This window comes from Streptomyces sp. NPDC017676, assembly GCF_044329325.1.
GTDB lineage: Bacteria > Actinomycetota > Actinomycetes > Streptomycetales > Streptomycetaceae > Streptomyces.
Genome location: NZ_JBIRJA010000013.1, coordinates 112,394 through 170,064, shown reverse-complemented (window position 1 = coordinate 170,064; position 57,671 = coordinate 112,394). Strand labels below are relative to the sequence as shown.

43 protein-coding genes and 1 tRNA gene (2 of these 44 running past the window's edge) are annotated in these 57,671 nt (G+C 71.9%); 21 read left to right on the top strand and 23 right to left on the bottom strand.

Annotated elements, in window-relative coordinates:
- A protein-coding gene (locus ACH4LD_RS27685) for a GntR family transcriptional regulator (RefSeq protein ID WP_398056066.1) crosses the window boundary here: on the top strand, positions 1-559 show its 3' portion. 275 nt of this gene lie to the left of the window's left edge; the window shows 559 of its 834 coding nt (coding positions 276-834); its start codon lies off the left edge, out of view; it ends in the stop codon at positions 557-559.
- A gap of 337 nt (positions 560-896) precedes the next feature.
- On the opposite strand, the gene ACH4LD_RS27680 is transcribed toward ACH4LD_RS27685, so the two are convergent.
- The gene (locus tag ACH4LD_RS27680) at positions 897-2,141 is read right to left on the bottom strand and encodes a DNA methyltransferase (protein ID WP_398056067.1); all 1,245 of its coding nucleotides are present in this window, start codon (positions 2,139-2,141) and stop codon (positions 897-899) included.
- A gap of 11 nt (positions 2,142-2,152) precedes the next feature.
- A complete protein-coding gene (locus ACH4LD_RS27675) occupies positions 2,153-3,178 on the bottom strand; it encodes a Bpu10I family restriction endonuclease (RefSeq protein ID WP_398056068.1) in 1,026 nt (341 codons plus the stop codon).
- 223 nt (positions 3,179-3,401) lie between these two features.
- Here ACH4LD_RS27675 and ACH4LD_RS27670 point away from each other — a divergent pair.
- Positions 3,402-3,499: transfer RNA gene (locus ACH4LD_RS27670), tRNA-OTHER, on the top strand.
- A gap of 1,581 nt (positions 3,500-5,080) precedes the next feature.
- Here the strand turns inward: ACH4LD_RS27670 and ACH4LD_RS27665 are convergent.
- Both ACH4LD_RS27665 and ACH4LD_RS27660 read right to left on the bottom strand, forming a co-directional pair.
- Complete coding sequence (locus tag ACH4LD_RS27665; protein ID WP_398056069.1) at positions 5,081-6,556, bottom strand: sialidase family protein; 1,476 nt, start codon at positions 6,554-6,556, stop codon at positions 5,081-5,083.
- Between the two features lie 888 nt (positions 6,557-7,444).
- Entirely contained in the window at positions 7,445-7,720 is a 276-nt protein-coding gene (locus ACH4LD_RS27660) for a hypothetical protein (RefSeq protein WP_132788631.1), read from the bottom strand.
- 496 nt (positions 7,721-8,216) lie between these two features.
- Between ACH4LD_RS27660 and ACH4LD_RS27655 the strand changes: the two genes are divergently transcribed.
- Positions 8,217-8,426 (top strand): hypothetical protein, encoded by a 210-nt coding sequence (locus ACH4LD_RS27655; RefSeq protein ID WP_398056070.1) that lies wholly within the window; start codon positions 8,217-8,219, stop codon positions 8,424-8,426.
- Positions 8,427-8,483: 57 nt separating this feature from the next.
- Positions 8,484-8,954, top strand: a complete 471-nt coding sequence (locus ACH4LD_RS27650) for a GNAT family N-acetyltransferase (RefSeq protein ID WP_398056071.1) — start codon at positions 8,484-8,486, stop codon at positions 8,952-8,954.
- 10 nt (positions 8,955-8,964) lie between these two features.
- Here ACH4LD_RS27650 and ACH4LD_RS27645 read toward each other — a convergent pair whose 3' ends face one another.
- Positions 8,965-9,573: a hypothetical protein gene (locus ACH4LD_RS27645; protein WP_398056072.1), complete on the bottom strand. Its 609-nt coding sequence runs from the start codon at positions 9,571-9,573 to the stop codon at positions 8,965-8,967.
- A 284-nt stretch (positions 9,574-9,857) separates the two neighbouring features.
- Positions 9,858-10,931, bottom strand: coding sequence for a Ku protein (locus tag ACH4LD_RS27640; RefSeq protein ID WP_398056073.1), 1,074 nt, complete (start codon positions 10,929-10,931; stop codon positions 9,858-9,860).
- 54 nt (positions 10,932-10,985) lie between these two features.
- On the opposite strand from ACH4LD_RS27640, the gene ligD reads away from it, so the two are divergent.
- Positions 10,986-11,873 carry a non-homologous end-joining DNA ligase gene (gene ligD, locus ACH4LD_RS27635; RefSeq protein ID WP_398056074.1) on the top strand — a complete coding sequence of 296 codons (888 nt, stop codon included), beginning with the start codon at positions 10,986-10,988 and terminating at the stop codon, positions 11,871-11,873.
- 228 nt (positions 11,874-12,101) lie between these two features.
- On the opposite strand, the gene ACH4LD_RS27630 is transcribed toward ligD, so the two are convergent.
- Positions 12,102-12,905, bottom strand: a complete 804-nt coding sequence (locus tag ACH4LD_RS27630) for a nuclease-related domain-containing protein (RefSeq protein ID WP_103812564.1) — start codon at positions 12,903-12,905, stop codon at positions 12,102-12,104.
- A 100-nt stretch (positions 12,906-13,005) separates the two neighbouring features.
- On the opposite strand from ACH4LD_RS27630, the gene ACH4LD_RS27625 reads away from it, so the two are divergent.
- From ACH4LD_RS27625 to ACH4LD_RS27605, 5 genes are all read left to right on the top strand, one after another.
- Positions 13,006-13,521, top strand: a complete 516-nt coding sequence (locus ACH4LD_RS27625; RefSeq protein WP_398056075.1) for a dual specificity protein phosphatase family protein — start codon at positions 13,006-13,008, stop codon at positions 13,519-13,521.
- A 164-nt stretch (positions 13,522-13,685) separates the two neighbouring features.
- A complete protein-coding gene (locus ACH4LD_RS27620) occupies positions 13,686-14,423 on the top strand; it encodes a hypothetical protein (protein ID WP_398056076.1) in 738 nt (245 codons plus the stop codon).
- Positions 14,423-15,667, top strand: coding sequence for an ATP-binding protein (locus ACH4LD_RS27615; protein WP_398056077.1), 1,245 nt, complete (start codon positions 14,423-14,425; stop codon positions 15,665-15,667). Before ACH4LD_RS27620 ends, ACH4LD_RS27615 begins: the two co-directional genes overlap by 1 nt.
- Before the next feature lie 153 nt (positions 15,668-15,820).
- Positions 15,821-17,182: an FtsW/RodA/SpoVE family cell cycle protein gene (locus tag ACH4LD_RS27610; RefSeq protein ID WP_398056078.1), complete on the top strand. Its 1,362-nt coding sequence runs from the start codon at positions 15,821-15,823 to the stop codon at positions 17,180-17,182.
- 32 nt (positions 17,183-17,214) lie between these two features.
- Complete coding sequence (locus ACH4LD_RS27605) at positions 17,215-18,672, top strand: penicillin-binding transpeptidase domain-containing protein (RefSeq protein WP_398056185.1); 1,458 nt, start codon at positions 17,215-17,217, stop codon at positions 18,670-18,672.
- A gap of 67 nt (positions 18,673-18,739) precedes the next feature.
- Here ACH4LD_RS27605 and ACH4LD_RS27600 read toward each other — a convergent pair whose 3' ends face one another.
- Positions 18,740-19,579 (bottom strand): hypothetical protein, encoded by an 840-nt coding sequence (locus tag ACH4LD_RS27600; RefSeq protein WP_398056186.1) that lies wholly within the window; start codon positions 19,577-19,579, stop codon positions 18,740-18,742.
- Between the two features lie 59 nt (positions 19,580-19,638).
- Positions 19,639-20,748 carry a ferritin-like domain-containing protein gene (locus ACH4LD_RS27595; RefSeq protein WP_398056079.1) on the bottom strand — a complete coding sequence of 370 codons (1,110 nt, stop codon included), beginning with the start codon at positions 20,746-20,748 and terminating at the stop codon, positions 19,639-19,641.
- A 123-nt stretch (positions 20,749-20,871) separates the two neighbouring features.
- On the opposite strand from ACH4LD_RS27595, the gene ACH4LD_RS27590 reads away from it, so the two are divergent.
- From ACH4LD_RS27590 to ACH4LD_RS27575, 4 genes are all read left to right on the top strand, one after another.
- Complete coding sequence (locus ACH4LD_RS27590) at positions 20,872-21,810, top strand: diiron oxygenase (RefSeq protein ID WP_014674968.1); 939 nt, start codon at positions 20,872-20,874, stop codon at positions 21,808-21,810.
- Between the two features lie 172 nt (positions 21,811-21,982).
- A complete protein-coding gene (locus ACH4LD_RS27585; RefSeq protein WP_103812558.1) occupies positions 21,983-22,633 on the top strand; it encodes a TetR/AcrR family transcriptional regulator in 651 nt (216 codons plus the stop codon).
- A 10-nt stretch (positions 22,634-22,643) separates the two neighbouring features.
- Positions 22,644-22,946, top strand: a complete 303-nt coding sequence (locus ACH4LD_RS27580; RefSeq protein ID WP_398056080.1) for a hypothetical protein — start codon at positions 22,644-22,646, stop codon at positions 22,944-22,946.
- Positions 22,947-23,058: 112 nt separating this feature from the next.
- The gene (locus ACH4LD_RS27575; RefSeq protein WP_398056081.1) at positions 23,059-24,117 is read left to right on the top strand and encodes an NlpC/P60 family protein; all 1,059 of its coding nucleotides are present in this window, start codon (positions 23,059-23,061) and stop codon (positions 24,115-24,117) included.
- Positions 24,118-24,132: 15 nt separating this feature from the next.
- Here the strand turns inward: ACH4LD_RS27575 and ACH4LD_RS27570 are convergent, their stop codons facing one another.
- From ACH4LD_RS27570 to ACH4LD_RS27550, 5 genes are read right to left on the bottom strand one after another with little or no spacing between them, the layout of a single operon-like run.
- On the bottom strand, positions 24,133-25,386 hold the full coding sequence (locus ACH4LD_RS27570) for a styrene monooxygenase/indole monooxygenase family protein (RefSeq protein WP_398056082.1): 1,254 nt from the start codon (positions 25,384-25,386) through the stop codon (positions 24,133-24,135).
- A 40-nt stretch (positions 25,387-25,426) separates the two neighbouring features.
- Positions 25,427-26,083 (bottom strand): ATP/GTP-binding protein, encoded by a 657-nt coding sequence (locus ACH4LD_RS27565; RefSeq protein ID WP_132788618.1) that lies wholly within the window; start codon positions 26,081-26,083, stop codon positions 25,427-25,429.
- On the bottom strand, positions 26,064-26,489 hold the full coding sequence (locus tag ACH4LD_RS27560) for a DUF742 domain-containing protein (protein WP_398056083.1): 426 nt from the start codon (positions 26,487-26,489) through the stop codon (positions 26,064-26,066). Before ACH4LD_RS27560 ends, ACH4LD_RS27565 begins: the two co-directional genes overlap by 20 nt.
- Positions 26,486-26,989, bottom strand: coding sequence for a roadblock/LC7 domain-containing protein (locus tag ACH4LD_RS27555; RefSeq protein ID WP_132788617.1), 504 nt, complete (start codon positions 26,987-26,989; stop codon positions 26,486-26,488). Before ACH4LD_RS27555 ends, ACH4LD_RS27560 begins: the two co-directional genes overlap by 4 nt.
- Positions 26,986-29,787, bottom strand: a complete 2,802-nt coding sequence (locus tag ACH4LD_RS27550; RefSeq protein ID WP_398056084.1) for a nitrate- and nitrite sensing domain-containing protein — start codon at positions 29,785-29,787, stop codon at positions 26,986-26,988. Before ACH4LD_RS27550 ends, ACH4LD_RS27555 begins: the two co-directional genes overlap by 4 nt.
- Positions 29,788-30,171: 384 nt before the next feature.
- On the opposite strand from ACH4LD_RS27550, the gene ACH4LD_RS27545 reads away from it, so the two are divergent.
- Positions 30,172-30,960, top strand: a complete 789-nt coding sequence (locus ACH4LD_RS27545) for a protein phosphatase 2C domain-containing protein (protein WP_398056085.1) — start codon at positions 30,172-30,174, stop codon at positions 30,958-30,960.
- A 45-nt stretch (positions 30,961-31,005) separates the two neighbouring features.
- Here ACH4LD_RS27545 and ACH4LD_RS27540 read toward each other — a convergent pair whose 3' ends face one another.
- Positions 31,006-31,497, bottom strand: coding sequence for a MarR family winged helix-turn-helix transcriptional regulator (locus tag ACH4LD_RS27540; protein WP_103812551.1), 492 nt, complete (start codon positions 31,495-31,497; stop codon positions 31,006-31,008).
- A gap of 240 nt (positions 31,498-31,737) precedes the next feature.
- Here ACH4LD_RS27540 and ACH4LD_RS27535 point away from each other — a divergent pair, with 240 nt between their 5' ends.
- Both ACH4LD_RS27535 and ACH4LD_RS27530 read left to right on the top strand, forming a co-directional pair.
- On the top strand, positions 31,738-32,589 hold the full coding sequence (locus ACH4LD_RS27535; protein ID WP_398056086.1) for a lysozyme: 852 nt from the start codon (positions 31,738-31,740) through the stop codon (positions 32,587-32,589).
- A 140-nt stretch (positions 32,590-32,729) separates the two neighbouring features.
- Positions 32,730-35,114 carry a SpoIIE family protein phosphatase gene (locus ACH4LD_RS27530; protein ID WP_398056087.1) on the top strand — a complete coding sequence of 795 codons (2,385 nt, stop codon included), beginning with the start codon at positions 32,730-32,732 and terminating at the stop codon, positions 35,112-35,114.
- Positions 35,115-35,539: 425 nt separating this feature from the next.
- Here the strand turns inward: ACH4LD_RS27530 and lon are convergent, their stop codons facing one another.
- Positions 35,540-37,960 carry an endopeptidase La gene (lon, locus tag ACH4LD_RS27525; RefSeq protein WP_398056088.1) on the bottom strand — a complete coding sequence of 807 codons (2,421 nt, stop codon included), beginning with the start codon at positions 37,958-37,960 and terminating at the stop codon, positions 35,540-35,542.
- 55 nt (positions 37,961-38,015) lie between these two features.
- A complete protein-coding gene (locus ACH4LD_RS27520) occupies positions 38,016-38,936 on the bottom strand; it encodes a rhomboid-like protein (protein WP_398056089.1) in 921 nt (306 codons plus the stop codon).
- Between the two features lie 194 nt (positions 38,937-39,130).
- On the opposite strand from ACH4LD_RS27520, the gene ACH4LD_RS27515 reads away from it, so the two are divergent.
- The 4 genes from ACH4LD_RS27515 (at position 39,131) to ACH4LD_RS27500 (ending at position 45,879) form a co-directional block, all read left to right on the top strand.
- The gene (locus ACH4LD_RS27515; protein WP_103812547.1) at positions 39,131-39,808 is read left to right on the top strand and encodes a spermidine synthase; all 678 of its coding nucleotides are present in this window, start codon (positions 39,131-39,133) and stop codon (positions 39,806-39,808) included.
- A gap of 112 nt (positions 39,809-39,920) precedes the next feature.
- A complete protein-coding gene (locus ACH4LD_RS27510; RefSeq protein ID WP_014674952.1) occupies positions 39,921-40,661 on the top strand; it encodes a response regulator transcription factor in 741 nt (246 codons plus the stop codon).
- Positions 40,658-41,782 (top strand): ATP-binding protein, encoded by a 1,125-nt coding sequence (locus ACH4LD_RS27505; RefSeq protein WP_398056090.1) that lies wholly within the window; start codon positions 40,658-40,660, stop codon positions 41,780-41,782. Before ACH4LD_RS27510 ends, ACH4LD_RS27505 begins: the two co-directional genes overlap by 4 nt.
- 299 nt (positions 41,783-42,081) lie before the next feature.
- Positions 42,082-45,879, top strand: a complete 3,798-nt coding sequence (locus tag ACH4LD_RS27500; RefSeq protein ID WP_398056091.1) for a multifunctional oxoglutarate decarboxylase/oxoglutarate dehydrogenase thiamine pyrophosphate-binding subunit/dihydrolipoyllysine-residue succinyltransferase subunit — start codon at positions 42,082-42,084, stop codon at positions 45,877-45,879.
- A gap of 141 nt (positions 45,880-46,020) precedes the next feature.
- On the opposite strand, the gene fxsT is transcribed toward ACH4LD_RS27500, so the two are convergent.
- From fxsT to ACH4LD_RS27470, 6 genes are all read right to left on the bottom strand, one after another.
- On the bottom strand, positions 46,021-49,023 hold the full coding sequence (gene fxsT, locus ACH4LD_RS27495; protein WP_398056092.1) for an FxSxx-COOH system tetratricopeptide repeat protein: 3,003 nt from the start codon (positions 49,021-49,023) through the stop codon (positions 46,021-46,023).
- 83 nt (positions 49,024-49,106) lie between these two features.
- Complete coding sequence (locus ACH4LD_RS27490; protein WP_398106195.1) at positions 49,107-50,309, bottom strand: aKG-HExxH-type peptide beta-hydroxylase; 1,203 nt, start codon at positions 50,307-50,309, stop codon at positions 49,107-49,109.
- Positions 50,310-50,770: 461 nt separating this feature from the next.
- Positions 50,771-51,049, bottom strand: a complete 279-nt coding sequence (locus ACH4LD_RS27485; protein ID WP_258055737.1) for a hypothetical protein — start codon at positions 51,047-51,049, stop codon at positions 50,771-50,773.
- 92 nt (positions 51,050-51,141) lie between these two features.
- Positions 51,142-54,723, bottom strand: a complete 3,582-nt coding sequence (locus tag ACH4LD_RS27480) for an SAV_2336 N-terminal domain-related protein (protein ID WP_398056093.1) — start codon at positions 54,721-54,723, stop codon at positions 51,142-51,144.
- A gap of 7 nt (positions 54,724-54,730) precedes the next feature.
- Entirely contained in the window at positions 54,731-55,744 is a 1,014-nt protein-coding gene (locus ACH4LD_RS27475) for a MoxR family ATPase (protein ID WP_132788608.1), read from the bottom strand.
- A 187-nt stretch (positions 55,745-55,931) separates the two neighbouring features.
- A protein-coding gene (locus ACH4LD_RS27470) for a trypsin-like peptidase domain-containing protein (protein ID WP_398056094.1) crosses the window boundary here: on the bottom strand, positions 55,932-57,671 show its 3' portion. 828 nt of this gene lie beyond the right edge of the window; the window shows 1,740 of its 2,568 coding nt (coding positions 829-2,568); its start codon lies off the right edge, out of view — the gene reads right to left on this strand; the stop codon is at positions 55,932-55,934.

Below are 57,671 nucleotides of genomic sequence, written 5' to 3'. Positions count from 1 at the left end.
GGATCTGCGCCCCGGCGAGGTCTACTCAGCGCCCGCGCTCGGCGAGCGGTTCGAGGTATCAGCGACTCCGGTGCGGGAGGCGATGCAGCAGCTGACGCTGGAGGGCGCCGTCGAGGTCGTGCCCAATCGTGGTTTCCGGGTGGTCGAGCGCGACGCCCGCGAGCTGGCTGAGTTGGCCGAGGTGCGGGCTTTGATCGAGGTGCCGGTGATCCTGCGGCTGGCACGTACGGTGTCCTCCGAGCGCTGGGCGCAGCTGCGGCCACTGGCCGATGCCACCGTGCGCGCCGCATTTTCGGGCTGCCGGCCGACGTACGCCGAGGCCGACCGTGCCTTCCACCGAGGAGTGCTTTCCCTGTGCGGCAACGAACAGCTCGTCCAGGTCGCCGAGGGCCTGCACCGTCGCGTCCAGTGGACACTGATCGGTGGCTCCGGGCACACCGCACGGGCCGGCTTGATGGCCGACGCGGTGCAGCACAGGTCGCTGCTGGACGCGCTGATCAAAGGGGAGGCGCATACCGTGCAGCTACTGATACGTGAACACTTCCCGGGCGCTGCATGACGAGAAAAGCACCCATCGATGAGACAAAACGTAGCGACCATCGGCCGCTGATATGCGGCTGGACACAACGAAGCTCCCGGCCCAAGTGGAGCTGGCGCTAGCGGCTTGTAAGGGCGATCACTCGTCTCCGCGCGGGCCATCTGTGGGAGGCGATCTCCTGCCACTCATCGACCCACTGAGCGTTACGCTGCTGCCAGCCCGCTCGGCGACCTCAGTCGGGCACGTCGAACGCCCGAGTGTCGGAGGCCGTGAGGCCGAGCAGCGATGCGACCGCGGCCGGCTGGCCCCTGAACATGCCCGATCCCAGACCGGGCAGACCACGGCCAAACCCTCTCCGCTAACCTCGAACCTTCATGAGGTTCAATGCTGGCGAGGCTTCCACTTCCGCTACACCCTCAACGGCGCTTTGCAAATTCTGCCGTACGTCATCATCCGTAGATTGTTCAAGCGCTTCCACCAGTACGTAGCGGGCCACCTCGCGCGCGAATTCATCGAGCTTCACTCCGCGCGCAGAACTGGAATTTTTATCGACTTGGAACGATAGAACGTCCTCGTAGATTACAGCGCCGAATCTGTTAGTGAATTTCCTTTCTTGCCAGCGCACAAAACGCAGGTTAGGAATCCCCTCGGCCAGAGAAGCCACGATTTCAGAGTTCGAGAAAGCAACCCCACGAACCTTGGATTCCCGACCCACGACCAGGACAACATTCCCCGCCTCGGAAACCAGCCGTTCCATCTCGCAGAGCGCTTGCATCATGTCGACGCAGTACTGGATCACTGTCAAAAATCGGTTCTGGCGATTCTTGCGGTTGGATCCGATTTCCGTTCTAGCAGCAGGAAGGACGTTCCAGCCGATCTTCTCCACCGCAGGACGGTAGTTTTGGTGGTAGTTGAATACATTGATGTAGGGCGGAGATGTGACCACTAGGCCTGCGCACCTATCATCAAGGGGCACATTACGAGCGTCACCAGCAATCACCCGGGAAGAAACAGGGTCGGATGGGAAGTCAGCGATCAGGTCACGTACCTGATTCCAAGACTTCTGCACTTTCTTTCCATCCGTCTCCTTCTTGTCTCCCATACTCAGTAGCAAGGTAGTAGCGAAGACGCGCTCTAGATTCTGATTGACAGCGCCGCGATGCCCATCTAGCAGGTATGCGATGACATCTTCGATTTCTTCCGAGTCGCCGAAAAGCGTGTCTTGCCCCGCAGTCGAGACCCGCTCCATATAGGAGGTGGCTTCATCGACGATCTGTAGCCGCTGCTCACGAGGCAGCGAGGCAAGCTCTAGGATCCCAGATAGCTCCAACGCCGCAGGATTGATTTCGACACCAGCCGACGGAATACCTCTCCGAATGCATTCCAGGACAGTTGTACCACTACCCAGGAAGGGATCAACGACAATCCCGGAGCCAGGATAGTAGACGTCGAGAAGCTTGCTCACTAGGCCCGGAGTGAATTGGCCGCGCCACGGGAGCGCACTACGCCGTTCCCGCAAGAGCACGTCCAGATCGGCCTGTCCGATGAAGCTGCGGTCAAATTCGCGCTTTCGGATCGAACTGAAAATCTCCTCGACGTCCATACCCCTGCTTCCTAGAAATATCCCTTGGCGACAACGTCTTCCTCGTTCGGGTCTTTAGCCTCGAACAGCGACCTCAGATGATCGACGAATCGTTGGACGACATCATACCTGATCGGATTGCCCTCGATGAAATCGAGATATTCCGACCTTAGCTTCTTCCTTTTTGCTGCAGCCGAGTACTCTTTCCTCTTATGGGAGCCCAACCTCTTCCCGCGCAGAATCAACACCTCGTCAATGTCTGTACCAGCAGTACTGATGGGCGTCATATCGAGGTATTCGCAGATCAAGTAGTAACGGGCTGCCGGAACAGCAACCTTGAGGTCATGGGACGTGGCACTTGCCTCCTGGAACATTGTTTTATCCAGGTTAGTTTTGCATTCGGCAGCCACATAAGCCAGCCACAGATCCATACTGGATGAAGCTCCAGCAGGAAAGTCCGGCTTGAATGAAGCCTTCAAGTAAGCGCGCCTGCTCAGTGTGAAATCCTGATCCTTCCTCCTGACCTGCATGGAAATGCCACTGGTTGGCGCCGTAAGGGAGCTTGAAAAGTAGGCGGCAGCAAAAGCTCCGGCCGGCCCAGCGTACAAATCCTGCTCGGCCAGGGCGGGAATCACACGCGGATCAATCAGCCACGGCAAGAACTCCTCAATTATGGAGTTATCAATCTTCAGTTGCCCACGCTGCCTAAATAGGAAGTCCTTCTCGCTATCCCAGATTAGATCGAGTTCCACACACTTCTTGTAGTCATTAGTCAAATCAACCAGTTGACGCACAAGCTCATTGCCCGTTGCGTCAATCTTCGTCATGTCATCGACCCATGACTCATATCGCTCTATTGATTCTTCGACTGAAAACCTGTCTTCCTCGGGAAGCTTCGAGTTCTTCAGTAGTTCAACGAGCTTTGATTTGTGAGGCGTTGGGCGTTCTCTCGCAGGTGCCTCGGCGCTAGCGGCAGCCAGCGGCTCCGTCACTGCGGGCTTCGATGGCACCGCCCCAGATGGTTCAATGGACGCGAAAAGGGTCTCATCACTGCTCATGCAGGGAGCCTAGCGGCAGCTGCGCGAAGTCTGCGGTCCTTCCCTACAGTTGCCTAGCCGCCAGCTCGGCAGCTCGGCGTCACCCAGTCGGCTTGCTCTAGGCGTGCTGGCGCCTCGCTGCCCTGCACCAGACCAGGCTTCAGCTTGCACACTGGGCGACGTCTTGACGGCGTTGATGCCCGTGATCACGTTCCGTGTAGTGGACAGTCTGTGGACTGGACTGGTCCCCGTAGCCAGCCGTGTGCCCCTCACCTCCGGTTTTGGACGTTCGATACACGCCCTCCGGAGCCGTGTGCGCAGGTTCGAATCCTGCCGGGGGCACCCGTTATGAGGTGCCCAAAGACCCCGTCACCAGCGGAAACGCTGAGGCCGGGGTCTTCGCGTATGTGCAGGCGTATGCGGCCCGGAGCGGGCGTATGTCGAGGTCTGTGGATGAGGCGTGGATAGGATCTTGAAGCATCACCACAGGTGAGGGCCCGCGCCAACACCGGGTACCCCACCAGAACGGTCCGGCGCATCGACCTGACGGGCCACTACCTGCGCACTCCGAGCGACGAGCGATGCGACGGTGGTCGACAGCCTTCGAGGACACTCCGGCCGGCCTCGCCGCCATCGGCTCCGCCGCACTCAGAGCGCGTAACTCGGGAATTCCTCGACAGCCCACCGGCGAAAGTGGAGGATGTACAGCCCACAGCCCTCCATTCCTGCGGATAACCTCGACCGCTCGGCGAACCTTTTCCTGATTGCGCGACGGAACGTAAAGAACACACCCACCCCGCCGCAAAGCGCCACTATGGAGTTCCAACGCCTTTCCCTCGTACGCGCCCCGATGCAAGAAGCGAGTAAAGCGCGCCGGGAGGCTGTGCCGAGAGCCACTGGCGTCCAGGAGACGTGCTCCCTCCGGCCCGCACAGGAGGTGCACCCACGCCAGGTCAAACCCTGCGGCCTCCAGGTCCCGGCAGGCGGCATCTGCCTGTTCCAGGTCGTGGAACACAGCAACGACGCGCTGCATCGGGTAGAGATAGAACCGCTCCTCGTTCTTGCGCGGTTGCCCCATGTGGCAGACCTCCGTTTCCGCACAATCGGCCGTTGGTGGCTGCCGTTATATTCGGATCGCTTATCGCCGACTTGAACTGAATATCACCTTGGTTCGGCCATGCAGTACGCTCAACCGGACGAAGCGGGGCCGCGGTGTCGTCAGGGAGCCGTGCCCATCGACTGCGCGGGCCGATGGAACTGTGCCCCGGGCTCGCGGTGATGCGGCCCGGATGAGGCTCCGAGGTCCGTGGCCCCCTCGCACAGTTCGGGAGGAGCGGCACATCGGACTGCGCCTGGACGTCCCCACCCACGCGAATCGCTCGGCTGGGAAGACCCAGCCGAGCGCCTGTCTGAACTGTTTGCAACCCGCTCAACGCACCGTGTGCTGTGACGCTCCCTCGCATGTGTCCGATTCGCGCTCCACCTACCTGCTCCGGCCAACCGCACTCTGAGCCATGGAGCAGCGTCACGACCGTAGGGGGAGGTATGGCGAAGCGTCGAAGGCCGCAGCCCAGGGACGGCCGCGGCCGATTCACCAGGACCGGGATGCCGGTCTGGCTGGGCGTCGTGGTGGTGGTCGTCCTGCTGTACGCCTACGCCCGCTAGCATCGCCGGGGCGCAGACGGACCAAGAGCCGAGGTGCTCCCGGAGCAACCGCACCGGCGGAGGCGGAATCGGTACGACCCTCGCCTCACCGTGGGCCCGCTGCTTCAGCCGCGTCGGTCGTGTGCCTCACCGGAGTCCGTCCATGGCCTTGTCCCCCGTGGGGCGGGGCTCGGCCGGCTCGATACCGACCCAGCCCGACTCCGGAAGCGTGCAGTCGCAGCCGTCGGCGGTCGGGGCGGTCGGCGGCGTACGCGTCGGTCAGTGGGTGGGGAGACTGCTGGTGTAGACGTCCGTGCGGTTCTGTGGTGTGCCGGAGTGGGTTTTGGTGAGTACCGCACGTACTCCCTTGCCGTCTGCCACCAGGCCTTGGTAGTCGCCGAGGAAGTAGCCCCCGGCGTACGGCGCCTGCAGCCAGTCGAAGATCCGCGAGATCCGTCGTTCGGTGCGGAGCTTCGGGTTTCCGTGCCGGAGCGTGGCCAGTTGGTAGGCGGTGGGCAGGGTGGTGGTGTTGCCGGGCGTCAGGTAGCGCAGGTCGTAGTAGGTGAGCGCGACCGTGCCCTGCTCGGTGACCGCGATCGACGGTGAGAAGGCCGGGACGTCCTTGGGGCTGATCAGTACCGGGGTCCCCCAGGTGCGTCCGCCGTCGGTGGAGCGTACGAGCTGGACGGAGTCGAACTTTCCGCCGGAGAAGTCCGAGCCCTCGTAGGCCATGTACAGCGTGCCTGTCCTGGGGTCGACGGCCGGGCTCGGCAGGGTGGCCGCGGCGCGCAGCAGTTTGGTGGGGTCGTTCGGGTCGACCTCCGGTACGGAGGTGTCCCGGGCCACGGTGACCGGGGCGCTCCAGGTCCTGCCGGCGTCGGTCGAGGTGACCACCTGGTAGCGGGCTTTGACGACGGTGCTCAGGTCGTCGGAGTAGGTGATCCGGTCGAAGAAGTCGTACAGGGTGCCGGTGCGCCGGTCTGCGACGATCAGGTGGCCGATGGTCTGGGTGTTGGGCACGGTGCTGGTCTTGACGAACCGTCGGGCCTTGCTCCAGGTACGGCCGCCGTCGCGGGTGACGGAGATGTAGCCCGGGCCGTCGAGGGAGCTGGGGCCGGGTGGGTCGTTGTCGAGGCGGTTCCAGACCTGGTAGGCGGTGCCCTTGCGGATGGGGTCGGCGGTGAGTGAGGGCTTGTCGTTGAAGAACGGCTGCTCGTCGACGTGCGTGGTGGTGAGGTTCCGCCAAGTGCGGCCGCCGTCGCGGGACGTGACTGCCAGGACGGCGCTGCGCGTGCTCTTCGTGAAGTCGACACCCTCCCCGCCGGCGTAGACCGTGCCGTCGGGTCCGGTGCTCACCCAGGGGTCGGAGGCCCGTTCGTAGTCCGCGCCGCCGGGGGCGCACAGGCTGAACGGCAGTGTGCTCCGGTGGAAGGTGCGGCCGTCCGTGGTCCAGCCGGCCGCCAGGCCACGGGCGCCGCCGTCGTTCCAGCGGTCCTGCTGGAACACGGTGACCACGCGTTTGGGGTCACGCGGATCGACGGACAGGTACGGCTCGACCTCGGTGGCCGGGTAGACGATGCTGTCGGGGGACCTCGCTCCGATGGTGCACTTCGCGTACGGGTCGCCGTGGGACACCTTGACCAGTGGTGTGCCGTCGGGGTTGCGGTTGTGTGCTGCGGCGGGAGCCGTGCCGGTGACCGGGACGAGCAGGAGCGCGGCGGTGGTGACGGCGGTCAGGGGCAGGAAGGCGCGCATGCGGGATCTCCTCCGGGCCTGTCGGCCGGGCTCCGGGCTTGTCGGCCGGGGTACGGGGCCGCCGTCATCCGGGCGGCCTGGGCGCGGAGGCGTACCGGAACTGCGAGGGTCGGTGACTCCGCTTGGTCCTTTTCGGCGTTGCAGCCGGTGCCCTTGATGGGCCGAACGACGGAGTCATCCCGGGTTCGTTGAGGAGCATGGCGGAGCCGACCGGCGGATGCACCGTGCCGGTCGGCTCCTTGGTCGGGCCGTTACGGCGCCGTGTCGTGGGTCCCCCCGAGAGGGCCGTTGGCCGCGTGGTGGTTGACGATGCCGGTGGGATCGGCCTGGCTCATACGGTTGGTGGAGCGCGGGGGGTGGGGGCGGGCAGTGGCGCGATCATCGCCCGCACGGAAGGAGGACCTCAGCAGCAGCGTGGGCCCGTACGGGCTCGATCGAGGCGGGCGGGACTCTTCGTCCTTCTGTGCCTGTGCAAGACCTGTCGAGTGTCAACCACGCTCGTGGTCAGTACAGCTGGGAAACACATGCGGACGGGAAATGCGAACGGCCCCTGCCCCACCTCGCCGGGTGCATCGGCGTGACTGGTTGGCCGGCCGTGCGCCGATCGGTCAAGTGAGCGCCTGCGTGTGCGCAGAATCCTGGGCCTCGCCCGCGTGAAACGATCTGTCCGCCGGCGGTCGTGCAGTCGTCTCCGGAGATGTTCGGAGACGAGGCGGCCAGGGCGAGGCCCAGGGTTCTACGAACGCGCGTGACTTCCTCATGAGGTCCGCGAGGCCGCGTTGTGGCCGGGCAGGCCGGGGGTTGAGGAGGAGACCGGCTGTACCTGCGTTCAACTGGTGCCGGCGGACTGCTGCCCCGCGTCGTCTTCTTCGGCTGCCGCGCCTGGTTCTAACGCGGTTCGTGGGCCGCCGCCCGGCAGGCAGCGGTCGCGGCGCCGCCCGCCACTCCGGCTCCGGTCAGCCCGGTCACACAACCCTGGAGGTCTCCGACCACGCCACGGCCGCAGGCCGCAGTGACGGAGTCGGAAGCGGTGGCACCGGCCAGTTCGGCCATCTTTGTGCAGGCGGGGATGTCCGCCCGGGCCGCGGGAGCGGCGAGGACCGCGCCGCCGAGGGTGAGGGTCAGGCCGGTGAGGGCACCGGCGATACGGGTCGACGTGCGCATGGGACGCACCTGCCTTCTGGGTTGGCCGCGCGGTCCTGGTCCCGGTGGGGCGGATCCACGCGGTAGAGGCCGCCTGGCGAGGCTCGGTGAGTGGTGTCCCCGGCCGGCGGGCTCACGGACTGACCGCGCCTTTCTGCGTCGCACCCATCGAGCCGCACCGGGTCATGGCCGCCTGGTCGGAGGAGAGGGTCCCGGACCGGATGAGACTCGGACCTCCACTCGCGAGCCCCTCACTCCAGCGTCGCATCCTCTCCCCCGCCCGTCCTGGGCACCCGGGGCGGCCGCGCTGAGTAACTGCGTTTGCGCCAAGCCCGGTAGCCGGCCCGAAGCGCTTTCCCACGAGCTGCTGGACCGCCACTGCGGTGGCACGTCACGGCGCCCGCCTGCCACGACTCGCGTGTCTGCTCACCGTCACCCATTCTGAGTAAGAGGCCGTCCCTGGCACATCCCGGTCCATCCCGCAGGCCGGACCAGGGACACGCGAGAGGAGAAGGCCATGCGCACACGACGACTGCTTGGGCTCGCCCTCGCCACCGCGACCCTCGTCGGCATGAGTGCCGTCGGCGCCGTCACCGCTCAGGCAGCGACGTATCCGTCCATCTCGTCCGAAGAGTGCACGGCACAGGGCGGTACGGTCAGTGAGGGCGGTCCCTACCGCGGCCCCAGCTGCACGTTCCCCGACGGGCACTCGGAACGCATCACCTGAGCCAGGGGCCTGTGGTCCGGCAGATCCACTGAGCATGGCAGGAAGAAGGGGTGTGGCATGAGGCCTCCTGGCGTGCATCTGCGGGAGGTCACCGACGACAACCGGGATGCCGTTCGTGCCCTCCGCGTCCGACGTGACCAGAAACAGTTCGTCGCCTCCGTGTCCAAGTCGCTCAAGCAGGCGGCACAGAATCCGGAGGCGAATCCCTGGTACCGCGCGGTGTACGTCGGTGACGAGCCGGTCGGGTTCGTGATGCTGTCGTGGAAGCCGCCGGCTGGTCCCTACAAAGGGCGGCACTTCATCTGGCGTCTCCTCGTCGACAAGCGGCACCAGAGGCGAGGGATCGGCCGGGAGACCCTCACGCAGATCGCCGCCCTGGTGCGTGCGGACGGCGCCACCGAGTTGCTGACCAGCTACGACCCCGGCGAGGGCGAACCGTGGCCGTTCTATGAGAAGTTCGGCTTCGAGCCCACCGGGGAGATCGATGACGGCGAGATCGTTCTGCGGCTCGTCTTCCCCACCCGTTGAGCTCACAGGTCTACTCGTCGGTCCCTCCGCCCCGGGGTGACAGGAGTCTGGCCCGGGTTTCTCTCATGAAGTCGGGCTCGGACCATGGGGTGCGTCGGTGGCGTAGGTGGCGAATCTGTCTGTGGGTGTGGGGGCGGAGCAGCCATCCCCAGGGGGACAGTTCTCTTCTCATCGCCAGGAGGCAGATTTCCTGTTCCGGTTGGTTGTCGTAGGGGAAGTACGCCCTTCCGGACATTTCCGGGTCGGTCGCGACGGGGGGTGTGTTCCAGGCCTCCAGGCGGTGTGGGCCGGCATGGCGGCGGGTCTGCTGGAACAGGTCGGCGTACGCCTGACCGACGACGTAGGAATCCATGAGCAGCAGGTTCTGGTGCAGGTTGATCTTCGTGAAGACGTCGCTGATCTGCTGGGCCAGTGCCGCTCTGGTCGGTGGATCTGACGCGGGGCGGCATCTGATCAGGTAGGGGAGGTCTTCGTACGAGTGAATGACCTGGAGCGCCTCCGCGTACATACGGCTCTTCTGCTCACGGCGCTTGGCGTGCTGGTTGATCCAGTAGCCCATGAGTGCCACCAACGCGGTGGTGAACGCGGCCAGCAAAGTGGCCGTCGAGGCAGCATCCATCGTCGCCGGCGCCCGGGCAGGCGCCTCCCCCCTTCGCGCGACCAAGACCCTGAGGGCAGGTTCGGCAGGAGCAGGGGTCTGAGTAAAGAGCGCGAATCGGACAGGTTTGCCCGGTGGATGGGCGTACGTCCGTCCGTCGGCTTCCGATCGGTTTGGTCGAGGGAGCGGGGGAACCGGGCGCTGTGGACGGCGCCTGGATCAGGGACAGTCAGGCCGCCCGGGTCGTCCGTCGCGGTGATGCCGGTGTCGGCCTGTCGACAGGTGCGGACCGGCCCCTATACCCCTCACGCCGACCTCTTCCGTGACGCCGTCTTCTTCGCCGTCGTCTTCTTCGTCGCCGTGCTCCTCGCGTTCGCCGTGCTCTTCGCATTCGCCGTGTTCTTCGTGGAAGCCGTGCTCTTCGCGCTCGTCGCCTTCTTCGTGCCCTCCGCCGTCCTGGCCGTCGACTTGCGCGCGGGTGCCGCCTTCTTCGTGGCGGCCGTCTTCTTCGCCGACGTCGACTTCTTGCCCTCCGTCTCCTTCGGCTCGGCCCGGCCCTGGCGCAGCGGTCTGACCTCGGCCTCCTCGCCGGGGGACGGGGTGCCGCGGGACTCGCGGGCCGCGCGGACGCTGTTCTCCAGCGCGGCCATCAGGTCCAGCACCTTGCCGCCGGCGGCGGGCTCCGGGCTCTCGGGCGGGGCCTCGCCGGCGGCCTTCGCGGCGATGACCTCCTCCAGCGCCTCCCGGTACTCGTCGTGCAGGTCCTCCAGGTCGACCTCGCCGAGGGTGTCCATCAGGGCGTCGGCGAGGTCGAGTTCCTTGTCGCGGATGGTGACGGCGGTGTCGGGGGCGACGCCCTCCGGGGACCGGACCTCGTCCGGCCAGAGCAGGCCGTGCATGGCGATGGCGTCGCCGACCACGCGGAGCATGCCCAGGCGTTCCCGGCCGCGCAGGGCGTACTTGGCGATGGCGACCTTGTTGCTGCGTTTGAGGGCCTCGCGCAGGAGGGTGTACGGCTTGGCGGCGGGGGCTCCGCCGGCGGCCAGGTAGTAGGCGGCGCCCATCTGGAGCGGGTCGATCCGCTCGGCCGGGACGAAGGCGACGATCTCGATCGTGCGAGCGGTCGGGATCGGGAGGTGGGAGAGGTCCTCGTCGGTGATCGGGATGATCGAGCCGTCGGCGTCCTCGTACGCCTTGCCGATCTCCCCCTGGCTGACCTCGCGGTCCTCCAGTTCGCACACCTTGCGGTAGCGGATGCGGCCGTTGTCCTCGGTGTGGATCTGCCGGAAGGAGATGGCGTGGCTCTCCGTGGCGTTCACCAGCTTGATCGGGATGCTGACGAGCCCGAAGGAGATGGCGCCGTTCCATATCGATCGCACGTGCCGCACCCTTCCCTTTGCCGATTTTTCCGGTTCGTCTGGAATTGTCATCCTATGACGCCTATCACAGAGGTGGAGGGGCGCCGGGTCGCGCTCAGCAACCTGGAGAAGGTGCTGTATCCGGAGACCGGCTTCACCAAAGGGGAGCTGCTGCACTACTACGCGACGACCGCCACGGCCCTGCTGCCGCATCTGCGTGACCGGGCGGTGTCCTTCCTGCGCTATCCGGACGGCCCCGAAGGGCAGCTCTTCTTCACGAAGAACGTGCCGCCGGGTACGCCCGAGTGGGTCACCACGGCCGAGGTCCCGCGGTCGTCGGCGGACAGCCCGGCCCGGATGGTCGTGGTGCAGGACCTGCCGAGCCTGGTCTGGGCGGCGAACCTCGTCACCGAGTTCCACACCCACCAGTGGCTGGTGCAGTCCCCGCAGGAGGCGGACCGGCTGGTCTTCGACCTCGATCCGGGCGCGCCCGCGACGATCGTGCACTGCTGCGAGGTCGCCCTGTGGCTGCGGGAGCGGCTCGCGGCGGACGGGATCGAGGCGTACCCGAAGACCGCGGGGTCGAAAGGGCTGCATCTGCTGGCGGCGGTGCGCGGGAGTTCTTCCGAACGGACCTCCGACTACGCGAAGGCGCTGGCGGTGGAGGCCGAGCGGGCGATGCCCCGGCTGGTGGTGCACCGGATGACGAAGAGCCTGCGGCCGGGGAAGGTGTTCGTCGACTGGAGCCAGAACGCCGCGCGCAAGACCACGGCCACCCCGTACACCGTGCGCGCCCGCCGCCTCCCCCTGGTGTCCGCGCCGGTGACCTGGGAGGAGGTGGCCGACTGCCGACGGCCGGGGCAGCTGGAGATCCACGCGGAGGACATGGCGCCGCGCCTTCAGGACCACGGGGACCTGATGGAGCCGTTGCTGGACCGGCGGTCGGCGGCCCCGTTGCCGTAACGGCACGTCATCCCTTGCGGGCCGCCCTCACCACCGATCCGCAGTCCGGGCGGGCCGTCCCCGCCACCGATCCGCACACCGCGCGGCCGCCCTCACCACCGATCCGCACACCGCGCGGGCCGCCCTCACCACCGATCCGCACACCGCGCGGCCCGCCCTCACCACCGATCCGCACACCGCGCGGCCCGCCCACGCCGCTGATCCGCACCCGCGCGCCGGCCGCCCTCGCTACAGCCTCCCCCACGTGTGCCGGTCCCGGGCCATCCCGTGCAGTGCCTCGACATCCGCCGGCTTGAGGACCCCGCCCAGCCGGGCCAGGCCCGCCAGCTCCGTGTCAGTCATGATGCGCACACCGCGCGGCTGCGCCGTCACGGTCACCTCGGACGGGCTGACGAGGGCCAGCAGCGGGCGGACCTCGGCGGTCAGGGCGTAGGAGGCGCGGTCGGCGTCGGCGCGCAGCCGGCGCAGCAGCGGCTCGGCCTCGCGGCGGCCCAGGGTGACCAGGGGGTCGGCGACCAGGACCCGGCTCTTGCGGGCGTACAGGGCGTGGACGGCGAACAGTCCGCCGGGGCCGATCGCCAGGTGGTGGATGCGGTCGCCGCCGGGCAGGGGGAGGGAGTGCAGGGTGTGCCAGCCGGCCCCCTCCAGGCCGTCCAGGGCCTCGCCGACGGTCTGCTCGGCGGTCAGGGCGCGCCGGCGCGGGTCGGGGCGCAGCCGGTGGGTGGGGCCGGGGTCGCGGTCGAGGGCGACGAGCAGGGCCTCGCCGGGGCGGTTGGGGGCCAGGTCGTCGTCCGGGTGCAGGGTCAGCCGGGCGAGTTCGGCGGGGGTCGGGACCGGGGGCGGGCCCACGGTCACCGGGCCGGTCAGGAAGGGCTTCAGGGCGTGCAGCACATCGTCCCTGCTGTCCTCGCCGAGCAGGTTGACCCGGCCTGTCTCACGGTCGTACCAGGCGATATTGCTGCCGTCCTCGCGGCAGACGTACAGCCGCTCCCGGCCGTGCCGGAAGGCCGGCACCACGCGCAGTCCGCTCATGCGCCATCACCCCTCGACCATGGGAACAGGCGGGGTGCTCCCGGGGCAAGACCGGTTACCGTGGAGGACGGCCCGGTGAGGGGGAGTTGGGGAGGCGCCGTTGCGGACCCGCGGAATGCAGCCCGACGTACCGGCTCCGGACAGCCCCTGGAGCGAGATCGTGCCCGGCCTGTGGATGGGCGGGCACGAGTTCCGGGGCGGCTCCGGACGCCTGGAGTTCGCCGTCGTCCATGACGAGTTCGATGTGGTGCAGTCCTTGCTGCGGCTGCCGGGGTACGGCCCCGATCCGGGGGTGGAGCACCATGTGTGGCCGATCCCGGACGGTCCGCTGGACGGGACGCAGCTCGCCGGGGTGATCCGGCTGGCGCGCGCGGCGAACGAGGCGCTGGACGCCGGCCGCCGGGTGCTGGTGCGCTGTCACCACGGGTACAACCGCTCGGGGCTGGTGATCGCGCACGCCCTGGCGCAGCGGGGTGACTCCGCCGACCAGGCGATCCAGCTGATCCGGGCCCGGCGCTCGTCCTGGGCGCTGCACAACGAGCTGTTCGTGGAGTACCTGCGGGCGGGCCTGACGACCGTACGGCTGCTGGAGGAGCTGGGCGAGCAGACAGGCTGATCGTGTTCGCGGTGCATACGGCGCCGTGCATACGGTGCTCCAGGCGCTCCAGGTGCTCCAGGTGCTCCAGGTGCTCCAGGTGCTCCAGGTGCCAACCGAGGCGGCCCCCCCTTCTCCCCCACCCCCCGAAGCAGCACAAAGCTCACTTCCGTCAGAATGTGACCATGCCAGTCCGCCGTCCCGCGCGCACCGCCCTCGCCGTGGTCGCCGTCGCCCTGCTCGCGGCGACCGCGACCGCCTGCGGGGACACCGGCGAGCTGCGCGGCGCCGGGCCGACGCCCACCGCGGTCAGCCCCGTCCGGCTCTGGCCCGATCTGCGCCCGGCGTCCAGCCCGGCCTACCCGTACGACGTGGCGACCCGGGCGACCGTGCGGGGCGTCACGGTCCCCGGTGACGACATCCGCGCGGTCGACCCGGTGGACGTCGTGGAGGCGGAGCTGAAGGCGCACCCCGACGACTACGGGTCGAAGGGCGCCTACCACGGGACCGTGGACCGGATGAAGGAGTGCCGGCCGGGCGGTGACCGGGCCCGCTGCCCGCTGCTGAAGCCGTACTACCGGGACCTCACCGGGGACGGCCGGGCCGATCTGACGCTCGGTTTCCGGCTGTACCCGACCAACCAGACGGCCGTACGGGTCTACACCGTCGAGCGGCACATGCTGGTGCAGGTGCTGGCCGACAACGACGCGATCATCGGGGTGGAGCTGGCCGGCCGGGCGCTGATCGAACGCTCGCCGGCCGACATCTCCGGCTACGAGTACCGCACCACCTGGCTGTGGGACCCGGGGCAGCGCGCGATGGTGTTCTCCCGCGACGAGTACCTGCACGTCGGCGACGGCCGGCACGGCAAGACGCCCTCCCCGTCGCCCTCCCTGTCGCCCTCCCCGGCGCAGAGCCCGTGATGAGGCTCGGGCTCCCCCAGTGGGCCGGGACCCTCGCCGTCAAGGCCGCCGCGTTCATCACGGTGATGTGCTGCGCGCTGGCCGCGCTGCTGGGCGTGCTGGTGCATGTCTCGGTGACCGACCAGACCGTCGGCCAGGCCCGTGACCTGGCGCTGTCCCGGCTCGCGGACGCCACCGAGGCGTACGAGGCCGGGGACACGCTGCTGCCGGGCGCCGGCGTGGACCCGAAGGGGCTGCCGGCGTCGCTGCGGGCGCTGGCGGTGGCCGGGAAGCGCGGCACGATGGTCGCCACGCACCGGGGGCGGCCGACCATGTGGGCGGCCGGGCCGGCGGCCGGGCACAGGGCGCTGGCCGTGGAGGTCGACTACTCGCAGCAGTCCCGCACCATCGCCGGTCTCGACCAGTCGATCCTGTGGTCGTCGGGGCTGGCGATCGGCGCGACCGTGCTGGTCGGCGTGTTCGCCGTGACCCGGGTGACCCGGCGGCTGCACGCCACCGCGCGGGTGGCCCGGCGGATCAGCGCGGGGGACCTGGACGCCCGGGTGGACGATCCCCGGACGAAGGACCCGACCCGCCCGCAGGACGAGGTGGGGGCGGTGGCCGCGGCCCTGGACACGATGGCGTCGAGCCTGCAGAGCAAGCTGCTGAGCGAGCAGCGGTTCACCGCGGACGTCGCGCACGAGCTGCGCACTCCGCTGACGGGGCTGCACGCGGCGGCGGAGCTGTTGCCTCCAGGGCGTCCGACGGAGCTGGTCCGGGACCGGGTGGCGGCGCTGCGCACGCTGACCGAGGACCTGCTGGAGATCTCGCGGCTGGACACCGGGCGGGAGCGGCTGGAGGCCGACACGGAGGAGCTGGGCGCGCTGGCCGGACGGGTGGTGCGCGCGTCCGGTACGGAGACGGAGGTGCGGATCCTCCGGGACGCGCGGGTGGAGACCGACCGGCGGCGGCTGGAGCGGGTGCTGGGGAACCTGGTGGCCAACGCGCACAAGCACGGGGCGCCGCCGGTGGTGCTGACCGTGGACGGGCCCGTGGTGACCGTGCGGGACCACGGGGGCGGGTATCCGGGGTACCTCGTCGCGCACGGGCCGCAGCGGTTCCGCACGGAGGGGGGCGCCACGGGCCACGGACTGGGGCTGACCATCGCGGTGGGGCAGGCGGAGGTGCTGGGCGCCACGCTGACCTTCGCCAACGCGGTGGACGGGGGCGCGGTGGCGACGTTGACGCTGCCGGTGGCCGAGTAGCGCTCGGGGCCGCCGGTGGCGCACGGGCTTCCCGCCGTGTGCGGTCGCTCGCGCCCGGACGGCGGAGCCGCATGCCGACGCGGCCCCGCGCCCCTTCGAGGGCGCGGCCCCGCCCTCCCCGCACAGGGGGCCCCATTTAGGTAGGTTCCGGACATGACGAAGGCCGGAACCACCCTGGCGGCGGCTCCCGCTCCCGCGAGTGCCGTGCGCCTCCCCCGGCGCCGGGGCGTCGAGCTGTCCCTGCTCGTGCTGGCCGTCCTGCTGTCCGTGTACGGCTACTGCGCGGTGGGGCTGGCGCGGGCCGGTACCGTGCCGCCCGGTGCCGTCGGCTACGGCGCCGGGCTCGGCGTGCTCGCCCTGTTCGCCCATGTCGTGGTCCGCGTCCGGGCGCCGTACGCCGATCCGCTGCCGCTGCCCATCGGCGTGCTGCTCAACGGGCTGGGCCTGGTCCTGATCTACCGGCTGGACCTGGAGACACCGGGTGACCGGGCGGCGCCCACGCAACTGGTGTGGTCCACGCTGGGGGTGGCGCTGTTCATCGCCGTCGTGCTGGTGCTGCGCGACCACCGGGTGCTCCAGCGGTACGCGTACGTGTGTGTGGTGGCCGCCCTGGTGCTGCTGGCGCTGCCGATCCTGTTCCCGCCGGTCAACGGGGCCCGGATCTGGATCCGGATCGCCGGGTTCTCCATCCAGCCGGGCGAGTTCGCGAAGGTGCTGCTGGCGGTGTTCTTCGCCGCCTATCTGGCCGCCAACCGCAGCGCGCTCGCGTACACCGGGCGCCGGCTGTGGCGGTTGCAGTTCCCGACCGGGCGGGTGCTCGGGCCGATCCTGACGATCTGGCTGGTGAGCGTGGGCGTGCTGGTGCTGGAGCGGGACCTCGGGACCTCGCTGCTGTTCTTCGGGCTGTTCGTGGTGCTGCTGTACGTGGCGACCGGGCGCACCGGCTGGATCGCGGTCGGGCTGCTGCTGGCCGTGCTCGGCGCGTTCGCCGTGGGCCGCCTGGAACCGCACGTGGGCGGGCGGATCGAGGACTGGCTGCACCCGTTCGCCACCATCGAGGCCGGTCAGGGTCCCAACCAGCTCTCCCAGTCGCTGTTCGCCTTCGCCGCCGGCGGTTTCCTCGGCACCGGGCTGGGGCTCGGCCACTCCGTCCTGATCGGCTTCGCCGCCAAGTCGGACTTCATCCTGGCGACCGCCGGCGAGGAGCTGGGCCTCGCGGGGCTGGCCGGGATCGTGCTGCTGTACGCGCTGCTGGTGGAGCGCGGCTACCGGGCGGGGCTGGCGCTGCGCGAGCCGTTCGGCCGGCTGCTGGCGGTGGGGCTCGCCTCGATCGTGGCGTTGCAGGTGTTCGTGATCGCGGGCGGGGTCACCGGGCTGATCCCGCTGACCGGCATGGCGATGCCGTTCCTCGCCCAGGGCGGCTCCTCGGTGGTCACCAACTGGGCGATCGTGGCGCTGCTGGTCCGGGTGAGCGATTCGGCGCGCAGCCAGTACGACGGCCGGGAGGCGCCGTGACCGAGTACGGCCTTCCCGACGGCGGGCGCCCGATGGGCAGGTACATCCGGCACGCCTGTGTGTTCTGCGCGCTGCTGCTGGCGGCGCTGCTGGCCAACGCGACCCGGGTGCAGGTCGTGCAGTCCGAGGAGTACACCGGCAATCCGGCGAACCGCCGGTCCGCGATCGCCCGGTACCAGGTGCCGCGCGGGAACATCCTGGTGGGCGGCGAGCCGGTCACCGGTTCCGTGGACACCGGTGAGCAGCTCCGCTACGAACGCACCTACGCCAACGGCCCGTTGTACGCACCGGTCACCGGCTTCTCCTCGCAGAAGTACGGCACCACGTACCTGGAGCACGCCGCGGACGGGGTGCTGTCCGGCACCGATCCGATGCTCGCGCCGCTGCCGCTGTGGAACGACGTGACGCGGGCGCCGGGCCGCGGTGGTGATGTGGTCACGACCCTGAACCGGCAGGCGCAGGAGGCCGCGTTCCGGGGGCTCGCCGGGCGCAAGGGCGCGGTGGCCGCGGTCGAGCCGGCCACGGGCCGGGTCCTGGCACTGGTGAGCAGCCCGTCGTACGACCCCTCTGAGCTGTCCGGCAACAGCGAGGCGGTGACGGCGGCGTGGGCGCGGCTCAACAGCGACCCGGAGAAGCCGATGCTCAACCGGGCGGTACGGCAGACCTATCCGCCGGGGTCGACGTTCAAGGTGGTCACCGCGGCGGCGGCGCTGGACGCGGGCGTGGTGACCGACCTGGACCAGCGCACCGACTCCCCCGACCCCTACCGGCTGCCCGGCACCACCACCCGGCTGACCAACGAGGGCGACGGCTGCCGGGACGCCTCGGTGCGCGACGCCTTCGAGTGGTCGTGCAACACGGTCTTCGCCAAGCTGGGCGTGGACGTGGGGGTGCGGGACATGGCGACCACGGCCCAGGCGTTCGGGTTCAACGACACCGGGGTGCGCATCCCCTTCGCCGTGGCGCCCAGCACCTTCGACACGCGGGTGGACAGGGCGCAGCTCGCGCTGTCCTCGATCGGGCAGTACAACACGCGGGCCACGCCGTTGCAGATGGCGATGGTCGCGGCGGCGGTAGCGGACGGCGGCCGGCTGCGTCCGCCGTACCTGGTGGAGCGGACCGTCCGGCACGGCGGGGAGACGGTCTCGGGCAGCGCGGCCCGGCCGGCGCGGCAGGTGATGCGGCCGTCCACGGCGGCCCTGATGAAGGAGCTGATGGCCGGCGTGGTGGAGGACGGCACCGGCACCAACGCGGCCATCCCCGGCGCGCTCGTCGGCGGCAAGACCGGCACCGCCCAGCACGGGGTCGGCAACGCCGGGGTGCCGTACGCCTGGTTCGTGTCCTGGGCGCAGGCCGAGGACGCCCTGGAGCCGCAGGTGGCGGTCGCGGTGGTGGTGGAGGACGCCTCGGCGGACCGGGGCGAGATCAGCGGCGGCGGGGACGCGGCGCCGATCGCGCGCGAGGTGATGCGGGCGGTGCTGAGGCGGTGAGCCGGTCGGCCGACCGGCTCACCAGCGGATCGTGAGGGCCAGCCGACCGGCCCCAGCAGCGGATGCGTCAGCCGATCGGCTTGCGCATCTCCGAGCGGATCGTGAGGGTCTTGCGCGCGAACGCCTCCAGGTCGACGTCCGAGGGGGCCTGGTCCATGGCCGCGGTGGCGACCTCGGCGACCGTGGCCCCGGTGTTGCCGTCGGCCCAGGCGCACACCGGCACGGTGATCTTCGTGCCGAGGTGTTCCTCGGTCATCACCTCGCAGCTGATGGTGATGCCGTCCAGCTCGAACTCCTTCGCCGGTACGGCGATCGTGGCGCCGTCGCCCTCGCCGGCGCCCTTCATCATGTTCGTGCGGGCCTCTTCGGTGTTCTTGAACCGGCCGTACATGCCGGACACCACCAGCGTGCCCTTGGTCTCGTCACCGCCGGGGCTGTACGTGCCGACCACTCCGTGGGTGTCCTTGGCGTCCCAGGCTCCGTCGGCCTCGTCGCTGATCTTCTTGCCCTCGGACCCGGAGAGGTCGTCGACGAGTTCGTACGTCCCGTCGAGCAGCTTGCCGGGCAGGGTGAGCTTGTGCTCCGCCGCGGGGAAGCCGCTCTCGGCCACCATGCCGAGCACGATGAGCAGCACCACGACGGCCGCGACGACACCGCCCACGATGCCGAGCACCAGACCGATCCGCCGCTTCTTCGGGGGCGGGGCCATGGGCGGCACGCCCCAGCCGGGGTAGGGCTGCTGCGGCGGGTACGGCTGCTGGGCCGGGTACGGCTGCTGCTGGGGGTAGGGCTGCTGGGGGTACGGGGAGCCGTACGGGCCCGGGGCCTGGGGCGGCTGACCGTACGACCCCGGCTGCTGCGGCGGCTGCTGGCCGTAGGGGCCGGGATTCTGCGGCGGTGGAGGCATGGACACGCCAGCACGCTACTGCACCCGGGTGACGAACCGGCACCGCGTTCCGCGCCCGGTCAGTCCTCGGCCGCCCCGGACTCGATCGCCGTCTCCACCTCGGCCACCCGTTCCCGCTCCTCGGCGGCGAAGCGCTCGGCGTCCAGCCGCTCGGCCAGTTCCTCGTCCTGGGCCATCAGCAGGTCCAGGTCGGAGTCGCCCAGCTCCAGCACGCCCATGTCGACATAGGCCCGCTGGAGCCGCTCGCCCCACAGGCCGATGTCCTTGACGCACGGGACGATGCGGCTGAACAGCAGCTTGCGGAAGAGCCGGAGGAACTCGGACCGCTCGCTCAGCGCCTCCGCCTCGGTCTTGGGGATGCCGAAGTTCTCCAGCACCTCCACCCCGCGCAGCCGGTCGCGCATCAGGTAGCAGCCCTCGATGACGAACTCCTCGCGCTCGCGCAGTTCGGCGTCGGTGAGCTGCTTGTAGTAGTCGCGCAGCGCCATCCGGCCGAAGGCCACGTGCCGGGCCTCGTCCTGCATGACGTACGTGAGGATCTGCTGGGGCAGCGGCTTGTTCGTGGTGTCCCGGATCATCCCGAAGGCGGCCAGCGCCAGGCCCTCGATCAGCACCTGCATGCCGAGGTAGGGCATGTCCCAGCGGCTGTCGCGCAGGGTGTCGCCGAGCAGTGACTGGAGGTTGTCGTTGATCGGGTAGACGAGGCCCATCTTCTCGTGCAGGAAGCGGCCGTAGATCTCGGCGTGCCGGGCCTCGTCCATGGTCTGGGTCGCGGAGTAGAACTTGGCGTCCAGGTCGGGCACCGACTCCACGATCCGCGCCGCGCAGATCATCGCGCCCTGCTCGCCGTGCAGGAACTGGCTGAACTGCCAGGAGGCGTAGTGCCGGCGCAGCTCGCCCTTGTCCTTCTGCGAGAGCTTGTCCCAGTACGGGGTGCCGTACAGGGACATCGCCTCGTCGGGCGTGCCGAGGGCGTCGTACGGGTCGACCTCCAGGTCCCAGTCGATCCGCGTCCGCCCGTCCCACTGCTTGTCCTTGCCCTTCTGGTACAGGGCGAGGAGGCGGTCGCGGCCGTCGTCGTACTCCCAGCTGAACCGGGCCGCGCCGGCGGCGGGGACCTGCCAGGGGGAGTCTCCCGGCTCGTTGGCGTAGAGCTCATGGGTCGGCATACCCCGCAGGCTCACACGTAGACGCCGGGTCAACAAGTCATGCGCAGGGGATTGACGGCCTTGCTGACAGGCAGTCTCATAAGAGGCAGGACGACTACCCCCGGGTAACGAGGTGAGGGAGCCATGACGACCCTGACGGAAGCGGACGCGCTGGACGGGCTGCGCGACGCGCTCGGCCTGCTCAAGGACCGGGAACAGGTGGCCGAACGGCTGCTCGTCTCTTCCGCCAAGCACTCCTTCGACCCGGACGAGGAGCTGGACTGGGACGCGCCCTTCGAGGAGGGCAAGTGGTTCTGGCCGCCGGAGCTGGTGTCGCTGTACGACACGCCGATGTGGAAGCGGATGAGCGAGGAACAGCGCATCCTGCTCTCCCGGCACGAGGCCGCCGCGCTGGCCTCGCTCGGCATCTGGTTCGAGATCATCCTCATGCAGTTGCTCGTCCGGCACATCTACGACAAGGCGGCGACGAGTGCGCATGTGCGGTACGCGCTCACCGAGATCGAGGACGAGTGCCGGCACTCGAAGATGTTCGCCCGGCTGATCTCGCACGGCGGCACGCCCTGGTACCCGGTGAGCCGCGCCCACCAGAACCTGGGCCGCCTGTTCAAGACGATCTCCACCACCCCCGGTTCCTTCACCGCCACGCTGCTCGGCGAGGAGGTGCTGGACTGGATGCAGCGGCTGACGTTCCCCGACGAGCGGGTGCAGCCGCTGATCCGGGGCGTCACGCGGATCCACGTGGTGGAGGAGGCGCGGCACGTTCGGTACGCCCGTGAGGAGCTGCGGCGCCAGATGGTGACCGCGCCGAAGTGGTCGCAGGAGTTCACCCGGGTCACGTCGGGCGAGTTCGCCCGCGTCTTCTCGGTCGCCTTCGTCAACCCGGAGGTCTACACCAACGTCGGCCTGGACAAGCGGGAGGCGATGGCGCAGGTGAAGGCCAGTGCGCACCGGCGGGAGGTCATGCAGACGGGTGCGAAGCGGTTGACGGACTTCCTCGACGACATCGGGGTGCTGCGGGGTGTCGGCCGGCGCCTGTGGCGGTCCTCCGGCCTCCTGGCCTAGGTCCTGTCGTCGCGCGGCAGACGGGAGTTTGACGACAGGGCCTAGGGAACCGCGCAGGCCGGACGGGCGCGGGGCCGTGTCGCCGTGCGGCTCCGCCGCGCGGGCGCGAGCGGCCACCGCCGACCGGCGGAGGAGGGACGGCCGGGGCCGCGCGGCGATTAGGCTGCCGTCCATGACCCCGTCGGCCACCCCCGCATACCGCCGGCTCAGCGTCGAGGAGCGACGGAGCCAGCTCCTCGACGCCGCCCTGGGCCTCTTCGCGCACCGCGCGCCCGAGGACGTCTCCCTGGACGACGTGGCGGAGGCGGCCGGGGTGTCGCGCCCGCTGGTGTACCGGTACTTCCCCGGCGGCAAGCAGCAGCTCTACGAGGCCGCGCTGCGTTCCGCCGCCGAGGAGCTGCGGCAGTGCTTCGACGAGCCCCGCGAGGGTCCCCTGCTGCCCCGGCTGTCCCGCGCCCTGGACCGCTATCTGGCCTTCGTGGACGAGCACGACACCGGCTTCAGCGCGCTGCTCCAGGGCGGCAGCGTGGTGGAGACCTCCCGCACCACCGCCATCGTGGACGGGGTGCGCCGGTCGGCCGCCGAGCACATCCACCAGCACCTCGGTGTCGCCGATCCCGGCCCCCGGCTGCGCATGACCGTCCGGATGTGGATCACGGCGGTGGAGGCGGCCTCCCTGATCTGGCTGGACGAGGACAAGCAGCCCCCGGTGGAGGAGCTGCGCGACTGGCTGGTGGAGCAGTTCCTGGCCGTCCTCACCGTCACCGCGGGCCGGGACCCGCAGACGGCCGCGCTGGTCACCGCGCTGTCGGCGGATGGCTGAGACTGGACCCGTGAAGAGCCAGGACACCCCGTTCGAGGGCGGCCCCATGGACGGACGCGTGCTGCCCGTCCTGGTCGGCCCCACCGGGCACCCCCCGAAGACGTACCGCATCCCCGTCCCGGATCCCGGGGGCGGCCCGCCCACGGTGCTGGTCTACCGCCGTGTGCCCCGGGGGCACAGCAGGCGGCTGGGGCTGATCCAGGGGTGGAAGTACCGGTACGACCCGGACGACAGGTCGGGCGGGAGGCTCCGCTGGCCCTGGTCCAGGCCGGACGCCACGCCGTCCGGCAAGCCGGACGACGCGAACGGGTGAAACCGCTGCGCCGAACCGCGCAGGCTTCGTATCCAGGCGGCACCGACACGTCTGATTATCGGGCTGCGCTGGGAAGTGGAGATTCCGCTTCCCTCGCACCGGAGGTGATGACGTGTCAGGAAGGCTTCTGCGTCTGGCCTGTACGACGGTCGCGGCGGCCCAGGCCGTCCTGGTGCCCGTACCCGCGGCGGCCACGCCGGACCCCGCGCCGGACCCCCGGCGGTCCGTGGCCGATCTGCTGACGGACCTTCAACAGCTCTACCGGAGGACCGAGCAGGCCACCGAGACCTACAACGCCGTGACCGAGAAGCTGGAGCGGCAGCGCGCCGAGGTGGCCCGGCTCGACGGCGAACTCGCCCGCGCCCGGCTCGTCCTCCAGGGCAGCCGCACCGAGGCCGGGCGCCTGGCCCGGCAGCAGTACCAGGGCAGCGGCGGCCTCGGTCCGTACGTGCGCGTGCTCCTCGCGCCCGACCCGCAGCACGCGCTGGACGAGGGCCATGTGCTCGGCGAGCTGGCACGCGAACGGGCCCGTACGGTGGACCGGCTCACCGCCGCGGAGCAGCGCAAGGACGCGCTGGCCCGCGCGGCCCGCAAGGCCCTCGACACCCAGCTCAGCCTGGCCGCCCGGCAGAAACGGCAGCGCGACGACGTCCAGGGGAAACTGGCCGACGTGGAACGCCTGCTGGCCGGTCTCACCCCGGACCGGCTCGCGGCCGTGGCCCGGCTGGAACAGCAGGGGGTCACCGCGGCCCAGCAGCGCCTGACCACCGCGGGCGCCCTGCCCGCCGACCGCGCGGCCACCCCGGCCGGCGAGCGCGCCGTCCGCTACGCCCTGGACCAGGTCGGCAAGCCGTACCAGTGGGGCGCGCAGGGCCCCGACGCGTACGACTGCTCGGGCCTGACGTCCCAGGCGTGGTCCCACGCGGGGACACCGATCCCGCGCACCAGCCAGGAGCAGTGGGACCGGCTGGGAAGGGTCCCGCTGAACCGGCTCCGGCCGGGCGACCTGGTGGTGTACTTCCCGGAGGCGACGCACGTGGCGATGTACGTCGGCGGCGGGAAGGTGGTGCAGGCGCCCAGGCCGGGTGAGAAGGTCACGGTGTCACCGATCGCCAGCTTTCCGGTCCTGGGCGCCGTACGTCCCGGCACGGGCGGGCGCGGCCAGCCCTAGCGGGCGGTGCGGACGTCAGGCCCCGGTGACCGAGCCCAAGTACGCGGCCGTCTTCTCCGGGTCGTAGAAGAAGTTCTCGAAGTCGGCCGGGTCGTTGAACCCGTTGGCGAATCGATCCGCCACGGGCTGCAGCTGCCCGGCCGCGCCGATGAGGTTCAGCACGTGCTCCGGCGGCGGCGCCAGCATCGCGTTCGTCCACTTGGTGACGTGCTGCGCGGTGGCCCAGTACCGGTCGAACGTCTGCCGCATCCACTCCTCGTCGAACGGCTTGTCACCGTGCTCCAGGATGGACGCGAGGTACGCGGCGGCGCACTTGGACGCCGAGTTGGAGCCCTGGCCGGTGATCGGGTCGTTGGCGACGACCACGTCGGCCACGCCCAGCACCAGGCCGCCCGAGGGCAGCCGGCCGATGGGGTTGCGGACGGTCGGGGCGTAGCGGCCGGACAAGGTGCCGCCCGCGTCCGTGAGTTCGACCTTCGTGGCCCGCGCGTACTCCCAGGGCGTGAACCGCTCCATGAGTTCCAGGGTCAGGGAGAGGTGCTCCGCCGGGTCCTTGACGCCCTGGAAGACGTCGAGCGGGCCACCGGGTATGCCCTCCCAGAAGAGGATGTCGGCGCGGCCGGACGTGGTGAGCGTCGGCATGACGAACAGCTCGCCGACGCCGGGGACCAGGTTGCAGCGGACCGCGTCGAACTCCGGGTGCTCCGGGCGCGGGCCGAGGCCGTGGACGTACGCCACCGCCAGCGCCCGCTGCGGCTCGCTGTACGGGGAGCGCTCCGGGTCGCGGGCGAACATCGACACCAGCTCGCCCTTGCCGGCCGCCACCAGGACGAGGTCGTAGGTGCGGGAGAAGTAGTCCAGGTCGCCGACCGCCGCGCCGTGGATGACCAGCTGGCCGCCGCGCTGGGCGAAGGTCTCCATCCAGCCGGCCATCTTCACCCGCTGGTCCACCGACTGCGCGTACCCGTCGAGCCTGCCCACCCAGTCGATCGCCCGCTGGGTCGGGCCCGGGTCGTGCGAGCCGGGCGCGGCCACCGAGACACCGAGTCCTTCGATCTTCGGGGCCTGGGACTCCCAGAAGTTCAGCTGGAGATCGCGCTCGTGCTGGAGTGCCGTGTCGAACATGCACTGCGTCGACATGACCCGGCCGGAGCGGATCTCGTCCGCGGTCCGGTTCGACATCAGGGTGACCTCGTAGCCGTGCGACTGCAGGCCGAGGGCGAGCTGGAGACCGGACTGGCCGGCTCCGACGACGAGTATCTTCCGCATGCGGGTGGTGCCTCCTACGGGATGAGGACGAGGGTGAGGACTACTCCGGGGTTTCGTCCAGCGCGTGGCCCACCAGGGCCAGGAGGACCTCGATCACCGAGATCCGCCGTCGCGCGTCCATGATCATGACAGGGATGTGCGCCGGTATGGTCAGCGCCTCCCGCACGTCCTCCGGTTCGAACCGCTCGCTGCCGTCGAAGTGGTTGACCGCGACGACGTACGGCAGTCCGCAGCTCTCGAAGTAGTCCAGGGCCGGGAAGCAGTCCTTCAGCCGGCGGGTGTCGGCCATGACGACGGCGCCGATCGCGCCGCGCACCAGGTCGTCCCACATGAACCAGAACCGCTGCTGGCCCGGCGTGCCGAACAGGTAGAGCACCAGGTCGTCGTCGAGCGTGATGCGGCCGAAGTCCATGGCCACGGTGGTGGTGAGCTTGCCCGGCGTGGCGGACAGGTCGTCGGTGCCCTCGCTGGCCTCGGTCATCAGCGCCTCGGTCTGCAGCGGCGTGATCTCCGAGACGGACGTGACGAGCGTGGTCTTGCCGACGCCGAAGCCGCCCGCCACCACGATCTTCGTCGCGATGGGGGCGCGCGTCCGGTCCGTCTGCCAGGACTTGAGGTCCTCGTCCGGTTCGCTGAACCCGGCGACGAGGGGGGTGCCCCCGAAGGAGGCGGTGGCGTCAGAGACGGCGGAGTCCACTCAGCACCCTTTCCAGCAGAGCGCGGTCCGGGCGGCCGGTGCCGTGACCCGTTCCGGTGCCGTACACACGGATCTTTCCCTGGTCCGCGAGATCGCTCAGGAGCACGCGGACCACGCCGAGCGGCATCTTGAGCAGCGCGGCGATCTCGGCCACCGTGCGCATACGGCGGCACAGTTCGACGATGGCCCGCATCTCCGGCATGACCCGGGTGGTGAGCGAGCCGTTCGTCAGTTCCTTGCGCTCCTCGGGGGCCTCCAGCGCCGCCACGAACGTCTCCACGAGGAGGACGTGGCCGAAGCGGGTACGGCCGCCGGTGAGCGAGTAGGGGCGGACGCGGGCGGGTTTGCGGTCGCCGCCGCGGACCGGGAGCTGCGCCTTCCCTGGTTTCTTCGGGGTACCGGTCATCGGTCGCTCCCCGTCGACTCGGCTTCCAGGTTCTTGCGCAGTTCGCTGCGGAGTTCGGGCGTCAGCACGTGGCCGGCGCGGCCGACGAAGAGCGCCATGTGGTACGCCACGACGCTCATGTCGCACTCGGCGGAGCCGTGCACGCCGAGCAGCGAGCCGTCGCTGATCGACATCACGAACAGGCTGCCCTCCTCCATCGCGACCATCGTGTGCTTGACCCCGCCGAACTCCAGCAGCTTGGCGGCGCCGACGGTCAGGCTGCCGATGCCGGAGACGATGGTGGCGAGGTCGGCGGAGGAGCCCCGGGGGCCGGTCCGCTTGGTGTCGCGGGACTGGCGGGCGTCCTCCGTGTGACCCGGGTCGGACGACAGCAGGAGCAGCCCGTCGGAGGAGACCACGGCGACGGACTGGATGCCGGGTACTTCCTCGACCAGGTTGGTCAGCAGCCAGTGCAGGTTGCGGGCTTCACTGCTCAGTCCGTAGGTAGTGGGCGCGGTCAACTGCTTGCCTCCTCGGCTGTGCCCCCCGTGGCTTCTTCGGCGTGTGCGTGGCTGGTCGGCCGCCGGTTGTTGGCCGTCTGCTCGGCGATCTCCGCCTCTACGTCGCGGTAGCCGGCCTGGGCGCCGGTGCGGAAACCGCCGAGCCTGCGGCGCAGGGCTTCGGCGTCGACGCTGGTGCTGCGCTGGCGGGGCGGGGTGTTGGGGGCGGTGATCTTCGGTGTGCGCTTGGGGAGCCCCTTGCTGGTGAGCCGCTCCTCCTCGGCTTCGCCTTCGGAGTCCGTGTGCCCGTGCGCGCCACCCGTGCGGGTCTCGTCGTCGGGTGCGGACGGCTCCTGTGGGGTGTTCTCGCCGTCGGCGGCCCGCGCGTCGTCGAGGCTGCCGGTCACCGAGTTCGAGGGCTCCGCCGGTGCGTTCGGGAGCAGCAGCTCCATCGTCGTCTCGGCGTACGTCTCCGCCGGGGCCTTCGGGCGGGTCTCCGTGTCCTGGGCGGGCTGGGCGGCCTGCTCGTGGGCCTCCGCCGGTGCCTCCCGCGGTGACTCCTCCGCTGCTTCGGCGGAGGCGTCCCGTACGGCCTGTTCCGCCAGGGTGACCAGGGGGTCCTGGTGCTTGGCGCGGGTGGGCAGGACGTTGGCGTTGGCCTCCGCGTCGGCGCCGGGGAGGGTGAAGGTGCCCGTGCCGCCGGGGGCGGTGCTCTGCGGCGGGAGCGCCGTGGGCGCGGCCTCGACCAGCAGGGGGGCCGGGAGGACCACCACCGCCGCGATGCCGCCCTGCTTCTGCTCGCGCAACTGGACGCGGACGCCGTGCCGGTGGGCGAGGCGCGCGACGACGTACAGGCCGAGGCCGAGGCCCTCCTCGCCCTCCTGGTCGTAGAGGGAGCCGGGATCGAAGTCGCCGAGGCGGCCGTTGAGGGAGTCCAGGCGGTCGGCGGTCATCCCGATGCCCTCGTCCTGGACCGACAGCATGACCTCGCCCGACTCCAGGAGCCAGCCGGAGACCTCGACGGGCAGGTCCGGCGGTGAGAACGAGGTCGCGTTCTCCATGAGTTCGGCCAGCAGGTGGGAGAGGTCGTCGGCGGCGAAGCCCGCGACGTGCGCGTGCGGCGGGAGGGCCGCGATACGGACGCGTTCGTAGCGTTCGATCTCGCTGACCGCCGCCCGGACCACGTCGACCAGCGGCACCGGGCCCGGATGCTGCTGGACGTGCTCGGTGCCGGCGAGGACCAGGAGGTTCTCGCTGTGCCGGCGCATGACCGTGGCGAAGTGGTCCAGCTTGAACAGGGTGGCGAGGCGGTCGGGGTCCTGCTCGCGGTCCTCCAGGCCCTCGATGACCGCGAGCTGGCGTTCGACCAGGCCCAGGGTGCGCAGGGCCAGGTTGACGAAGGTGGAGCCGATGCTGGTGCGCAGCCGCTCCAGCTGGGCGGTGGACTCGGCGAGCTCGGCGCGCAGTTCCTCGCGGGCGTCGGCCATCTTCTGGCGCTGGCCGACCAGGTGCTTGCGGTCGGTCTCCAGGGTGGCCACGCGCTCGTGCAGCGCCACGGCGTGCGCGTGCAGGGCGTTGACCGAGCGGACCACCTGGGCGAACTCGTCGTTGCGGCCCGTGAAGGCGATCGGCTCCTGGGCCGTCGGGTCCTCGGACCCGGCGAGGCGGGCCGACCCGCGGCGCAGGACCGACAGCGGGCGGGTCAGGGAGCGGGCCATGGCCGTGGCGATGCCGACCGCGACCAGCATCAGCGCGCCCAGGACGGCGACGCGGATCTCCAGCGCGGTGACGTCGTCGTCCCGGAGCTTCGCGAGGTCCTTGGTGCGGTGGTCGTAGAGCGCCGACTCCGCGCCGCGCATCAGGTCGACCCGGGCGGACAGGGCCGCGTCCAGCTTCTTGGTGCTGGTGGTCAGCTCGCTGTCGGCGAGGGTGGGCTGGTCGGTGAGCGAGGCGAGGTACTTGTCGGCCGAGTTGACCTCGGGACCGGTGACCGTGGAGTCGTAGGAGTCCACGGCCGCCTTCGGCGCGGTCTCGCGGAAGTCGGCGAGGGCCGCGTCGGCGCGCAGCCGGGCCTGCTGGGCGGCGGCGGTGAGCGCGTCGCGCTGTTTGCGGTCCGCCTCGGTGCTGGTGGCGGTCGTGGTGGGCAGGCCGGTGGTGGGGTCGATCACCGTCTGGGTGCTGGACGGGATGTTCAGCGCGGCCAGCAGCAGGCCGCGGGCGGCGGCGGACTGCTGGACGGCGGAGTCCAGTTCGGCGAGGGCGTGGCCGCCGGAGCCGGCCCGCGGGGGCATCTGCTCGGCGAGCTGCTCGGCGAGCCGGTGCAGCGCGGTGATCGTCGCAGAGTACGCCTGGTGGGTCTGGAGGGCGCCGGTCTTGCCGGTGAGGGCGCTGCGGCGGAGCGTGTCGACGCCGTCGAGGGCGGTGCGCAGGGCCGCCGGGATGTCGGTGTCGGCGCGCAGCTCCTCGACCTGCCGGTCCACCCGGGCGCTGCGGTCCTCGGAGGGCGCCTTGTCCTTGGGGCGGCCGGCCGCGACGTAGGAGGTGACCTCGTCGCGTTCGTCGGCGAGGGAGTGGGCGAGGGTGAGCGCGTCCTGGGTGCGGGCGGCCAGCGTCACCAGGTCCTGGGAGTCGCTGACGTCCTGGGAGGCGGTCAGCAGTGCGGGCGCCCCGGCTCCCGCGACGGCGGCGGCCACCACGGCGACGGCGACGATCAGCCGGGTGCGCACATGGGTGGGGCGACCGGAGCCCACGGGGGTCTGGGGGACGGTCCCCTCGGGGGCCGTCTGCCTGCCTGTGCGCCGAGGCCGCTTCTTCTGCACCGGTGCTCGCATTCCTGAACTCGTCTACCCAGGGGCCCGGGTGGCGCCCCGTCAGCTCGGTGCCAAGTGGTGCGTACACCCGGTTCGTACGGTTCCCGACCCTCCCAGTGCCGGTGGGCAGTGGTCGCGCATCACCTGACCCGCCACCCGAAGGAGTGAACATCGGAGGGGAGTTGGCGGGCAAGTTCCCCTGGCGCGTGCGGCGCTCTTGCGCGGCGGGCCGGTTGGACGCGCGCGGCAGGCTTTGGCAGTATTCGCCGCCACGCCTTCCCGGAGTAGATCATTTCTACCCAAACCAGGCGCCTGACCTGCGGGGTCGTGAGAATTCACCCGCTCGTGCCAGCCTTTGGCGCACCGTGTGAAGGGCTCGTGCAGACTGGCTGGATGCGCACTGATCTCGTTTCGGAGCCCGGCGACGCGTCCCGCCCCAACGAGGACTTCGCCGGTGTCGGACTACCCGCCTCCGGACAGGGAGGTTGCGTGATCGTCCTGGACGGAGTGACTCCGCCCAGCGGCGGGACGGGCTGTCTGCATTCCGTCCCCTGGTTCACCGCGCGACTGGGTGGCGCGCTGACCGAACTGACCGTTTCCGGCCGAGATCTGACGCTCTCGGAGATTCTCGCGCGGGCGATCCGGCGCACCGCGGACGCCCATGCGGAGACCTGTGAGCTTTCTCACCCGCGAACCCCCCAGGCAACCGTCGCCCTGACCCGCTGGTCCGCCACCGCGGTCGAGTACCTGGTGCTGTCCGACGCCGTGCTGCTGGTGCGGGGACCCGACGGCACGGTCACCCCGCTGCTGGACGACCGGCTGGCCCGGCTGCCCCGCTCCGCGCTCGCCACCGACGCCCTGGTCGACGCGAACCTGCGCAACAAGGAGGGCGGCTTCTTCACCGCCGCCGCCGACCCCGCCGTGGCCGCCCGGGCGGTCACCGGCACCCTGCCCCGGCGGGACGTCCGGGCGCTGGCGGCGCTGACGGACGGCGCGACCCGCTGGACGGAGACGTTCCGCGAGGGCGACTGGACGGCCCTGTTCGACCTGGTCGCCAAGGAGGGCGCCCGGTCACTCGTGGAGCGGGTACGGGAGCTGGAGACGGCGGACCGGGAGGAGCGGACGTTCCTCGGACGCGGAAAGACACACGACGACGCGACGGTGGTGTACGTGGAGCTGTGACGGGCTGGACGGGGTGCCGGGGCGTGCCACGGCGGCCGTGTCGCGCTACTTCGCCATGACGCCGTTCAGCTCGTGCAGCAGCCGGGCCAGTTCGGCGACCTCGTGGCGGTCCCAGTGGGCGAGCTGGCGGACGTAGCGGGCGCGGCGGGCCTCACGGACCGTGCCGACGCGGCGGCGGCCCTCGTCGGTGAGGGTGACGAGCCAGGCGCGGCCGTCGGCCGGGTCGGGCTCGCGGGCGATCAGGCCCAGGTTCTCCAGGGCGCGCAGCTGGCGGGACATCGTGGCCTTGCCGACCCCGATGTAGCCGGCGAGTTCCGTGGCCCGCTGGCCGCCCAGTTCGTCCAGCCGGATGAGCAGGCCGTACGCGGAGGACTCCAGGTCGGGGTGGACCTCCCGGGCCATCTCCCCCTGGTTGGCCCGGGCACGCCGGAGCAGCACGGTCAACTCGCGCTCCAGCGCCAGGAATTCCTGGTCTGCACCACTGGGCGTCATCTGGCCGACGGCGCCGTGCGCGCCGCCGCTTCCGTCCTCGTGCACGTCAGCACCCCTGCTCGGTTTCGCGGTCCTGAAAGTTTCTGTCGAACGTCGTCATTGCCGCAGCTCTGCCAGTATTTCGCAGGCGTAGACCAACGGCGTCGTCCGGACCCTCTTCCCACGCCGTATCTACGTGCGTAGCTTCCTTACCACGTCATTAATGGCATGCCCACGCCAGTGGCCGACGGTCGGTGTCGCAGTCCCCCACGTCACTCCCCCCACTTCACTCCCCGGAGGCACGTCATGCCCGTGCTCAGACCCGGCTCCACCCGCTCCGCCCGCTCCCCCCTGCCGTTCCGCCCGCGCCCCCTCGCCGTCCTCCTCACGGCCCTGCTCGCGGCGCTCTCCCTCACGCTTCCGCTCACCTCCGCCCAGGCCGCGAGCACGCCCAGCCGCGGCTCCGCCTACATGGGCATGGGCGTCCTCGCCCACGACGGCCAGGACGGCACACCCAGCACCGGTGACGTCACCCAGACCGAGGGCGTCGACGTCTCCGGCTACCAGGGCAACGTCGCCTGGTCGACCCTGTGGAACAGCGGGGTCCGCTGGGCGTACACGAAGGCCACGGAAGGCACGTACTACACCAACCCGTACTTCGCCCAGCAGTACAACGGCGCCTACAACGTCGGCATGATCCGCGGCTCGTACCACTTCGCCACCCCGGACACCACCAGCGGCGCCACCCAGGCCAACTACTTCGTGGACCACGGCGGCGGCTGGTCCCGGGACGGCAAGACGCTGCCCGGCGCCCTCGACATCGAGTGGAACCCGTACGGCGCCGCCTGCTACGGCAAGACCGCGAGCCAGATGGTGAGCTGGATCGCCGACTTCATCAACACCTACAAGGCCCGCACCGGCCGCTACCCGGTCATCTACACCGCCACCAGCTGGTGGACCCAGTGCACCGGGAACTACGGCGGCTTCGCCGTGAACAACCCGCTGTGGATCGCCCGCTACGCCTCCGACCCGGGAACGCTGCCGGCCGGGTGGTCGTACTACACGATGTGGCAGTACACCTCCTCCGGCCCGACGGTCGGCGACCACGACAAGTTCAACGGCGCCCTGGACCGGGTGCAGGCCCTGGCCCTCGGCTGACAGCCGACGGCTGACGGCTCCGCGGTGGCCCCTTCCGGACGGCAGGGGCCACCGTGTGCGCCGTGTTGCGTTGGTGCTCCGCACCGCCCGGGATCATGCTGGTCAGGAGAGCCTGCCGAGCTAGGGCGAGATGAGCGGCGATGGAGCGACAGTCGACGTACACGGCCACGGCCACCATCGATGAGCAGGGCATCCTCACCGGCTGGAGCGAGGGCGCGCGGCGGCTGCTCGGCTACGACTCCCCCGCGGTGGTCGGCCGGCCCGCCACCGCGCTGCTCGCCGCCGACGGCGCGTCGGTCCGGCGGGCTCTGGCCGGCCGGACCCGCTGGAACGGCACCGTCCCGCTGCGCCACCAGGACGGCAGGCTCCTGGAACTGGGCGTGCTGGCCCACCGCCGGACCTCGCGCACCGGCGCCACCGACTGGCTCGTGGTGAGCGCGGTGACGGCCCGTACGCAGCCGCCGCGCGGCGAACCGCTGGAGGAGTGGACGTTCCTCCAGTCCCCCTTTCCGCTGGCCATCTTCGACGCGGACCTGCGCCTGGTGCGCGCCAACCGCCGGATGGAACACGCCCTCGCCCTGCCCGAGACGGCGATGCGCGGACTGCGTCTCACCCACATCGCGCCGGGGGCCGCGAGCGAGGAGGCCGCCCGGTCGATGCGGCGGGCGCTGGAGCGTGGCAGGCCCCAGGAGACGCGCGGCCGGATCGGCCCGGACCTGGGCCGGGCCATCGTCCTCACCCCGCTGAAGGACGCCGACGGCCGGGTGCGGGCCGTCTGCCTGTCCGTGCCGGAGCCGGCCCAGGGGACCGCCGGTGGGGCGCGCGCCCCGGGCGAGTCCGCCGCGCCCGTCGGCACCGCGGCGGACCAGGCCCGCGCCGCGCAGGAGCTCGGCGAGGTCACGGTCCCCCGGCTGGCCGACCTCATGGCGGTGGACCTGCTGGACTCCCCGTGGAGCACCGCCGAGGCCGCCGGCCGGCCGCCGGGACAGGTGGTCCTGCGCCGCGCCGCCCTGCGCGCGGTACCGGGGGCCGGTGGGCGCGGCCACGGCAGCGGCGCCGGGACCGGTGCCGGTGCGGGGGTCGGCGAGGTGATCGTCTGCCCGGCGGACTCGCCGCCCGCCCGGTGTCTGACGGCGGCCCGCCCGATGCTGTACGCCATGGCGGACCCGGCCGTGGCCGACTGGGCGGCGCTGGACCCGGGCGCCTCGTGGCTGCGCACGTCCGGGACGCGCTCCCTGCTGGCGGTCCCGCTGCTCGCCCAGGGCAGCACGCTCGGCGTGGCCCTGTTCGGCCGGCACGGGGAGCGGGGGCCCTTCGGACCGGAGGACCTGCGGCTCGCCGAGGAGTTCACCGCCAAGGCGGCCGCCGGCATGGAGCAGGCCCGCGGCTGCGCCAGGCCCCGCACCACCACCGTGGCCCTCCAGCGCAGCCTGCTCCCGCACACGGTGCCCGACCAGGGGGCCCTGGAGATCGCCACCCGCTATCTGCCGGCCGCGACCCGGGCCGGCGTGGGCGGCGACTGGTTCGACGTGATCCCGCTGTCCGGGGCGCGGGTGGCGCTCGTCGTGGGCGACGTGGTGGGCCACGGCATCCGGGCCTCCGCCACCATGGGCCGGCTGCGCACGGCGGTACGCACCCTGGCCGACGTCGATCTGCCCGCCGACGAGCTGCTCACCCACCTGGACGACCTGGTGCTGCGGCTGGCCGCCGAAGAGGGCAGCGCGGACCCGGGCGCCGACACCGCCGGCGGCATCGGCACCACCTGCCTGTACGCCGTCTACGACCCGGTCTCGCGCCGCTGCTCCGTGGCCCGGGCCGGGCATCCGCCACCCGCCGTGGTGACCCCGGACGGCATGGTCCGCTTCCTCGACGTGCCCGCGGGGCCGCCGCTCGGGCTCGGCGGGCTGCCCTTCGAGGCGATGGAGACGGAACTGCCCGAGGGCAGTCTGCTCGCGCTCTACACGGACGGGCTGCTGGAGGCCCGCGACCACGACATCGACGAGGCCCTGGACAAGATGTTCATCGCGCTCGGCCGGCCCGCCGAGTCGCTGGAGGCGGTGTGCGACCGGGTCCTCGGCGACCTGCTCAGCCACCGCCCCGACGACGACATCGCCCTCCTGGTGGCCCGCACCCGTGCCCTGCACGGGGACCTGGTCGCCTCCTGGGAACTGTCCGACGAGCCCACCGTCGTCTCCCTGGCCCGTCGGCACGCCACCGACCAGCTCTCCGCGTGGGGCCTGGACGAGGCCGCGTTCACCACCGAGCTGATGGTCAGCGAGCTGGTCACCAACGCCATCCGCTACGGCCGCCCGCCCATCCGGCTCCGGCTGATCCACCAGGGCAAGACCCTGATCAGCGAGGTCTACGACGCCAGCGACACCACCCCGCACATGCGCCGGGCCCGGATCTTCGACGAGGGCGGCCGCGGCCTGCTGCTGGTCGCCCAGCTCGCCGAGCGCTGGGGCACCCGGCACGACCGGATCGGCAAGACCGTGTGGGCGGAGCAGTCACTGACCGCGCTCTGACACGGGGGTGCGGCGGGGCGGGGGCCCGGTGCCGGCCGCCGGTCGCCGGTCGCTCGGCAACGGGTCAGGGCCGGGTCGGCACCGGGGCCGGGGTCGGCGGGCGGTTCGGGAGTCGGCCCGGGGTTCCGGCGGGACGGAGCGCAGAGGCCGGTCGCGAGCACGGGGTCGGCCGGCACCGCACGGTACGGAAACCCCGGCCTTCCCTCATCCGGCAGCATCCGTCACACCGAACCGGACCCCGGACCGGCGGCGCCGCACCGCGCACGGCGAAGGCCCGGGCCCACCCCACGGAACCCAAGCCTCACCTCAACCGGCAGCATCCGTCACACCGAACCGAACCCCGGACCGGCGGCGCCGCACCGCGCACGGCGAAGGCCCGGGCCTCCCTCACGGGACCCGGGCCTCGCCTCATCCGGCAGCGTCCGTCACGCCGCTACCGGAACCTCCGGCGCCGCGTCGCTCGTGGCGGGCGCGAGCGCCAGTTCCAGGACCTGGCGGACGTCGGTCACGGTGTGGACGTCGAGCTTGTCCAGCACCTCGGCCGGGACGTCGTCCAGGTCGGGCTCGTTGCGCTTGGGGATGATGACGGTGGTCACCCCGGCGCGCTGGGCGGCGAGCAGCTTCTGCTTCACACCGCCGATGGGCAGCACCCGGCCGGTCAGCGAGACCTCGCCGGTCATGGCGACGTCCGTGCGGACCAGGCGGCCGGAGAGCAGCGAGGCGAGGGCCGTCGTCATCGTGATGCCCGCGCTCGGGCCGTCCTTCGGCACCGCGCCCGCCGGGAAGTGGATGTGCACGCCCCGGTCCTTCAGGTCGGCCACCGGCAGCTCCAGCTCGGCGCCGTGGCTGCGCAGGAAGCTCAGCGCGATCTGCGCCGACTCCTTCATCACGTCGCCCAGCTGACCGGTCAGGGTCAGCCCCGCCCCACCCGTCTCCGGGTCGGCCAGGGACGCCTCCACGAAGAGCACGTCGCCGCCGGCGCCGGTGACCGCGAGGCCGGTCGCCACGCCGGGGACGGCCGTACGGCGCTCGGCCGGGTCCTGGGCGGACTCGGGCACGTGGTGCGGCCGGCCGATCAGCCCGCGCAGATCGCCGTCGGTGACGGTGAACGGCAGCTCGCGCTCGCCCAGTTCGTGCTGGGCCGCGACCTTCCGCAGCAGCCGTGCGATGGACCGCTCCAGGGTCCGCACGCCCGCCTCGCGCGTGTACTCGCCGGCGAGCTTGCGCAGCGCGCTCTCGTCCAGCGTGACCTCGTCCTTGTCCAGGCCGGCCCGCTCCAGCTGGCGCGGGAGCAGGTGGTCCCGGGCGATGACGACCTTCTCGTCCTCGGTGTAGCCGTCCAGGCGGACGATCTCCATACGGTCGGCGAGCGCCTCCGGGATGGCTTCCAGGACGTTGGCGGTGGCGAGGAAGACCACGTCGGACAGGTCCAGCTCGACCTCCAGGTAGTGGTCCCGGAAGGTGTGGTTCTGGGCCGGGTCGAGCACTTCGAGGAGGGCGGCGGCCGGGTCGCCCCGGAAGTCGGAGCCCACCTTGTCGATCTCGTCCAGCAGGACCACCGGGTTCATGGACCCGGCTTCCTTGACCGCGCGCACGATCCGGCCGGGCAGCGCGCCGACGTACGTACGGCGGTGACCGCGGATCTCGGCCTCGTCACGGACGCCGCCGAGGGCGACGCGGACGAACTTGCGGCCCATGGCGTGCGCCACGGACTCGCCCAGCGAGGTCTTGCCGACACCGGGCGGGCCGACGAGCGCGAGCACGGCACCGCCGCGCCGCCCGCCGATGACGCCCAGGCCCCGCTCGCCGCGCCGCTTGCGCACGGCCAGGTACTCGGTGATGCGTTCCTTCACGTCGTCCAGGCCCGCGTGCTCGGCGTCCAGCACGGCCTTGGCGCCCTGGATGTCGTACTCGTCCTCGGTCCGCTCGTTCCACGGCATCTCCAGGACGGTGTCCAGCCAGGTGCGGATCCAGGAGCCCTCGGGCGACTGGTCGGAGGCGCGCTCCAGCTTGTCGACCTCCTTGAGGGCGGCCTCGCGGACCTTCTCCGGCAGGTCGGCGGCCTCGACGCGGGCGCGGTAGTCGTCGGACTCCTCGCCCTCCTTCTCGCCGTTGAGCTCGCGCAGTTCCTTGCGGACGGCCTCCAGCTGACGGCGCAGCAGGAACTCGCGCTGCTGCTTGTCGACGCCTTCCTGGACGTCCTTGGCGATGGTCTCGGCCACGTCCTGCTCCGCGAGGTGGTCGCGCAGCTGCTGCGTGGCGAGCTTGAGCCGGGCCACCGGGTCGGCGGTCTCCAGCAGTTCGACCTTCTGCTCGGTCGTCAGGAACGGCGAGTAGCCGGAGTTGTCGGCCAGTGCCGACACGTCGTCGATGGCCTGGACGCGGTCCACGACCTGCCAGGCGCCGCGCTTCTTCAGCCAGGTGGTGGCGAGCGCCTTGTACTCCTTGACCAGTTCCGCGACCTGGCCCGGCAGCGGCTCGGGAACGGTCTCCTCGACACGGGCGCCCTCGACCCAGAGCGCGGCGCCCGGGCCGGTGGTGCCGGCGCCGATGCGGACGCGGCTGCGTCCGCGGATCAGGGCCCCCGGGTCACCGTCGGCGAGCCGGCCGACCTGTTCCACCGTGCCGAGGACGCCGGTCTTGGCGTACGTGCCGTCGATGCGCGGTACCAGCAGCACCTTGGGCTTTCCGGGTTCGGAGCGGGCGGCGGCCTGAGCGGCCTCCACCGCGGCCCGCACCTCGGCGTCGCTCAGGTCCAGCGGGACCACCATGCCGGGCAGCACGACCTCGTCGTCGAGCGGCAGCACGGGCAGGTTCAGCGTGAACGCCGGTGACTCAGCAGCCATGATCTCCCCTTCGGCAGTCAACTTGAGCTATGCCGACTCAATGTTCTGGCGGGGTCTATTGTTCCCGGGGTTCTGTTCGCTCTGAGCGATCACGTACGCCCAAGGGGATGAGCTGCGGAAACGCGCGCAGTCGCGGGTGTGTCGGGGTTCTCGCGCGGTCCCCGCCCCCGGGAGCCGGCCGCTGCCGGCGCCGGACCAGGGGCCAGGCCGCCACACCGATCGCGAGGGCGATGACGTGGCCCCAGTTCGTCAGCGGGTCCGCGTAGGCCAGCAGGTCGCTCAGCAGCCCGCCGGCCGCCAGGGCCAGCAACGGCCAGCGCAGCCAGGGGCGCAGCAGGCCCGTCAGGGCGCCGGTGCTCGCGGCCACGCCGAAGCTGACGCCGTAGTCGAGGCGGTGCAGTGAGGTGCCGGGCAGGTGGCCCAGCAGGACGGCGAGGCCCACCGGGACCTCGGTGGCGAGGGTGGCCAGGACATGGCCGGCCAGGAAGACACAGGCGGCCGGCGCTGCGCCTGTCCGCCGCTCCAGGGCCGTGAGCACCAGCAGGAACGCGACCGTGTACGGCGAGAGGAGCCCGCCCGCGACCCACAGCGCGCTCGCCAGCAGCACGAGCACGGGTGTGCGCACCAGATGGGCCACGTCGGTGCTGGAGCCCTGCTGGAGCGCGTGCACCAGGCGGGGGTCGGCGTGGGCCGCGATCAGGGAGGTGACGGCCAGGACGGCCGCGTAGGCGAAGGTGAACGGGGTGCCGGCGGGGGTCGGCAGCAGGCGCCACGGGCGGGGCAGGGGCCTGCGCCGGGGCGGGGTGGGGTGCGTGGCGGCGGGGACCGCCCCGGGGGTGGCGGCGCGCTGGCGGGGCATGCCGTCCAGCAGGCCCCCGAGGACCGGGGCCGCGGCGGCGGCCGTGCCGTCGGGAAGGGGCGTGCCCGGCGCGGGCGGGTACGCGTCCGGTGCGGGGCCCGTCGTGCTGCGTTCCACGGTGAGGCGCTCCTTCCGTCGCGCCCCACCCTTCGTGCTCTCCGTGGCGCTGTCTATGACCGACGCCACCCGGGAGCGGATTCACGGCCACCTCTCACCCGGCGGCCCTGTCCGGCCCCGGCGCGGACCACCCGTCCGTGGGCGTCATGCGCAATTCCCGTGAACGCCAGGCTCCGTTCAAGCAGGATGGGGTCATGACTGCCGTGTACGACACTCCCGTGGTCCTGGACCGACGCGACGGCCCGTACGGCGAGGTGGTGCTGCGCCGACACGGTGCGCTGCTGCAGATCATCGCCAACGGCTGCTTCCTGATGGACACCTCGGACGGCCGCTCGGAGCGGCTGCTGGTCGACGCGGCCCGCGCCGCGCTGGACGGGCGGCCCGCGCCCGAGGTGCTGATCGGCGGGCTGGGCGTCGGCTTCTCGCTCGCACACGCCGCCGCCGACCCGCGGTGGGGGCGGATCACCGTGGTGGAGCGGGAACCCGCCGTCATCGACTGGCACCGGGACGGACCGCTGGCCGGACTGTCCGCCGGCGCGCTCGCCGATCCGCGCACCGCGATCGTGGAAGCGGATCTCGTGCGGTACGTCAATGAGACATCGGACACGTTCGACGCGCTGTGCCTCGACATCGACAACGGGCCCGGCTGGACCGTCACCGAGGACAACGACAGCCTCTACTCGCCGGCCGGACTCGCCGCCTGCGCACGGGTGTTGAGGCCTGGCGGGGTGCTCGCGGTGTGGTCGGCCGAACCCTCTCCGGAATTTGAAGGAAGCTTGCGGAATGCCGGGTTCCAGCAGGTGCGTACCGAAGAGGTGCCGGTTGCCCGGGGCGTTCCGGACGCCATCCACCTCGCCGTCCGACCTGGATAGCGACAGCGCGGTCGGTCACCGTAATGTGCTGCCCTGACGCCGATCATTCAAGCGTCAAACGCAGACATGGGATCACCCCACTGATTCCGGAAAGCAACAACAGGGGCGGGCGATGGAGCAGACACACACCTCCCAGAGCGGCGCGGCGACGACCACCCCGGGCGCACAGCGCCGGGTGCTGGTCGTCGAGGACGACCCCACGATCGTCGACGCCATCGCGGCCCGGCTCCGCGCCGAGGGATTTCTGGTGCAAACGGCGGCCGATGGTCCGGCCGCGGTCGACACCGCCGAGGCCTGGCAGCCCGATCTGCTGATCCTCGACATCATGCTGCCGGGCTTCGACGGGCTCGAAGTGTGCCGGCGGGTGCAGGCGCAGCGGCCGGTGCCGGTGCTGATGCTGACCGCGCGGGACGACGAGACCGACATGCTGGTCGGGCTCGGCGTGGGCGCCGACGACTACATGACCAAGCCGTTCTCGATGCGGGAGCTGGCCGCACGCGTGCACGTGCTGCTGCGCCGGGTGGAGCGGGCCGCGCTGGCCGCCACCACCCCGCGCTCCGGCATCCTGCGGCTCGGCGAGCTGGAGATCGACCACGCGCAGCGGCGGGTCCGGGTGAAGTCGGAGGACGTCCACCTGACGCCCACCGAGTTCGACCTGCTGGTGTGCCTGGCGAACACCCCGCGCGCGGTGCTCTCCCGGGAGCAGCTGCTGGCCGAGGTGTGGGACTGGGCGGACGCCTCCGGCACCCGCACGGTGGACAGTCACATCAAGGCGCTGCGGCGGAAGATCGGCGCGGAGCGCATCCGCACGGTGCACGGCGTGGGTTACGCGCTGGAGACGCCGACCCCATGAGCGGCGGCGGGCGCCAGACCGCACGGAGGAGCCCCGGGGCCCTCGGCGAGGACCCCTGGGGCGGCGTGCGCCCGTTCTCGATCAAGACCAAGCTGGGTGTGCTGGTCGTCATCTCGGTGCTGATCACCACGGGTCTGTCGATCGTCGCGGTGCACACCAAGACGGAGCTGCGCTTCATCACGGTCTTCTCGATGATCGCCACCCTGCTGATCACGCAGTTCGTGGCGCACTCGCTCACCATGCCGCTGGACGAGATGAACGCGGTGGCCCGGTCCATCTCGGAGGGCGACTACACCCGCCGGGTGCGGGAGAACCGCCGGGACGAGCTCGGCGACCTGGCCCAGACGATCAACGTCATGGCCGACGAGCTGGAGGCCCAGGACAACCAGCGCAAGGAACTCGTCGCGAACGTCTCGCACGAGCTGCGCACCCCGATCGCCGGGCTGCGCGCGGTGCTGGAGAACATCGTCGACGGGGTCACCGAGGCCGACCCGGAGACCATGCGGACGGCCCTGAAGCAGACCGAGCGGCTCGGCCGCCTGGTGGAGACCCTGCTGGACCTGTCCCGGCTCGACAACGGCGTCGTACCGCTGAAGCTGCGGCGGTTCGAGGTGTGGCCGTACCTGTCCGGCGTGCTGAAGGAGGCCAACATGGTCGCCTCCGCGCGCGCGGGCATGGCCACGGGCTCCGGCAGCCACACGCGCACGGACGTCCACCTGCACCTCGACGTCTCCCCGCCGGAGCTGACCGCGCACGCGGACCCGGAGCGCATCCACCAGGTCGTCGCGAACCTGATCGACAACGCGGTCAAGCACAGCCCGCCGCACGGCCGGGTGACCGTACGGGCGCGGCGCGGGCCGCAGCCGGAGTCGCTGGAGCTGGAGGTCCTGGACGAGGGCCCCGGCATCCCCCGGTCGGAGTGGCACCGGGTGTTCGAGCGGTTCAACCGCGGTGCGGTGACCCGGCCGCACGGTCCGGGCAGCGACGGCGGTACGGGGCTGGGCCTGGCGATCGCCCGGTGGGCGGTGGATCTGCACGGCGGCCGGATCGGTGTGGCCGAATCCGAGCGGGGCTGCCGGATCATCGTCACTCTTCCGGGACTGACTTCCTCACCAAGTTGACGTAAAGTCCGAGCGGAACCACAAGATCCACGTCGGTCGCCGCCGGTCCGCGCGGCTGGACACGTGTGATCGGAGCAGGCCCGGGCACCCGTCGAACGAAGACGCGCAGGGCCCGGGCCCGCACACCCTCCCACATGCGGAACCACGCTTGTTTCCCGCCATTTCAAGCCCTGAAACAAGATTCTTGATGTGACTTACGCGACGATGACCTTGCTCGACCTGACCTTCCCGCCCAGGGAGGCGTAGCCTTTATTCCCGCTGTCCATCACCTTGTGAAGCGGAAGAGGGCGGTTGCCGCCGTGTCGCCACAGTCCCCCAGTAACTCGAGCATCTCCACCGACGACCAAGCCGGGAAGAACCCCGCCGCAGCGTTCGGTCCGAACGAGTGGCTCGTCGACGAGATCTATCAGCAGTACCTCCAGGACCCGAATTCGGTAGACCGTGCCTGGTGGGACTTCTTCGCCGATTACAAGCCGGGTGCTCCTGCCACCCCGGCTCCGGCGGGTACTGCGGCCACGGGGGCCGCAGAGACCCCCACCACGGCCCCGCAGGCCCGGCCCGCGGCCCCGGCCGCCGCCCCGGCCGCCCCCGCGGCTGCGAAGCCCGCCGCTCCCGCCCAGGCCCCGGCTCCGGCCCCGGCCCCCGCGGCGAAGGCCCCCGCCCCGGCCAAGCCGGCGCAGCCCGCACAGGCGCCCGCTCAGCCCAAGGCGAAGCCCGCCGAGGCCCCCGAGGGCCCGGAGCTGATCACGCTGCGCGGCCCGGCCGCCGCCGTCGCCAAGAACATGAACGCCTCCCTGGAGCTGCCGACCGCCACCTCGGTCCGCGCCGTCCCGGTGAAGCTGCTGTTCGACAACCGCATCGTCATCAACAACCACCTGAAGCGCGCCCGGGGCGGGAAGATCTCCTTCACGCACCTGATCGGCTTCGCGATGGTGCAGGCCATCAAGGCCATGCCGTCGATGAACTGGTCGTTCGGCGAGAAGGACGGCAAGCCGACCCTCGTCAAGCCGCCGCACGTCAACCTCGGCCTGGCCATCGACCTGGTCAAGCCGAACGGTGACCGCCAGCTCGTCGTGGCCGCCATCAAGAAGGCCGAGACGCTGAACTTCTTCGAGTTCTGGCAGGCCTACGAGGACATCGTCCGCCGCGCCCGCGACGGCAAGCTGACGATGGACGACTTCACCGGCGTCACGGTCTCCCTGACCAACCCCGGCGGCCTCGGCACCGTCCACTCCGTGCCGCGCCTGATGCCCGGCCAGTCCGTGATCATGGGCGTCGGCTCCATGGACTACCCGGCGGAGTTCCAGGGCACCAGCCAGGACACCCTGAACAAGCTCGGCATCTCGAAGGTCATGACGCTCACGTCGACCTACGACCACCGGGTCATCCAGGGCGCCGCCTCCGGCGAGTTCCTCCGCCAGGTCGCCAACCTGCTGCTCGGCGAGAACGGCTTCTACGACGACATCTTCGAGGCGCTGCGCATCCCCTACGAGCCGGTCCGCTGGCTCAAGGACATCGACGCCAGCCACGACGACGACGTCACCAAGGCCGCCCGCGTCTTCGAGCTGATCCACTCCTACCGGGTCCGCGGCCACGTCATGGCCGACACCGACCCGCTGGAGTACAAGCAGCGCAAGCACCCCGACCTGGACATCGTCGAGCACGGCCTCACCCTGTGGGACCTGGAGCGCGAGTTCGCCGTCGGCGGCTTCGCCGGCAAGTCGATGATGAAGCTGCGCGACATCCTCGGCGTGCTCCGCGACTCGTACTGCCGCACCACCGGCATCGAGTTCATGCACATCCAGGACCCCAAGCAGCGCAAGTGGATCCAGGACCGCGTGGAGCGCCCGCACTCCAAGATGGAGCGCGAGGAGCAGCTGCGCATCCTGCGCCGGCTGAACGCGGCGGAGGCCTTCGAGACCTTCCTGCAGACGAAGTACGTCGGCCAGAAGCGGTTCTCGCTGGAGGGCGGCGAGTCCGTCATCCCGCTGCTCGACGCGGTCATCGACTCCGCCGCCGAGTCGCGGCTCGACGAGGTCGTCATCGGCATGGCCCACCGCGGCCGCCTCAACGTGCTGGCCAACATCGTCGGCAAGTCGTACGCGCAGATCTTCCGCGAGTTCGAGGGCAACCTCGACCCGAAGTCGATGCACGGCTCCGGCGACGTGAAGTACCACCTGGGCGCCGAGGGCACCTTCACCGGCCTGGACGGCGAGCAGATCAAGGTCTCCCTGGTCGCGAACCCCTCGCACCTGGAGGCGGTCGACCCGGTCCTGGAGGGCGTCGCCCGCGCCAAGCAGGACATCATCAACAAGGGCGGCACGGACTTCACGGTCCTGCCGGTGGCGATCCACGGCGACGCGGCCTTCGCGGGCCAGGGCGTGGTGGCCGAGACCCTGAACATGTCGCAGCTGCGCGGCTACCGCACCGGCGGCACGGTCCACATCGTCATCAACAACCAGGTCGGCTTCACGGCCGCGCCCGAGTCGTCGCGTTCGTCGATGTACGCGACGGACGTGGCGCGCATGATCGAGGCCCCGATCTTCCACGTGAACGGCGACGACCCCGAGGCCGTCGTCCGCGTGGCGCGGCTCGCCTTCGAGTTCCGCCAGGCGTTCAACAAGGACGTGGTGATCGACCTCATCTGCTACCGCCGCCGCGGTCACAACGAGTCGGACAACCCGGCCTTCACCCAGCCGCTGATGTACGACCTGATCGACAAGAAGCGTTCGGTGCGCAAGCTCTACACCGAGTCCCTGATCGGTCGCGGCGACATCACCCTGGAAGAGGCCGAGCAGGCCCTCCAGGACTACCAGGGCCAGCTGGAGAAGGTCTTCACCGAGGTCCGCGAGGCCACGTCCCAGCCGGCCGCCGGTGACGTCCAGGCGCCCCAGGACGGCTTCCCGGTCGCGGTCCCGACCGCGGTCTCCTCGGAGGTCGTCAAGCGGATCGCCGAGTCCCAGGTCAACGTCCCCGACCACATCACCGTCCACCCCCGCCTCCAGCCGCAGCTGCAGCGCCGGGCGGCGATGGTCGAGGACGGCACGATCGACTGGGGCATGGGCGAGACCCTGGCCATCGGCTCCCTGCTGCTGGAGGGCACCCCGGTCCGCCTCGCGGGCCAGGACTCCCAGCGCGGCACCTTCGGCCAGCGCCACGCGGTGCTGATCGACCGGGAGACCGGCGAGGAGTACACCCCGCTGCAGTACCTCTCCGAGGACCAGGCCCGGCTGAACGTCTACAACTCGCTGCTCTCCGAGTACGCGGCGATGGGCTTCGAGTACGGCTACTCGCTGGCCCGCCCCGACGCGCTCGTGATGTGGGAGGCGCAGTTCGGCGACTTCGTCAACGGCGCGCAGACGGTCGTGGACGAGTTCATCTCGTCGGCGGAGCAGAAGTGGAACCAGACCTCCGGCGTCGTGCTGCTCCTGCCGCACGGCTACGAGGGCCAGGGCCCGGACCACTCGTCCGCGCGTCCCGAGCGGTTCCTCCAGCTGTGCGCGCAGAACAACATGACGGTCGCCATGCCGACCTCGCCGTCGAACTACTTCCACCTCCTGCGGTGGCAGGTGCACAACCCGCACCACAAGCCGCTGGTCGTCTTCACCCCGAAGTCGATGCTGCGCCTGAAGGCCGCGGCCTCGAAGGCGGAGGAGTTCACCACGGGCGAGTTCCGTCCGGTCATCGGCGACAGCACGGTCGACCCGGCCGCGGTGCGCAAGGTCGTCTTCTGCGCCGGCAAGGTCTACTACGACCTGGAGGCCGAGCGGCAGAAGCGCGGTGTGACCGACACGGCGATCATCCGCATCGAGCGGCTGTACCCGCTGCCGGGTGAGGAGCTCCAGGCGGAGGTCAACAAGTACCCGAACGCCGAGAAGTACCTGTGGGCGCAGGAGGAGCCGGCGAACCAGGGTGCCTGGCCGTTCATCGCGCTCAACCTGATCGACCACCTGGACCTGGCGGTCGGCGCGGACGTCCCGCACGGCGAGCGCCTGCGGCGCATCTCGCGTCCGCACTCCTCGTCCCCGGCGGTCGGCTCCGCGAAGCGGCACCAGGCGGAGCAGGAGCAGTTGGTGCGAGAGGTCTTCGACGCGTAGGCCGTCTCTTGGGAGGGCCCGGTGTCGAGTTCTTGCTCGGCACCGGGCCCTTTCGCCTACCCGGAGGGATGGTTATGGCCGTGCGCGACTGCGGGCCGTCCGTGGTTGCTCGCGCAGTTCCCCGCGCCCCTTCGGGCGCGTTCATCCGAGGTATGCCTCGAAGTCCCAGTACGGCCGCACCCGTTGCCTCGCGGAGAGTGTGTGCGGGTGTTGGGCGCCGAGTGTGCGGGTGAGGGCCAGCAGGGCGTCCTCCTCCAGCTTGCCCGCCTCCTCCTGCTCATGTGCCGCCCTGAGGTCCGCGGCCAGGGCGACCTGGCACGACAGCGTGAGCGGGTGCTCGTGGCCCAGGGTGTGCCGGGACCGGCGCACGGTGTCGCGGCTCAGTTCCACCGCGTCCTCGATGCGGCCGTTGAAGTTGCGCGCGCCGGCCGCGTTGAGGGCGCAGCCCAGGACCCAGGGGTGGTCAGGGCCGAGCGTGGCGCCGAGGCCGGCGAGGGCGGACTCGAACATGGACAGGGCCTCGCCCCGCTCACCCGCGGCCTGCATCACCAGCCCGGTGTTGGACAGCATGCCGGTGGCCACGGGATGCGCGGGGCCGAGCAGCGACCGGTAGCCGGCCTCCGCCTCGTCGATGAGGTCGCGGGCCTGGCTGAGATCGCCGTGTTCCCGCAGGTAGTTGCCGTAGTTGGTGAGGAAGGCCAGCGTGCGGTAGTGGTCGCGGCCGTGCAGCTGCATGAGCTGCTCCAGCAGGCTGGCCATGCCGGGGCCCACGTCCGGCCCGTGACCGCCCTCCCGGCGCCGGCACATGGCCAGCTGGGAGCGGGCTTCGAGGGTCTGCGGATGCTGCGGGCCGAGCACCTGCACATGGAGTCGTACGACGGGTTCCTGACGGGCCAGCGCCTCGCGGTAGCGGCCGAGCAGGCGGAGGCTGTGGGTGACCGCGTTGCCGGAGTGCAGCGTGTTGATGTGCCGGGCGCGCAGCACGCTCTCGCGCCGGGCCAGGGTCTCCAGGTCGAGGTCCAGCGCCTCGGCGTACCGGCCCAGCATGCGCAGGGTGACGCCGAGGTTGTGCCGGGCGACCAGGGTGGGCGGCTCGTCCGGGCCGAGGAGCCGTTCGTTGCCCTCCAGGACCTCGCGCTGGAGGTCGTACGCCTCCTGGTAGCGGCCCAGGGAGCGCAGGCCGGAGGCGATGGCGCTCTTGCTGACGAGTTCGCCGATCTCGTTGCGCCGGGGCGCGGCCCGGAGCTGTTTCAGCACGCCCCGGTGCAGCTCGTACACCTCGCGGAACCGGCCGCTGTTGCGGAGCATGTTGCCCTCCTGGGTGGCCAGGTCGAGCATCGGCTGGTCGATCGGGTCCATGAACCGCGACCAGTGCTCGCGCACCTGCTGGGCCAGTTCCAGGCCGCCGCTGTACTCGCCGCTCCGGGTGCAGTACCGCAGGCAGTTCAGGACCAGCTCCTGCACGCGCGGCTGCCGGCTCTCCAGGGCGCCGGAGGGTTCGAGGTGGGGCAGCAGCTCGGCGTAGCGCGGCCAGTTGCGGCTGTCGGCGGGGTTGCCGGGGTCGGCCTCGGCGAGCAGGGTGCGCACCGCCCGCCGGTGCAGTTCGTGGCTGCCGTCGCCGGTCAGCTTGGAGACGATGTCGTGGACGAGCCGGTGCATGTGCACCGACTCCTGGTGCGGGCCCATCTCGGCGGCCAGCGGGCCGCGGGTCTCGCGGGTGAGCACCGAGTAGTTGACGAGGGTGTCCAGGGCCCGGGTCCAGGCGGGCAGGTCGGTGGACATCCAGCGCAGCTCCTCGGGCAGCTCGGCGCGCGGGTAGGCGCGGATGAGGCCGAGCGGGATGCGTCCGGGGGCGAAGGAGGTGCACAGGCCGAGCACCTCGATGGCCTGCGGCTGGGAGCGGCGCAGCCGGTTGAGCAGTATGGCCCAGGAGGTGAGGGAGGACTGCGGGAAGCCCTCGCCGGTGACGGGTTCGTCGACGGTGGACAGCCGCCGTTCGCGCACCATCCGCAGGTACTCGGCCGCCTCCATGCCGGACTCGCCGAGCCAGGACGCGGCCTGCACCAGCGGCAGCGGCACGTCCCCGAACTCGGCGGCCACCTCGTCGGCCTCGCGGGCGCTGATGTGCGGGGCGCGGCGCATCAGGTAGGCGGTGGACTCGGGGCGCAGGAACGCGGGGATCTCCAGGACGTCGGTGTGCTCGCTCCAGCCCCGGTTGCGGGAGGTGATCAGCACGTGCCCGGTGCCCTGCGGGAGCAGCGCGGTCACGCCGTCGATGTCGTCCCAGCCGTCGAAGACCAGCAGCCAGTTCCCGTACGGCTCCCCGCGCCGGAGCGCGTTGCGGACCGCGCGGATGCGTTCACCGGGCTCGCTGCCGATGCGCAGCCCGAGTTCGACGGCGAGTTCACCGAGGCGGTCGCGCTGGATGGTGCGGTCGTCGCTGTTGACCCACCACACCAGGTCGTAGTCGGTGCTGAAGCGGTGGGCGTACTCGGCGGCGAGCTGGGTCTTGCCGATGCCGGACATGCCGACGAGCGTGCAGGCGGCGGCGCCGCGCTCGGCGTCGGCGAGCCGCTGGTGGAGTTCGCCCAGCAGGTCGTCGCGGCCGGTGAAGCGCGGGTTGCGGCGCGGCACCTCGCCCCAGATCTCGCAGCGCTCGTCCGGGTAGCGGATCCGGCCGGCGAGCGCCCGGGGGCGGGTGAGCGGTTCCAGGCCGAGGCGGCGCAGCAGGCGGTCCTCGGCGGCCTCCTCGCTCAGCGCCCACAGGCTGGCCGGTTCCAGGACGGCGGTGGCGGGCAGCAGCGGCCGGTTGGTGAGGTTGACGGCCGCGAACCGGTCGGCGTGGGCGGCCACGAAGCCGCGCAGCGCGTCGTTCCACTCGCCCGGCGGGCGGGGGCCCAGCTCGAAGAACCAGTCGTTGAGGACCAGCAGCACCTTCCCGCTGGCCAGCAGCAGATCGCCGAGCGAGTCCTCCAGCGCGACCTCGCGCGGCGGGTCCCAGCGCTGCAGGGTGGCCCGGTGTCCGTGCCGCTCCAGGCACTGCGCGATCCACGCCGCCCACGAGCGGTAGTACCCCGGGAAGACCACGAGCACGTGCTCGGGTGCCGCCGCGCCGTTCGCGCCCGGCCGCCGCTGTTCCGCCATCGCCGCTCCCTGCTTCCACCGCGACCGCCGGTCTCCTGGGCTGCCGCACGCATAACGTAACGCAATAGGCCGTCGACGGAGCGTCAGCCCGGCGCGCGGGCGCTCCCCGCGAGGCGCGCGTGGTGGCTGCCCATGTGCCGGACGAACTCCCTTCCGTACGGGGTCAGTTCATCGGACTCCGCCAGCACGGACAAGGCCTCGGCGACCTGCTCCCGGCACGCCTCGAACCGTTCGGCGGCGCGCCGCCGCCACACCCAGGCGGGTCCGGTGCGGGCCCGCCACCACAGGTCCAGCAGCGCCAGGTGGGCGTACGCGCCCTGGAGGACGCCCGGCACCGGGCGCGGGTCGCGCCGCCAGCCCACCCGGTGCAGGCTGCCGCCGGGCCGCCACAGCGGGACCAGTTCGTCCAGCACGGCCAGCTTGGTGTGGTGCGTCTCGTGCACCAGCAGTTCGACCAGCTCCCGCCGGTCGGCCGGCAGCTGGGCCAGGACGGCCCCGGGCGCGGTCCGCACGGTGGCGCTCAGCGGCGGTCCGCCGCCCGCCGAGGGCACCAGCGGGACGACGGCCCGCACCAGCGCCAGGGTCTCGTCCGCCCGGGCGGGGTGCGTGGTGGCCAGCAGGGCGTGCGCGTCGCGCCAGCGGGCGGCCCACGCGGCGGGGTCGGAGTACGGCCGCTCGGCCGCGGGCAGCGCCGCCGGCCCTATGCCACCCGGGGGCACCCGGTGGGGGTCGACGTCGTCGAGTACGGCGGTGCCGCCGGGCAGGGTGTGCAGCGCCGACCAGGCCAGGGTGCCGTCGGCGTTCCACCGGGTGCCGGGTCCGGCCGGGGCGGCCCCGGGCAGCAGCAGCGTCTGGCCCGCGCCGTCGGTGATGCGCAGGGCTCCGGACCGGCCGCTGAGCCGGGCCCGGCCCCGGGCGCAGCGCAGCAGCCCGATACCGGGCAGCGGCAGGGTGCCGGCGGGCAGCACGCGGGTGGTGGTGAAGCGGCAGCCGGCGCGCAGGGCGGCGGCGACGGCCACCGCGCCCAGCCCGGCGAGCCCCTCGGCGAACTCCGGGCCGTCGGGCGCGGCGAGCGCCGTGGCCAGCCAGGCACCGGTCGTCGGATAGTCGAGGACGGCGCGGACGGCCGGGGCGTCGGACCGCTCGGCCCGCTCCAGCAGCGCCCAGTCGTCCTCGAAGCGCCGCCGTACCGCCGCGGGCAGGGCAGGGCGCACGCGGTCGAAGCGGACCAGGAGGGACTTCAGCAGCAGCATCCGCCGGGCGTGCAGAGCGGCACGCAGGGCCACGGTGGCGGCGGGCAGCGGCCGGGTGCGCGCCAGGGCATCGAGGATCTCGGGCGGGACCGGGCCGGACGCGGGGGCGGGCGAGGCAGTCTCGGGCCGGACCGGGCCGGAAGCGGAGGTGACCGGGGCAGTCTCGGGCCGGACCGGGCCGGACGCAGGGGCGGCCGGGGCGGACTCGGGACGGACCGGTCCGCACGCGGAGGTGACCGGGGCAGTCTCGGACCGGACCAGGCCGGAAACGGAGGTGACCGGGGCAGTCTCGGACCGGACCAGGCCGGACGCGGAGGTGACCGGGGCGGACTCGGACCGGACCGGGCCGGAAGCGGAGGTGACCGGGGCAGTCTCGGACCGGACCAGGCCGGAAGCAGGGGCAGGCGGGGCGGACTCGGGCCGAGCCGGGCCGGAAACGGGGGCGGCCGGGGCGGCCGGCCGTATGTCCCCGAGGGGTCCCACGGCTCCCGGGGTCATGCCACGGTGTCCTGGCCGCGTAAGGGCTGCCGCGCGGGACCGGCCGAAAACGCATGCCCGGGCCGGCCCGGCATGATCTCGTCGTCCCCGCCGGTGGTGTACCAGACCCGGCGCAGCCCGTCCGGGTCGGCGAGCACCCCGGCGACCGCCGCGAGCACCGCCGGATCGTCCATGGCACGCAGTGTCCGCAGGTCGACGTCGGTGAGGTCGGGTGGGAACACGGCCTCTTCGGCGTCCTCGCCGAGGCCGGCCCCCCGTGTCCTAAGCTCCCCCACCCTCGGCTCCTCCCTGCCCTACGCCCGCCCCGCACAGCCGCAGTGGCTGCCCACTTCTTCCCGACAGGCCGGAACCAGAAACCCTGGACGGTTCAACTCCGGTCAAGTTCGCGCGCGTCGGCCCACTCCTGGGCCCACGGCCACCACGGCGGAGCCGCTTCCCGCCACTCCGGCTCCGGCAGCGACCGGGCGTCCGGGGGCGGCGGTCGCCGTTCCGCCCGCCGGGTCAGCTCCACATCGGCCCAGTCGACCTCGCGCAGCGCCCCGACGAGCCGCTGCCACCGGTCCAGGGCCGCCCTGAACGCGCCACGGGCCGCGCCGGGCCGTCCCATCAGCGCCAGCACCGCCCCGCAGCCGTGCCGGGCGCGGGCGGCCGTCACCGAGCCGGGGTCACCGCCGTGGGCCGCCTCCGCCTCCCGCTCGGCGTTCTCGTACGCCTGCAACGCCTCCAGCAGCACCGGCGCGCCCGCGTGGTACCAGCCCTCCAGCCGCACCCGGCCCAACTGGAGCCAGACCTCCGCCCGTACGGCCGCGTCGGTCGCCGCGCGCACCGCCTGGCCGAGCAGATGCCGGCTCTCGAAGAGGTCGGGCAGGAAGCCGACGTGGCGGAAGCGCTGGGCGAGCGCGCTGCCGACCAGGCCCTGGAGTCGGCCGCGGTGCGCGGACCGGGCGGGCAGCGACTTCAGCGCCTCGCGCAGCACGTACTCGGCCCGGTCCACCACCCCGGCCCCGTCACCGGCGGAGGCCCGCCGCAGCAGCGACTCGCCCCAGGCGGTGAGGAGCTGGACGCGCAGCGGGCCGTCGGCGGGGGCGAGCAGCGCGGCCCGCTCGTACGCCGCGTCGGCCTCTCCGGTTTCCCCGGCCGCGTCGTGGAACGCGGCCAGCACGGTCAGGCACGGCAGCAGCAGGTCCGGATCGTCCCCGGCGGCCGCCAGCGCCTCGCCGAGCGCCCGCCGGGTCTCGGCGTCCTCGGCCCCGGCCCCCCGCAGTGCCCGCGCGAGATCGAGCAGCGCGGGCCCCCCTACGGCGTCGGGCACCCGCTCCCGCGCCAGTACCGCGCAGCCCTCCCGCAGTTCGGGCACGGCGGCACCGGGACGCCGCAGATCGAGCAGCACCCGCCCGCGCAGCAGCAGCCGGGCCCGGTGGGCGGTCACCTCCCAGGGCACGCCGCCCCGGCTCGCGGAGGACGGCTCCGGGTCAGCGACGGCGGCCGGTACGACGGTGTCCGTGCCGCCGGGGCCGTGTCCGGAACCACCGTCACCGGTGCGGCCGTACGTGCCCCCGACGCCACCGGGGCCACCCTGGCCGACCTCGCTGTCACCGGGACCGGTGCGGCCGACCTCACCGCCACCCGGACCGGCGTAGGCGACCCCGCCGCCACCCGGACCACCGCGGCCGGCCCCCATGCCACCGGAGCCGCCGTCACCGACCCCGACGTAACCGGACCCGCCACCACCGGGCGCCCCGTCAACGAGCCCGGCGGAACCGGACCCGTCGGAAGCGGACGTGCCGTCACCGGGGCTGCCGTCACCCGGGATCGCGCCCTCGGGCACCCCGAGGTCGGGACGCCAGTCGCGGGCGACGGCGATGACGCGGGGCCAGGGCGGGAGCTCGCCGTCCAGGGCCCCGAGCGCTTCCGTCAGGTGGTCCCGTTCGGCCGTGAGCTGCCACAGCTCGCGTCGGCACGAGGCCAGTTCCAGAGCCGCTTCCGCCCGCTCCCGGCTGTCGGCGGGAGCCGCCTCGTACGCGCCGGCGAGTTCGGCCGCCGCCTCCCGCAGCAGCCCGGCGCGCCGCCCCTCTGCCCGCGCACCCGCCGTACCGGCCTCCGCGCGCAGCACGCGGCCGAGGACCAGGCGCGCCCGGGCCACCGGACCGGGACCGTCGGCACCCGTCCCCGCCGTGGCGACGCGGGCCTGTTCCCGGGCCCGGCGCAGCATCTCCGGGTCGGCCAGCCGCCGCCACCGGTCGAGCAGCCTCTCGGCCTCGGTCAGCGGGTCGGGGGTGACCAGGTCCGGCAGGTAGAACCGCAGCACGCGCGCGGGGATGCGGGCGAACAGCTCGGCCTCCACGCTGCCGCCGCCGTCCCGCGCACCGCCGTCCTCGGCGGAGCGCGCCGTACCGGCGTCCGGGTCGTGGTCGGCGAGCCGGGCCGCGGCCAGGGCGGCGAAGTTGCGGGTGCCCTTGCCGAAGTGCCGTTCCACATAGGCCGAGCAGTGCTTGAGGACGAGCCCGGCGGTGTCCTGGTCGAGGGAGGACAGCAGCAGGTCCTGCATGCGCGGCGAGTACGCGAAGCAGGGCTGCTCCTCGGTGCCGGGCAGTTGCCGCAGCAGTCCGCCGAGCAGCACCTCGGCCAGTTCCATGGGACCGGTGTCGGGCAGCATGGCCCGCTGGACCAGGCGCATCACGGGCAGGGTGAGGGGCGCGGCGGCGAGGTAGACGGCGAGCCGGAGGGCGCCGGGCGAGGCGCCGGCGCGGAAGGCGCGCAGCAGCTCCTCGTCGCTGCGCGCCGGCGGTGCGGCCGAGACGGTTCCCGGTGCGGTGGCGGGGTGGGCGAAGCCGGCCCAGGCGTGCTCGCGGGTCGGCCCGGTGCCGGCGAGCAGCCGGGCGAAGGCCGCGAACGCCTCCGGGGTGGGCTGGAGCACCGGCACGGGCCGCGCACCCGGCGGTGGTTCCTCCGCCTCCTCCCACGGCTCGTCCTCGGGCAGGAAGTCGAGGCGCCCGCCGGTCTCGCCGGTGCGGACCAGCAGCCCCGGCTCGGCGGGCAGCGCGGTACGGCCCCACAGGCGGGGCGGCAGCGGCTGGACCACGGCCAGCGGGGCGGTGCGCGGCCAGCCGTGCAGCAGGCGCTGCGCGGTGCCGTTCTGCCACAGTGGGCCGACGCAGTCGCTGATGACGAAGGTGAGCCGGCGCCCGCTGGGGTCGTGCAGCTCGTCGGCGGGCCGCAGCCGGGTGCGCCGGCCGGGACCGACGGTCGTACCGACCAGGGGGGCGCCGGAGCCGTCGGCGTACAGCTGGTGGACGCGGACGGAGGCGAACGCGCCGGACTGCTGGCAGGCCTGGCGCAGTTCCTCGACCATCTCGCCCCAGACGGCCATGGCGGGCCCGGTGTCCATGAGCAGCTGGACGTCGCAGCGCCGGTGCCGGCCGGGCCGGGTGACGGGGAGCAGGATGCCGCTGGCGGCGGCCCGGTCCGCGGTGGCCGCCTCGTCGATCCGCTCGTCCCGGCCGCGTGCGGAGGCGGTGCGGTAGCGGCCGAGGGCACGCAGTGCCTTCTGCAGGCCGAGCAGTCCGGGCAGGGCGCCGGCGGCGGGGGCGCGGACCGGGAAGGCCGCGGGGCCGCCGTCGGCCCGGGCGTAGGGGGCGGGGCTCGGGGTGTGCAGCGGGACGGCGGGGGCGGGCGCGTCCGCGCGGGGCGCCTGCGGGCTGCCGGGGCCGTCCGGCGGTACGTCCCGCGTCCCCGGACCGGACGCGCCGTCCGTGCCGGAGGAACCCGGGGTACCCGGAGAGCCGGGCGGGCCGTCAAGGCCGGTGCCGGACGTGCCGTCGGGGTCGCCGGACGCTGCCGCGCCCAGCCGCCGGGCCAGCCAGAGCGCGTCGGCCACGTCCTCGGCGGTCGGCTGGAGCCCGCCCTGGCGCAGCTTGCCGATCAGCTCGTCCAGGCGCATCCCCGGCATCCGCCTCTCACCTCGTACGGTCGAGCGGTTGCATCAGCATCTCGGCGATCCGCTCCCGGGTGAGGCCCTGCGCGTGCGGATCGTGCTGCGTGAGGAACAGGGCGTTCAGGAGCTGGTCGGCGGCGAGCACCTCGCCGGGTTCCCGCTCCAGGAAGCGGCGGATGAGATCGCTGCCGGCGGCGACGCCGTCCGTGCCGAGGTGTGCCTCGACCATGGCGGTGAGCTGCTCCTCGCCGGGCGGGTCCAGTTCGAGCTGGACGCAGCGGCGCAGCAGCGGGGCGGGGAAGTCGCGTTCGCCGTTTGAGGTCATCACGATCACCGGGAACGCGGTGCACGCGACGCGCCCCCCGCGCACGGCCACCCGGTCGCCGTCGTGCGTGAGCACCTCGACGACGGGTTCCCGGTCGGCCAGCCGTTCCAGCTCGGGGACCGAGAACTCGCCTTCCTCCAGGGTGTTCAGCAGGTCGTTGGGCAGGTCGAGGTCGCTCTTGTCCAGCTCGTCGATGAGCAGGACGCGGGGCCGCTCGGCGGGCAGGAGCGCGGTGCCGAGCGGTCCGAGGCGGATGTAGGAACCGATCCCGGAGGCCGCGGCACCGCGGTCGTCCCCGCCGGCGCGCTCCAGCTGGACGTCCTGGAGCCGGGCTATGGCGTCGTACCGGTACAGGCCGTCCTGGAGGGTGGTACGGCTGACGACGGGCCAGCGCAGCACCTTGCCCAGGCCGAGTTCATGGGCGATCGCGTACGCCAGGGTGGACTTGCCGGTTCCCGGGTTGCCGGTGACCAGCAGGGGCCGGCGCAGGTAGAGGGCCGCGTTGACCGCGTCGACCTCGGCCGGCCGGGGCGCGTAGTTCTCGACCAGACGGCGTCGCACACCGAGCCGGCGGGCGCTGCTGGGATCCTCCGGGCCGCTGTCCGCGCCGTCCCGGGAGGCGGCGAAGTCACGCCAGGGCGGCGGCGCCGGCAACCGTCGCATGCCGTCGTGCGGCTGACCCACTCCGCGGTAGATCCGCCAGTCGTTCACCTTGGGCTCCTCCCGGCTCTGGTGATCATGCAGCGGGCCCGGCCGTCCGACGTACGAGGCTACCGCCCGTCGGCCGCGCCCGCCGAGGTTCGCGGCGTACGACACCCGCTCCCCCTCCCCGCGAACGGCCGTCCGACTCAACAGAGTTGACGGTCGGCCACCGGGAGGGCGGCGGGGCGCCGACGGGTCAGCCGCCGGGCGCGGCCAGCGGCGGCGGTCGCATGCTCTCCGTCCCGTACGGCGGCCGGTCCGGCGGCGGGTCGAACAGTACGGCGATCTTGCCGCGCAGGCCGTGCTCCCGGGCGGTGCCCGGGTCGGCCAGGCGGATGCGCAGATCGCGGACCGGACCGTGCAGCCCGTCCGCGTGCCCGGCGAGCCCCAGCAGGTCGGCGGCCTGCCGGTGGAAGTCCTCGCACTCGTCGTGATCATGCAGGTCGCGGCGCCACAGCACCACCGCGTGCCCGGAGCGCAGCGCGTCCCGCATCGCCGCGTAGCCCTCGCCGCTGCCGACGGGACCGCAGTACACGGGCACGGACGCGTCGCTCATCGCCGACAGGGCGCCGTAGTACGGGAACCTGCCCCCGGCCCGGGCCCCCGGCGGATGCCCCTCGGCGGCGGGCCGCCCGTGCAGGGTCCCGTGCGCCAGCGGTCCGCGCCGGACGCCCTTCCAACGGCGGCGCCACTCCGGGGAGGGCGGCAGGCCGTTGCGCCGGACGTCCCGGACGACGACGGTCCGCCGCATGCCGAGCGGCAGCGCCCGCTCGTCCACGAAGTCGTCTTCCTCGTCCTCGCCGTCCTCGACGTCCATGATGTCCACGACGTCCTGGTCGGTTGTGGCGGAATGGAGATCGGAGAGCAACGACCAGTCGTCCACCGGGAGGTCGAACAGTTTGCGGGGCAGGAAGACCTCGATCGCGGCGAGGTGCTCGCCGTGGTCCCCCTGGTTCAGCGCCCTGGCCAACGGCTCCCGCAGCACCCGCGTCAGCTCCTCGGCCGGCACACCCCGGTCGTCCCCGGCGACCGGCGTGACGTCCTGCCCGCCGTAGATCAGCTGCACGCTCCAGGGATGCCGGCCGTAGGTGGCCGGGCCCACCTTGACGAGGACGTCGGTGCGGGCGTCGGGAGAAGGGGGGACGAGGGAGGGGGCGGTGACGTGCGGCCGGCTCGCGCGGCCCGCCTCGGGCGGATGAGCGGACCCGACGGGAAGCGGCGCCGTGCCGGGCTCGGTGGGTGACGGCGTACCGAGGCACTCGACGGTGGCCGGCGCGTCCAGAGCGGACGGCGCTTCCGGGACGGACGGCGCTTCCAGAGCGCCGACCGGCGTCGGCAGGTCGACGGCCGCGCTCTGCGCCGGAACAGCCTGCGCCGGAGCCACGACCGCTCCGTTCGGCACGGGCACCCCGTTGGAGGGACGAGCGGGCAGGTCACTGGGCTGAGGGCCGGGCACGCCCCCGGACCCGCTGTTGGAAGGGCCACCGAGCAGGCCACCGGACTGACTGCCGGATGGGCCACCGGTCCGGCCGCCGGCCAGCGCACCGGCATCGGTCGTGGTCGCACCGTCGGCCCGTCCCGCCCCGTCGGCGCCCTCCAGCAGCGCGCGGATGGCCTCGCCGACCGCCCAGTGCCGGTGGCCGACGGCCTGCCCGGCTATCCACTCGGTGAACGCCCGCAGCCGTCCCGCCTCCACCTCCCCGGCGTGGTCGCGCGCGGCCTTGCGGGCCACCCGGGCGGCGTACAGCAGTACGGCGTCCAGGTCGACCAGCGTTCCACCGCCGCCGGGGTCCAGCATGCGCAGGCCGTACAGCAGCGCGGCGCCCTCGCGCCAGGTGCGGACGTTCGGCAGCACCAGCGACGGCAGCCGTTCGCCCCGCACCTGCTCCTTCACGTCCTCCACGAGGTGGACGACCTCACCCGCCCCGGCCGGCGG

Coding starts and splice junctions, on each gene's coding strand:
- ACH4LD_RS27680 (WP_398056067.1), bottom strand. CDS start 2,141: ATGGACGTCGAGGAGATTTTCAGTTCGATCCGAAAGCGCGAATTTGAC.
- ACH4LD_RS27675 (WP_398056068.1), bottom strand. CDS start 3,178: ATGAGCAGTGATGAGACCCTTTTCGCGTCCATTGAACCATCTGGGGCG.
- ACH4LD_RS27665 (WP_398056069.1), bottom strand. CDS start 6,556: ATGCGCGCCTTCCTGCCCCTGACCGCCGTCACCACCGCCGCGCTCCTG.
- ACH4LD_RS27660 (WP_132788631.1), bottom strand. CDS start 7,720: ATGCGCACGTCGACCCGTATCGCCGGTGCCCTCACCGGCCTGACCCTC.
- ACH4LD_RS27655 (WP_398056070.1), top strand. CDS start 8,217: ATGCGCACACGACGACTGCTTGGGCTCGCCCTCGCCACCGCGACCCTC.
- ACH4LD_RS27650 (WP_398056071.1), top strand. CDS start 8,484: ATGAGGCCTCCTGGCGTGCATCTGCGGGAGGTCACCGACGACAACCGG.
- ACH4LD_RS27645 (WP_398056072.1), bottom strand. CDS start 9,573: ATGGATGCTGCCTCGACGGCCACTTTGCTGGCCGCGTTCACCACCGCG.
- ligD (WP_398056074.1), top strand. CDS start 10,986: ATGACGCCTATCACAGAGGTGGAGGGGCGCCGGGTCGCGCTCAGCAAC.
- ACH4LD_RS27630 (WP_103812564.1), bottom strand. CDS start 12,905: ATGAGCGGACTGCGCGTGGTGCCGGCCTTCCGGCACGGCCGGGAGCGG.
- ACH4LD_RS27620 (WP_398056076.1), top strand. CDS start 13,686: ATGCCAGTCCGCCGTCCCGCGCGCACCGCCCTCGCCGTGGTCGCCGTC.
- ACH4LD_RS27615 (WP_398056077.1), top strand. CDS start 14,423: ATGAGGCTCGGGCTCCCCCAGTGGGCCGGGACCCTCGCCGTCAAGGCC.
- ACH4LD_RS27610 (WP_398056078.1), top strand. CDS start 15,821: ATGACGAAGGCCGGAACCACCCTGGCGGCGGCTCCCGCTCCCGCGAGT.
- ACH4LD_RS27605 (WP_398056185.1), top strand. CDS start 17,215: ATGGGCAGGTACATCCGGCACGCCTGTGTGTTCTGCGCGCTGCTGCTG.
- ACH4LD_RS27600 (WP_398056186.1), bottom strand. CDS start 19,579: ATGCCTCCACCGCCGCAGAATCCCGGCCCCTACGGCCAGCAGCCGCCG.
- ACH4LD_RS27595 (WP_398056079.1), bottom strand. CDS start 20,748: ATGCCGACCCATGAGCTCTACGCCAACGAGCCGGGAGACTCCCCCTGG.
- ACH4LD_RS27590 (WP_014674968.1), top strand. CDS start 20,872: ATGACGACCCTGACGGAAGCGGACGCGCTGGACGGGCTGCGCGACGCG.
- ACH4LD_RS27585 (WP_103812558.1), top strand. CDS start 21,983: ATGACCCCGTCGGCCACCCCCGCATACCGCCGGCTCAGCGTCGAGGAG.
- ACH4LD_RS27570 (WP_398056082.1), bottom strand. CDS start 25,386: ATGCGGAAGATACTCGTCGTCGGAGCCGGCCAGTCCGGTCTCCAGCTC.
- ACH4LD_RS27560 (WP_398056083.1), bottom strand. CDS start 26,489: ATGACCGGTACCCCGAAGAAACCAGGGAAGGCGCAGCTCCCGGTCCGC.
- ACH4LD_RS27545 (WP_398056085.1), top strand. CDS start 30,172: ATGCGCACTGATCTCGTTTCGGAGCCCGGCGACGCGTCCCGCCCCAAC.
- ACH4LD_RS27535 (WP_398056086.1), top strand. CDS start 31,738: ATGCCCGTGCTCAGACCCGGCTCCACCCGCTCCGCCCGCTCCCCCCTG.
- ACH4LD_RS27530 (WP_398056087.1), top strand. CDS start 32,730: ATGGAGCGACAGTCGACGTACACGGCCACGGCCACCATCGATGAGCAG.
- lon (WP_398056088.1), bottom strand. CDS start 37,960: ATGGCTGCTGAGTCACCGGCGTTCACGCTGAACCTGCCCGTGCTGCCG.
- ACH4LD_RS27515 (WP_103812547.1), top strand. CDS start 39,131: ATGACTGCCGTGTACGACACTCCCGTGGTCCTGGACCGACGCGACGGC.
- ACH4LD_RS27510 (WP_014674952.1), top strand. CDS start 39,921: ATGGAGCAGACACACACCTCCCAGAGCGGCGCGGCGACGACCACCCCG.
- ACH4LD_RS27505 (WP_398056090.1), top strand. CDS start 40,658: ATGAGCGGCGGCGGGCGCCAGACCGCACGGAGGAGCCCCGGGGCCCTC.
- fxsT (WP_398056092.1), bottom strand. CDS start 49,023: ATGGCGGAACAGCGGCGGCCGGGCGCGAACGGCGCGGCGGCACCCGAG.
- ACH4LD_RS27480 (WP_398056093.1), bottom strand. CDS start 54,723: ATGCCGGGGATGCGCCTGGACGAGCTGATCGGCAAGCTGCGCCAGGGC.